50 protein-coding genes (2 of these 50 only partly in view) are annotated in these 57,671 nt (G+C 63.2%); 25 read left to right on the forward strand and 25 right to left on the reverse strand.

Features of this window, described 5'->3' with window-relative positions; genetic code table 11:
• The 9 genes from SADO_RS09040 to dsbG all read right to left on the reverse strand — a co-directional run.
• On the reverse strand, positions 1–1,197 hold the start of the coding sequence (locus tag SADO_RS09040; protein ID WP_353110851.1) for a type I restriction endonuclease subunit R. 1,866 nt of this gene lie to the left of the window's left edge; only the first 1,197 of its 3,063 coding nucleotides appear in the window; the start codon lies at positions 1,195–1,197; the stop codon falls past the left edge of the window.
• Between the two features lie 117 nt (positions 1,198–1,314).
• A complete protein-coding gene (locus SADO_RS09045) occupies positions 1,315–2,028 on the reverse strand; it encodes a DUF3800 domain-containing protein (protein WP_353110852.1) in 714 nt (237 codons plus the stop codon).
• A 16-nt stretch (positions 2,029–2,044) separates the two neighbouring features.
• Positions 2,045–3,376 carry a restriction endonuclease subunit S gene (locus SADO_RS09050; RefSeq protein ID WP_353110853.1) on the reverse strand — a complete coding sequence of 444 codons (1,332 nt, stop codon included), beginning with the start codon at positions 3,374–3,376 and terminating at the stop codon, positions 2,045–2,047.
• Positions 3,373–5,544: a type I restriction-modification system subunit M gene (locus SADO_RS09055; RefSeq protein WP_353110854.1), complete on the reverse strand. Its 2,172-nt coding sequence runs from the start codon at positions 5,542–5,544 to the stop codon at positions 3,373–3,375. Before SADO_RS09055 ends, SADO_RS09050 begins: the two co-directional genes overlap by 4 nt.
• A gap of 137 nt (positions 5,545–5,681) precedes the next feature.
• Complete coding sequence (locus SADO_RS09060; protein WP_353110855.1) at positions 5,682–6,689, reverse strand: restriction endonuclease; 1,008 nt, start codon at positions 6,687–6,689, stop codon at positions 5,682–5,684.
• Between the two features lie 257 nt (positions 6,690–6,946).
• Positions 6,947–7,570: a LutC/YkgG family protein gene (locus SADO_RS09065; protein ID WP_353110856.1), complete on the reverse strand. Its 624-nt coding sequence runs from the start codon at positions 7,568–7,570 to the stop codon at positions 6,947–6,949.
• Positions 7,567–9,069 carry a lactate utilization protein B gene (locus SADO_RS09070; RefSeq protein ID WP_353110857.1) on the reverse strand — a complete coding sequence of 501 codons (1,503 nt, stop codon included), beginning with the start codon at positions 9,067–9,069 and terminating at the stop codon, positions 7,567–7,569. Before SADO_RS09070 ends, SADO_RS09065 begins: the two co-directional genes overlap by 4 nt.
• Complete coding sequence (locus SADO_RS09075; RefSeq protein WP_353110858.1) at positions 9,066–9,809, reverse strand: (Fe-S)-binding protein; 744 nt, start codon at positions 9,807–9,809, stop codon at positions 9,066–9,068. The genes SADO_RS09070 and SADO_RS09075 overlap by 4 nt, the downstream gene beginning before the upstream one ends.
• A gap of 181 nt (positions 9,810–9,990) precedes the next feature.
• Positions 9,991–10,764 carry a thiol:disulfide interchange protein DsbG gene (gene dsbG, locus SADO_RS09080; protein ID WP_353110859.1) on the reverse strand — a complete coding sequence of 258 codons (774 nt, stop codon included), beginning with the start codon at positions 10,762–10,764 and terminating at the stop codon, positions 9,991–9,993.
• 294 nt (positions 10,765–11,058) lie between these two features.
• Here dsbG and SADO_RS09085 point away from each other — a divergent pair, with 294 nt between their 5' ends.
• The gene (locus tag SADO_RS09085; protein ID WP_353110860.1) at positions 11,059–11,454 is read left to right on the forward strand and encodes a DUF4282 domain-containing protein; all 396 of its coding nucleotides are present in this window, start codon (positions 11,059–11,061) and stop codon (positions 11,452–11,454) included.
• A 39-nt stretch (positions 11,455–11,493) separates the two neighbouring features.
• Here SADO_RS09085 and SADO_RS09090 read toward each other — a convergent pair whose 3' ends face one another.
• The 3 genes from SADO_RS09090 to SADO_RS09100 all read right to left on the reverse strand — a co-directional run bounded on the left by SADO_RS09090 (position 11,494) and on the right by SADO_RS09100 (position 13,685).
• Positions 11,494–12,243: an SDR family oxidoreductase gene (locus SADO_RS09090; RefSeq protein ID WP_353110861.1), complete on the reverse strand. Its 750-nt coding sequence runs from the start codon at positions 12,241–12,243 to the stop codon at positions 11,494–11,496.
• A 57-nt stretch (positions 12,244–12,300) separates the two neighbouring features.
• Positions 12,301–13,041, reverse strand: coding sequence for a sulfite exporter TauE/SafE family protein (locus SADO_RS09095; protein ID WP_353110862.1), 741 nt, complete (start codon positions 13,039–13,041; stop codon positions 12,301–12,303).
• Positions 13,042–13,130: 89 nt separating this feature from the next.
• Positions 13,131–13,685, reverse strand: coding sequence for a cytochrome b (locus SADO_RS09100; RefSeq protein ID WP_353110863.1), 555 nt, complete (start codon positions 13,683–13,685; stop codon positions 13,131–13,133).
• A gap of 160 nt (positions 13,686–13,845) precedes the next feature.
• Between SADO_RS09100 and SADO_RS09105 the strand changes: the two genes are divergently transcribed.
• Both SADO_RS09105 and SADO_RS09110 read left to right on the forward strand, forming a co-directional pair.
• On the forward strand, positions 13,846–15,102 hold the full coding sequence (locus SADO_RS09105; protein WP_353110864.1) for a Glu/Leu/Phe/Val family dehydrogenase: 1,257 nt from the start codon (positions 13,846–13,848) through the stop codon (positions 15,100–15,102).
• Between the two features lie 395 nt (positions 15,103–15,497).
• A complete protein-coding gene (locus SADO_RS09110; protein WP_353110865.1) occupies positions 15,498–16,931 on the forward strand; it encodes an alpha/beta hydrolase in 1,434 nt (477 codons plus the stop codon).
• Between the two features lie 62 nt (positions 16,932–16,993).
• Here the strand turns inward: SADO_RS09110 and SADO_RS09115 are convergent, their stop codons facing one another.
• Both SADO_RS09115 and SADO_RS09120 read right to left on the reverse strand, forming a co-directional pair.
• Complete coding sequence (locus tag SADO_RS09115) at positions 16,994–18,097, reverse strand: glutathione S-transferase family protein (RefSeq protein WP_353110866.1); 1,104 nt, start codon at positions 18,095–18,097, stop codon at positions 16,994–16,996.
• A 4-nt stretch (positions 18,098–18,101) separates the two neighbouring features.
• The gene (locus SADO_RS09120) at positions 18,102–19,070 is read right to left on the reverse strand and encodes a TerC family protein (RefSeq protein WP_353110867.1); all 969 of its coding nucleotides are present in this window, start codon (positions 19,068–19,070) and stop codon (positions 18,102–18,104) included.
• Between the two features lie 223 nt (positions 19,071–19,293).
• Between SADO_RS09120 and SADO_RS09125 the strand changes: the two genes are divergently transcribed.
• The 5 genes from SADO_RS09125 (at position 19,294) to SADO_RS09145 (ending at position 24,463) form a co-directional block, all read left to right on the forward strand.
• The gene (locus tag SADO_RS09125; RefSeq protein WP_353110868.1) at positions 19,294–20,670 is read left to right on the forward strand and encodes a hypothetical protein; all 1,377 of its coding nucleotides are present in this window, start codon (positions 19,294–19,296) and stop codon (positions 20,668–20,670) included.
• A gap of 27 nt (positions 20,671–20,697) precedes the next feature.
• Positions 20,698–21,249, forward strand: a complete 552-nt coding sequence (locus SADO_RS09130) for an LOG family protein (protein ID WP_353110869.1) — start codon at positions 20,698–20,700, stop codon at positions 21,247–21,249.
• Positions 21,250–21,319: 70 nt separating this feature from the next.
• Positions 21,320–22,801: an SLC13 family permease gene (locus SADO_RS09135; protein ID WP_353110870.1), complete on the forward strand. Its 1,482-nt coding sequence runs from the start codon at positions 21,320–21,322 to the stop codon at positions 22,799–22,801.
• A gap of 8 nt (positions 22,802–22,809) precedes the next feature.
• Complete coding sequence (locus SADO_RS09140) at positions 22,810–23,403, forward strand: 3'-5' exonuclease (RefSeq protein ID WP_353110871.1); 594 nt, start codon at positions 22,810–22,812, stop codon at positions 23,401–23,403.
• 118 nt (positions 23,404–23,521) lie between these two features.
• Entirely contained in the window at positions 23,522–24,463 is a 942-nt protein-coding gene (locus SADO_RS09145) for an oxygenase MpaB family protein (RefSeq protein ID WP_353110872.1), read from the forward strand.
• 902 nt (positions 24,464–25,365) lie between these two features.
• Here the strand turns inward: SADO_RS09145 and SADO_RS09150 are convergent.
• Complete coding sequence (locus tag SADO_RS09150) at positions 25,366–26,478, reverse strand: M23 family metallopeptidase (protein WP_353110873.1); 1,113 nt, start codon at positions 26,476–26,478, stop codon at positions 25,366–25,368.
• A gap of 164 nt (positions 26,479–26,642) precedes the next feature.
• Here SADO_RS09150 and SADO_RS09155 point away from each other — a divergent pair, with 164 nt between their 5' ends.
• Both SADO_RS09155 and SADO_RS09160 read left to right on the forward strand, forming a co-directional pair.
• Positions 26,643–28,064, forward strand: coding sequence for an amidase (locus SADO_RS09155; protein ID WP_353110874.1), 1,422 nt, complete (start codon positions 26,643–26,645; stop codon positions 28,062–28,064).
• 129 nt (positions 28,065–28,193) lie between these two features.
• Positions 28,194–28,595: a PaaI family thioesterase gene (locus tag SADO_RS09160; RefSeq protein WP_353110875.1), complete on the forward strand. Its 402-nt coding sequence runs from the start codon at positions 28,194–28,196 to the stop codon at positions 28,593–28,595.
• 16 nt (positions 28,596–28,611) lie between these two features.
• Here SADO_RS09160 and SADO_RS09165 read toward each other — a convergent pair whose 3' ends face one another.
• From SADO_RS09165 to SADO_RS09175, 3 genes are all read right to left on the reverse strand, one after another.
• Positions 28,612–29,796 (reverse strand): MFS transporter, encoded by a 1,185-nt coding sequence (locus SADO_RS09165; protein WP_353110876.1) that lies wholly within the window; start codon positions 29,794–29,796, stop codon positions 28,612–28,614.
• A gap of 183 nt (positions 29,797–29,979) precedes the next feature.
• Positions 29,980–31,167 (reverse strand): HD-GYP domain-containing protein, encoded by a 1,188-nt coding sequence (locus SADO_RS09170; RefSeq protein ID WP_353110877.1) that lies wholly within the window; start codon positions 31,165–31,167, stop codon positions 29,980–29,982.
• 222 nt (positions 31,168–31,389) lie between these two features.
• Positions 31,390–32,403 carry an NAD(P)/FAD-dependent oxidoreductase gene (locus SADO_RS09175; RefSeq protein WP_353110878.1) on the reverse strand — a complete coding sequence of 338 codons (1,014 nt, stop codon included), beginning with the start codon at positions 32,401–32,403 and terminating at the stop codon, positions 31,390–31,392.
• A 102-nt stretch (positions 32,404–32,505) separates the two neighbouring features.
• Between SADO_RS09175 and SADO_RS09180 the strand changes: the two genes are divergently transcribed.
• On the forward strand, positions 32,506–33,789 hold the full coding sequence (locus tag SADO_RS09180) for a hypothetical protein (RefSeq protein WP_353110879.1): 1,284 nt from the start codon (positions 32,506–32,508) through the stop codon (positions 33,787–33,789).
• Positions 33,786–34,550: an MlaA family lipoprotein gene (locus SADO_RS09185; RefSeq protein ID WP_353110880.1), complete on the forward strand. Its 765-nt coding sequence runs from the start codon at positions 33,786–33,788 to the stop codon at positions 34,548–34,550. Before SADO_RS09180 ends, SADO_RS09185 begins: the two co-directional genes overlap by 4 nt.
• Before the next feature lie 20 nt (positions 34,551–34,570).
• Here SADO_RS09185 and SADO_RS09190 read toward each other — a convergent pair whose 3' ends face one another.
• Positions 34,571–35,716, reverse strand: coding sequence for a glycerate kinase (locus SADO_RS09190; RefSeq protein WP_353110881.1), 1,146 nt, complete (start codon positions 35,714–35,716; stop codon positions 34,571–34,573).
• 121 nt (positions 35,717–35,837) lie between these two features.
• On the opposite strand from SADO_RS09190, the gene SADO_RS09195 reads away from it, so the two are divergent.
• From SADO_RS09195 to SADO_RS09205, 3 genes are all read left to right on the forward strand, one after another.
• Positions 35,838–37,184, forward strand: coding sequence for a sigma 54-interacting transcriptional regulator (locus SADO_RS09195; RefSeq protein WP_353110882.1), 1,347 nt, complete (start codon positions 35,838–35,840; stop codon positions 37,182–37,184).
• Between the two features lie 326 nt (positions 37,185–37,510).
• On the forward strand, positions 37,511–38,227 hold the full coding sequence (gene fliA / locus SADO_RS09200) for an RNA polymerase sigma factor FliA (RefSeq protein ID WP_353110883.1): 717 nt from the start codon (positions 37,511–37,513) through the stop codon (positions 38,225–38,227).
• 117 nt (positions 38,228–38,344) lie between these two features.
• Positions 38,345–38,869: a gamma-glutamylcyclotransferase family protein gene (locus SADO_RS09205; protein ID WP_353110977.1), complete on the forward strand. Its 525-nt coding sequence runs from the start codon at positions 38,345–38,347 to the stop codon at positions 38,867–38,869.
• Between the two features lie 31 nt (positions 38,870–38,900).
• Here SADO_RS09205 and SADO_RS09210 read toward each other — a convergent pair whose 3' ends face one another.
• From SADO_RS09210 to SADO_RS09230, 5 genes are all read right to left on the reverse strand, one after another.
• A complete protein-coding gene (locus SADO_RS09210) occupies positions 38,901–40,010 on the reverse strand; it encodes a glycosyltransferase family protein (RefSeq protein WP_353110884.1) in 1,110 nt (369 codons plus the stop codon).
• A 65-nt stretch (positions 40,011–40,075) separates the two neighbouring features.
• Positions 40,076–41,065, reverse strand: coding sequence for a chorismate transformation FkbO/Hyg5 family protein (locus tag SADO_RS09215; RefSeq protein WP_353110885.1), 990 nt, complete (start codon positions 41,063–41,065; stop codon positions 40,076–40,078).
• 68 nt (positions 41,066–41,133) lie between these two features.
• The gene (locus tag SADO_RS09220; protein WP_353110886.1) at positions 41,134–42,231 is read right to left on the reverse strand and encodes a glycosyltransferase family 9 protein; all 1,098 of its coding nucleotides are present in this window, start codon (positions 42,229–42,231) and stop codon (positions 41,134–41,136) included.
• 86 nt (positions 42,232–42,317) lie between these two features.
• On the reverse strand, positions 42,318–43,601 hold the full coding sequence (locus tag SADO_RS09225; RefSeq protein ID WP_353110887.1) for a sensor histidine kinase: 1,284 nt from the start codon (positions 43,599–43,601) through the stop codon (positions 42,318–42,320).
• Between the two features lies 1 nt (position 43,602).
• On the reverse strand, positions 43,603–44,283 hold the full coding sequence (locus SADO_RS09230; RefSeq protein ID WP_353110888.1) for a response regulator transcription factor: 681 nt from the start codon (positions 44,281–44,283) through the stop codon (positions 43,603–43,605).
• Positions 44,284–44,453: 170 nt separating this feature from the next.
• Between SADO_RS09230 and SADO_RS09235 the strand changes: the two genes are divergently transcribed.
• The 3 genes from SADO_RS09235 to SADO_RS09245 all read left to right on the forward strand — a co-directional run bounded on the left by SADO_RS09235 (position 44,454) and on the right by SADO_RS09245 (position 47,923).
• On the forward strand, positions 44,454–45,278 hold the full coding sequence (locus SADO_RS09235) for an HAD-IIB family hydrolase (RefSeq protein WP_353110889.1): 825 nt from the start codon (positions 44,454–44,456) through the stop codon (positions 45,276–45,278).
• Between the two features lie 12 nt (positions 45,279–45,290).
• Positions 45,291–46,523, forward strand: a complete 1,233-nt coding sequence (locus tag SADO_RS09240; protein ID WP_353110890.1) for a glycosyltransferase family protein — start codon at positions 45,291–45,293, stop codon at positions 46,521–46,523.
• Between the two features lie 137 nt (positions 46,524–46,660).
• Positions 46,661–47,923, forward strand: a complete 1,263-nt coding sequence (locus tag SADO_RS09245) for a GGDEF domain-containing protein (RefSeq protein WP_353110891.1) — start codon at positions 46,661–46,663, stop codon at positions 47,921–47,923.
• A gap of 97 nt (positions 47,924–48,020) precedes the next feature.
• Here the strand turns inward: SADO_RS09245 and SADO_RS09250 are convergent, their stop codons facing one another.
• Positions 48,021–49,736 carry a sugar phosphorylase gene (locus SADO_RS09250; protein ID WP_353110892.1) on the reverse strand — a complete coding sequence of 572 codons (1,716 nt, stop codon included), beginning with the start codon at positions 49,734–49,736 and terminating at the stop codon, positions 48,021–48,023.
• Positions 49,737–49,833: 97 nt separating this feature from the next.
• On the opposite strand from SADO_RS09250, the gene SADO_RS09255 reads away from it, so the two are divergent.
• From SADO_RS09255 to SADO_RS09285, 7 genes are all read left to right on the forward strand, one after another.
• Positions 49,834–50,235 carry a GFA family protein gene (locus SADO_RS09255; RefSeq protein ID WP_353110893.1) on the forward strand — a complete coding sequence of 134 codons (402 nt, stop codon included), beginning with the start codon at positions 49,834–49,836 and terminating at the stop codon, positions 50,233–50,235.
• Between the two features lie 36 nt (positions 50,236–50,271).
• Positions 50,272–51,684, forward strand: coding sequence for a DUF945 family protein (locus SADO_RS09260; protein ID WP_353110894.1), 1,413 nt, complete (start codon positions 50,272–50,274; stop codon positions 51,682–51,684).
• A 92-nt stretch (positions 51,685–51,776) separates the two neighbouring features.
• Positions 51,777–53,690, forward strand: coding sequence for a tRNA uridine-5-carboxymethylaminomethyl(34) synthesis enzyme MnmG (gene mnmG, locus SADO_RS09265; RefSeq protein ID WP_353110895.1), 1,914 nt, complete (start codon positions 51,777–51,779; stop codon positions 53,688–53,690).
• Positions 53,691–53,791: 101 nt separating this feature from the next.
• Positions 53,792–55,426: a peptide ABC transporter substrate-binding protein gene (locus tag SADO_RS09270; RefSeq protein ID WP_353110896.1), complete on the forward strand. Its 1,635-nt coding sequence runs from the start codon at positions 53,792–53,794 to the stop codon at positions 55,424–55,426.
• A 40-nt stretch (positions 55,427–55,466) separates the two neighbouring features.
• Positions 55,467–56,384: an oligopeptide ABC transporter permease OppB gene (gene oppB, locus SADO_RS09275; RefSeq protein WP_353110897.1), complete on the forward strand. Its 918-nt coding sequence runs from the start codon at positions 55,467–55,469 to the stop codon at positions 56,382–56,384.
• Complete coding sequence (locus SADO_RS09280) at positions 56,381–57,274, forward strand: ABC transporter permease subunit (RefSeq protein ID WP_353110898.1); 894 nt, start codon at positions 56,381–56,383, stop codon at positions 57,272–57,274. Before oppB ends, SADO_RS09280 begins: the two co-directional genes overlap by 4 nt.
• Positions 57,275–57,292: 18 nt before the next feature.
• Positions 57,293–57,671 carry the start of an ABC transporter ATP-binding protein gene (locus tag SADO_RS09285; protein ID WP_353110899.1) on the forward strand. Its footprint extends 458 nt past the window's final position, so 379 of the gene's 837 nt are visible here — the first part of the coding sequence; the start codon lies at positions 57,293–57,295; the stop codon falls past the right edge of the window.

Below are 57,671 nucleotides of genomic sequence, written 5' to 3' on the forward strand. Positions count from 1 at the left end.
AATGGTCGTAATGACGATCGGCGTGCCCTGCGACAAAGCGCGCGCAAGTTGCTGGGTGTCTTCATCGATCTTTTCGACCACGCCCGTCTTATGCTCGAACTGATAGATCGTGTCCTGCAGTTGTGCATCGAGCACGCGGCGATCTGTCACCACGATCACCGAATGAAACACCTTGGCGTCGGTCGCGTCGTGCAGGCTGGCTAGTCGATGGGCGAGCCAGGCGATGGAATTGGATTTACCCGAGCCGGCTGAATGCTGCACCAGATAGTTATGGCCGGAACCGTGGGCCTGCGCATGGCGGACGAGTTGACGCACCGCATCGAGCTGGTGATAGCGCGGGAAGATCATCGTTTCTTTACGTACCGTGCGTATGCCCCGGCCCGCCGGCGTCTTGTGCTCGGCCACTTCCAGATGGATAAATCGCTGGAGAATATCCATAAGGCTCTCGGCGCGTAGCACTTCGTCCCACAGATAATGGGTTTTCCAGTTATTGGCGACCGGCGGATTGCCCGCACCGTGGTTCACCCCGCGGTTGAAGGGCAAGAAGAACGTGTCATCGCCTTTGAGCCGCGTCGTCATCCAGACTTCGTCCGGGTCCACGGCGAAATGCACGAGCGCGCGCTGTTTGAAACTAAACAACAGATCGCGCGGGTCACGATCCCGTTCGTACTGCCGGATGGCATCGGCTGCACGTTGCCCGGTCTGTGGGTTCTTCAGCTCGGCGGTCACAACCGGCAGGCCGTTCACGGCCAGCGTGACGTCGATGATGCAGCGCCGATGCTTACCATCTGGCCGTTTCAGGGCCGATGTAAACGCGACCTGGCGCGTGATCGTCAAACGGTTCTGCCGATAGCGCGCCGCCGACTCCGGGTTCATGCCCGAGTTCGGCTTGAAATATGCCAGCCGCAGCAGCTTGCCGTAACACTTGAACCCATGGCGTAGCACATGCAAAGAGCCCTTGAGCGCGAGCTCTTTGGTCAAGCTGTCCAGCACCGTCGCCGCGGTCTTGTCCGCGAGCAGGGTTTCGAGTTGTTCCCAGCGCTTGGGTTGGGATGCCTGAATAAAGGCGATGGCATCATCGGGAAACAGCGCCATCGCTTCGTCGTAGGCGCTTGGATCGCGTTTTTCGTAGCCGCCGCGGTCGATCAGCCCGGCCTCAATCGCCGTTTCGAAGTCGTGTTCGGTATGTGCCGGCATCGCTGTCCCCTGTCGATCGGCTTGATTCTGACGCGCCTGCGCCTTATATTTTTAATCAGCGACTAGAGGGCCGTTCCCAAAAGCGGCCTAACCCACGCGGTCTAGTCGTTCCGAACATTAAGGCCAGTGCTGGATATGCATATCCGCACTGGCCTTTATCTTTTCCCATATCTCCCAGACCTTGGCATCGTGCCATTTTTCCGGCGCCTCGGCCTGGTGGAGATAACGCCCCGCCATATACACCACCACATCGGCCAGCTGCAGAAACCGGCTGTGGTGGGATTGTGTGAAGTACACCGTATCCACGAGTCGCCCCAGCGGGCGGCCGTAGTGCATCGGCGTCTTGCCCGAGGTTTTGTACTCGGAGAAGTCGACCACTGAGCGAGCGACTTCGTCCTGCTCGTAATCGCCGAATGCGATACCGAGATCGTCGACCGAATCCAGATAGTCGCAGGCGCGCTCCAGAAAAAGCATCAGCCCCAACCGATATTCCGGCTCGGGATGCGTATATTTCCCACGATGACGATTCACGTCGATATGGATCAACCGGATCGGGATCGCGTTATCCACGAGAAACGTGGCCAGATAATCGAATAGCTGAACGCGTTCCGCCAGCTTGCGGCCCTTGAACGGGCCTTTGCCGTGGAACATCTCCTTGCCATGGAACTCGTTCGCCGTAGTGAGCTGGCTGCCGCCAAAGAAATTCGACTGAATCTTGGTCAGCGTTTCGTCCAGCTCCAGCACCTTTGCCTCGGGCACGAGCACGCCGCCAATCGTGAAGAACGGATTGGCTTCGCTGTACTTGTTTTCGTCAAAGTAAATTAAGTGCACGCGAGACTCTTGATCACTAATTAGGCAACGATTCACCGTTTACAACAGTCGTAATCAGCGCACTCCGATATTCTTTAAGACGAACTACCGATGTTTCGATTCGTTGCACTATCTCTCCGAAGCGGCGCTCTGCGTCCATTAGAAAATTGCTGATATCGTGGGCTTCTTTTGCCGGCGGCAACAGAGTCGGAATATTCTTAAGCTGTTGGCTATCTATTCCGCTGATCGTTACTTGCTTCGTAATAGCCAAGAAAAAAGCTCTGCCCACTTGAGACTGAAAGTAGTAAGAAAGGAATCTAGAATATTTTTCGGGATTTTTGATTCTTAAACGGATCATAGAGCTTTCGAAAAGATGTGGCTCGGATATGCTCTCGATTCTTACAGATTTTCCCGAGCCGTCGAAAACTAGTGATCGGCGAGCTATCAGGAAATCGCCTTCATGCAGTCCCCACTGCTTCACCTCGTCTTCGGTAGCTAGAACTCTATCTTCGGTGCCACCTTGAAAGCTCTCACTTCGGAATGCTTCGCCCATCTGTATGAATGGGACGCCGGAATTGTCGAACTGCTCCTTTGGCTTGTACAGACCGTTGATAGTTCTACATGCCATGAAGAAACGGAGTCGCCGCACGTTCCAATGTTCCGGGATTTCGCCAAGCCAATTTAGTCCGGAAGGTTTCATTTGTACGCCGGCGTCGAGGCCTTTAGTAACTGTTTGTGTAATAAGCGCTTGGCGTTTTTCGGCCAGCCGATCCAGAAGCGCGCGCTTCTTTTCGATTAGCGCGTCGATTCGTGCAGTCTTTTCGTCGAGAAAAGCAGCGATCCTTCGCTGGGTTTTTATAGGAGGTAGCGCAATGTAAGCGTTCTTCATTGCATGCTGTCCGAGCCCGAAGCGGGTGACTCCGTTCGCCGCGGTTTTAAACTGATTATTCAGTGGCGCTGAGCGGCATAGCCACGAAAGGTAATTACCGTCTAGCTTGTTGGTCGGATCAAAGATCGCTAAATGATAGCCACACAAGACGCCTGGCATGTCTTCGGTAACGAGTGCAGGGATGCCGATGTCGTCCCAACCTTCGCTATCTTTAGTGATGATAACTTGGCCGAATTGGAGTCGAAATTTTCGAATCTCCGCGGCAGTAGCGGAGCCTCGCATGAACTCCATGCTAGGAACGATTCGGTCGTTGTAATAAACGTCGGTGTAGTTGCAGAGCTCTACCGGGATTTCGTCGTCGGAAACCGTTTTATCGACATTGCTTGTTCGGATAGTGGCGAAAAACTTTAGCTTTTGTATATCCCAACCTTCGGGTAGGTCGCCATATGCGAGCTGGACAACGGACGGTATCGCTGTCATGTCGCCAGCTCTTTTAGTAAGTCTGCAATCTCACCTTCCAGCGCTGTTATATCGGCCTCTATGGCCTTTACCTCGCGCGGCGGTTTGTAGACGTAGAAATGCCGGTTGATCGGAATCTCGTAACCGACCTTCGTTTTCCCGTAGTCCACCCAGGCGTCCGGTACGTGCGGCAAGACTTCGCGCGCCATGTAGGCGTCGATATCGTCCCTAAAGGCCGCGACCAGCTCATCATTCGGCTTGTCCGGGCCGAAGCCCATCGGCAACGGTAGCGTCGTGTTATCTGGCAGCGGAATGTTTTCGGTATCCCGGAGTTCGCTATCCGGCTCCGGACGTCCCTTGCCGTCGTAGCAGATTTCGGCGTCCGGATCGCGTTCGCCGAGCGCGTTGAAGATCGCTTTCTTGAGCGGGGCGGCTAGTTTCACGTCGGGTTGTTGCGCTGCCTGTTTCAGGTCGTGCTCGAATGCCGCGCGATCCATATATCGCCCCTTCGCCTCTAGGCCGGCAAGGAGGGCACGGATATCGGCCTGCAATGCTTCACCGGCGGCGATCTCCTTGGCCGCGGCGTCTTTATCCTTGCGTTTCTTGGATTGCGCCAGGTTGGCGAAGGCGGTCTGGTCGTCGAGTCGGGCGATGCGTTCGGGCGTGGCTTCGAAGTTCATTCGCAAGGGCCGTTCGACGGTGACCTTTAGAAAGCCGAACTCGTGGTTCTTGAATATCCGCGAGACGACGCGGTTTTCGGTTTCGCCGCCGATGACGACGTCGGCCGTTTCGCCGTCCTGATAGCGGCCGTAGATCCGCGTGAGGTCGTTGATCTGGCCGTCGCCGATTTCGTGGCGCTTGTTGTTCAGGCTTTTCTTCATGCGCTGGGAAAAGCGTGTGCCGTCGATGAGCTGTACCTGGCCACGGCGTTCTTCCGGCTTGCGATTGGAGACGAGCCAGATATAGGTATAGATACCGGTGTTGTAGAACAGCTGATCGGGCAGGGCGACGATGGCATCCAGCCAGTCGTTTTCGATGATCCATCGGCGAATGTTCGACGGCCCAGAACCGGCATCGCCGGAAAATAACGGCGAGCCGTTGAATACGACCGCGATGCGCGAGCCTTCGCCGCCGTCATTCGGCGCGGCGTGCATCTTCGAGATCATGTGCTGTAAGAACAACAGCGAACCATCGTTGATCGGGGGCAGGCCGGCGCCAAAGCGACCGTTGAACCCATTTGTCTTGTGCTCGCGCTCCACGCCGCTCTTTTGGTCTTTCCACTCCACGCCGAACGGCGGATTGGCGAGCATGTAGTGGAACTGTTCGCCTTCGAAGCCGTCCTTCGTTTTACCGTCGCCGAGCGTATCGCCCAGGACGATATTGCTCGTTTCCTCGTCCTTGATGAGCATATCGGCACAGCATATCGCCCACGATTCAGGGTTGTACTCCTGGCCGAAGAGGGCGAGGTTGGCGTCTTCGTTCTGGGCGTAGATGAACTTCTCGGATTCCGACAGCATGCCGCCGGTACCGCAGGCCGGGTCGTAAATGGTGCGATAGATACCGGGCGTATAGACGTCCTGTTCGCCGGTGTAGACGAGATTGGCCATGAGGCGAATCACTTCGCGCGGGGTGAAGTGGTCGCCGGCCTCTTCGTTGGCCTGCTCGTTGAACCGCATCACCAGATGCTCGAACAGATAGCCCATCTGGAGGCTGTCGATCCGGTCCGGGTGCAGATCGAGTGTCGCCATTTCCTTCACGATCGTGAACAGGCGATTGCTGGAGTCCAGCTTCTCGATCTGCTCGGTAAAGCCGAACTGCTCGAAGATACTGCGTGCGATCGGCGAAAAGCCGTTGATATAGGCGACGAGGTTCGGCGCGATGTTGTCCGGGTCGCCTAGGAGCTTGTCAAAGGTAAACGGACTGATGTTGTAGAGCGCTTGCTTACGTTCTGGATCGGCCGCGCGTCCGAGCAGTTTGACCAGCGTGTCGCTATCGTAATTCTGAGCTTTTAGTTTTTCGTATTCGTCGAGGACGTAGTCTTTGCGTTCTTCGACAACGCAGTCGAGCCGACGCAACACCACCATCGGGAGCATGACTAGCCGATACTGCGGCGGCCGGTACGGGCCACGTAGCCGATTGGCGATTTCCCAAATTGCGCTTTTGAGTTGTTCGTGCGCTTGAACGTTCAATCGCGTTCCCCTTCGTCTAAGGCGCAAATAGCCGGCCGCATGAATGAATGCGGTGCCGGCATGAGTTAGCTAAATTCGCCAAGCAGTTTAGTAACTTGGCGCTTGCAGTGCGATGGGCCAAAAGGCTGAGACCAAAGCTAATCAGCCCAGGCTGGCCAGTACGTCTTCTCGAGCGGCAGCAGCGTCCGGGTCTTGGCATCGGCGTTTTCGTAATACTCAAGCAAGGCGCTGACGAGTTCGTCGAGATCCATGAGCATGAGCGGGATCTTGGCTCTGTCCGCTTCGTAGCGGGCGTCTTTGGTGAAGCCGCCGGTGCTGACGTACAAGCCCTTGTCGTTGTCGTGTCGGCCGCCGAGGAATGTCCGTAGTTCCTGTGCACCCATGGCGGTGCTGGAGCGATGTTTCACCTCAACAACGATGCGAGGCGATTCGAAGCCAAAGCCATCGGGTGAGGCCATGACGTCAATGCCGCGGTCCGCCCCAGTGGGCGATACTCGCGTTTTATAGCCCATCGCGCGGAGCAGGCCGGCGACGAGCTGTTCCATCTCGTTGGCATCCAGGCGATTCACGCGGTCCTTGATGAATTCGATAGCGCGTGATTTGGAGTCGGCGAGAATCGTATTCTCGTCTTTGTCCGCATCCTCTTCGTCGTTTTCAGGTGTCGCCGCTTGGCCGGCGAGCGCACGTTCGATTTCATCGGCTGCGGACTCAGACAAGCGGAAAAGCGTGAGCGTCGAGCCGAGGGTGTTTCGCGTTGCAACGGAGAGTTTGTCCCGTTCGACCACGCCGACCCAGGCAACCTTTCGGACGTTTGGATATTCGGGCAATAAGTCAGGTCTATGGAGATAGTCGCTTTCGACCGTACCTACGTGATAGATACGGCGGCTGGAGTCGTAAGTCACGACTCGGTCGCCCACGCTTAGACCGAGGCGGAATCTCTGGAGCTGACTGGACGAAGATCTATGGCGCCCGGTTGGCCAGTCTGGATACTCTTCGCGAATGGCTGATTCGATCGCCGATTTTTTGTCGTATTCGTCTAAGGTGCCTATGTCGCCCCACCCGATGCCGACTAGGCCCTTTTCTACGAAATCATCGGCCACGAGCCCGCCGCTGCCGGCGCGTACCATCCAAGAATTCGGGGGCATATAACTTTATCCTCTTAGGTGCGCGATACGGCGCGATTGGGGATATGTATAGTTTTCGGCGATTTCTATGCACGTTACGCGCGATGTGTTCCAACTCAGGCTGAAACTATGCATGTCGCCTCAGATTCGGGGCATATTTCGTCAGTTCGGCAAGGGAGCTGCTGAAGATTCTTCGGTAATTGCGGTTGCGACGAGCCGGCGAACACCTAAGTAATAGCTAGCTATTCAAGATCATGGCGGCCATCGAGCGGTTCGATCTATGAGCCCCCGGTCGGGATTATGGTCAAAGACCGCACCCCTTGCGCCCCGCGTACAAGCACGCCTTCAATATCCGCCGTGGCCGAGGGGCCGGTGTGAAAGACGGTATAGCGGGCGTTCACGAAATCGTCGCGTTGGTAGGCACGGTGCAGGTTGGTGACGATCTCGGCCGGGTCGAGCAGAACGACGAGGTGTTGGGCCAGGTAGGCGACGGCGTTGACGGTGAGTTCTTTCTCGGTAAAGCAGACGCTGCCGGTCTCGGCGACGCCGAAGGTCGCGCGCAGCACGGCAATATCGACGTCGTGCACGGTCGTTGGGTCGTCGTTTTCGCTGATGGTGCGATTGCCGGCCACTTCGGGCACGTTCGAGGCGATGACGGCGTCTTCGAACGGTTTGCCGAGTTTGTCGGCGAGCGCTTCCTGCAGGGCATCGTCCAGGTTCTGGCCCTCGGTGGGCGCATGCCAAGTGCCGCCCATGGTGGTCAGGCGTTCGGCGAATAGAGCGGCGAGGCCGTCGCGCTCCTGCGGGTAGCTTTCGTCGTAGCTCGGTACGGCCGGTGCGGGGGCGTTCATCGCCGGCTTGCCGGCACGGATGGCGCCGAGGATGTCGTCGCGTGCGCTCATTTGCCGTCACCCGCGGTTGTCGTCTTTGCCTGGCCGTTCAGGCGGTTGCGCTTGTACCAGTCGTGGAAGGTGCCGTTGTCCGGCGGGCTGGGCATCTCGCGGCCCTCGCCCCACGCGTTCATACGGTTGTAGAGCGCCCAGCGCGGCAAATGCTTGAGTGCGGAGTTCGTGGTCTTGATCGCGGCGCGATAGCCCTTGGGGCTGGCCAGCACCTTGCCGGCGGCAGTGAGCGCGGTCTTCTTGGTCCAGGGCAGATGTCCTTCCTCGGCGAGCACCTGGCGCCAGCCGAAGATCTGTTCATGGATATTGATCTTGACCGGGCAGACGTTGGTGCAGCTGCCGTTCAACGTGCTTGCGAACGGCAGGTTGGAGTAGCGGTGCGCGTCGAAGCTCGGGTTCAGGATCAAGCCGAGCGGGCCGGCATAGGTCGCGCCGTAGGACAGGCCGCCCGAACGGCGATAAACCGGGCAGGTGTTCATGCAGGCGCCGCAGCGAATGCATTTGAGCGACGACCAGAACTGCTTCATGCCCAGGCGCTTGGAGCGGCCGTTGTCGACCAGCACGATATGCATCTCGCCGCCTTGCTTGGGCGCTCGGAAGTGCGAGGTGTACTGGGTAATCGGCGAGCCGAGCGCGGAGCGCGACAGCAGGCGGATGAACACACCCAGATCCTCGGCCTTGGGGACGAGTTTCTCGATGCCGATGCTGGCGACGTGCAGGTTGGGCACGTTGGCCGACAGGTCGGCGTTGCCTTCGTTGGTGCAGACGACGAAGCCGCCGGTTTCGGCGACCGCGAAGTTGGCGCCGGTCATGCCGGCATCGGCTTCGAGTATCAGCGGGCGGGTGGCGTCGCGCTGGGCGCCGGCCAGATAGTGGGCGTCGTCGTTATCGGGATCGCTGCCGAGTTTCTCTGCAAACAGACTGGCCACGTCCGAGCGCATCTTGTGTACCGGCGGCACCACGATATGGCTGGGGTCTTCGCCGTCGAGCTGCTGGATGCGCTCGCCGAGATCGGTCTCGACGATCTCGATGCCCACGCTGTCCATGTAATGCCGGAAGCCGCATTCCTCCATGAGCATGGACTTGGACTTGATCACGCTTTTCACGTCGTGATCGTCGAAGATGTCGTGGACGATGCGGTTGTGCTCGGCGCCGTCGCGCGCCCAGTGCACGTGTATGCCGTTGGCCTTGGCGTTGGCCTCGAACTCTTCGAGATAGCTGTCGAGGTTGGTGAGCGTATGCGTCTTGATCTGGCTGGCCAGCTCGCGCAGCTCTTCCCATTCCTCGATGGTGTGGGCTTGCTTGTCGCGCTTGGTGCGCATGGCCCAGACCCGCGTGTCGTGGGACTTGGCGTGTTCCGGCGCGTTGAGGAACTGTTTGGCGGACCGCGCATGGTCCACGCGTTTGCCGTCGGCTGCCTTGGCCGGGCGTGGCTGGGGCTCGCGGGTGGCGGTCTTGCTCTGGATGGTCTCGGCAGGATCGGGCTGGTTCGTGCTCATTGGCTCGCCCCGTTGAGGATCTCGGCGATGTGCTTGAACTGGATCGGCGCGCCGATGCGTGCGCCGCAACCGGCCTGGTGCATCAGACAGGACGAGTCTGCGGAGACAATGTATTCGGCGCCGTTGCGGCCGTGATCGGCGATCTTGTCGCGGCCCATCTGGGCCGAGACTTCCGGCTCGGTTACGGAGAAGGTGCCGCCGAAGCCGCAGCATTCGTCCGGCCGGTCGATATCGACCAGTTCGATACCGGCGACTTTCTGGAGCAGCGCGCGCGGTTTGGAGAAGTATTCGCCGTGCAATTCGCTCGGCTTGCCGTGGCCGAGGTTGCGCAGCGTGTTGCAGGAGTCGTGGTAGCCCACGCGATGTTCGAAGCGCGCCCAGGGAAATGCATCGACCTTGAGCACATCGTGCAGGAACTCGACGAGTTCGAGCGTGTTCTCGCGAACGTGCTTCACTTCCGGCGTTTGCTCGACGGCGGTGAGGTTGTCGCGTACCTGATGCACGCAACTGCCGGATGGCGCCACGATCACGTCATATTTGGCGAAGTTCTTTACGAATAGCGCTTCGGTCGCCTTGGCTTCGTCGTGACAGCCCGAGTTGACCATGGGCTGGCCACAGCAGGTCTGGTCGAAAGGGTAGTCGACATCGCAGTCGAAGCGTTCCAGCAGTTCCAGGGTCGCGATACCCACGCCGGGATAGAAGGCGTCGATGAAACAGGGGACGAACAGTCCGATTCGCATGGGGTCTCCGGTAGTCGGCAGCGAGGCGCTAGCGACAACGTTGGCCTATCGCCACGCCAATCGAGCCGGCCGTGACGGCAGGAATCATTGCAATACGCACATGATAGCGAATCAGGCGTACCGCATGGCCATAGGCATAGACCATAGGCTGGAGCGTTGAAAAGCGCCGGGAAACTGGGGGCTATTTCGGCCCTAGAATCTCGTCGCGCTGGGCGCCTTGCGGCATGCCCTGCTTGATCGCGATCTTGCCGGCGTCGTTGCGATAGACCAGCCCCGGCGTGCCCTGAATACCCAGCGATGACATCAGGATATTGTTGTTGGCGACCTTCTGGCGCAGCTCTGAGGGGATGTCCTCCAGCGGCTCGATACCGCCGCGGCGGTAGTTGGCCTCGTGCTTCGCGAGCGCCTTGCTCGGATCATCCGCGCCGAGAATGGCCGCCGACTTGGCCGTGCTGGTCGGCTTGAGGATGCCGACCGGGATATGGCGCAGCTGGACCTTGCCGGCGTCCACCCACGGCCGCGCCGCCTGGTGGAACTTGTGGCAGTAGGGGCAGTTGGGGTCGGTGAAGACATAGATCTTGCGCGGCGCGTCGTCGTCGCCGTCGGCGACCCAGTTCGAGTCTTCCAGCGTCGGCCAGGCGCTTTGCAGGTCCGGCTTCTGGATTGCTTCGTCGAGTACCGGCTTGGTGACGTTGTTGCCTTCGGCGTCGAGCATGGTGCCGACGATCACGTGCTTGCCGTCCGGGGTGAGATAGAGCGCCAGCGGCCGGTTGCCGGCGCGGGCAGCAAAGCCCGTGAGCCCGCCCGGGCCCTTGAACTGCTTGACGATGGTGACGCCTTTTTCCTCGATGCTGCGGATCGGCGCCGGCCACGGCTGGGCCAGTACGGGCAGGGCTGCAAGCAGCAGGGATGACAGCGCGAGGCCGTGAAGAGCAAACCGGGCAAGGCGCGGCATGAAAGGCTCCTGAATCGAAACGGGTGCCCCGAAGGGCAGGCCGGCCAGTCTAGCGGATCGTTCGCGGTGCAGTCCCGGTGCGCGTTCGGTCGTTTGTTATGTTGCGCTGCGGCAAAATTACGCTAAAAATGCTCGAAACGTGCGAAGCCCCATGCTGCGGGGGTCCGCTGGGACTGAGCTCTGCTTCCGGTCGGCTTGCCACGCGGACATTCATGGGTCGTTCACCGCAAGGCACGGCAGGCTTGGGCGTTTTCGCTGTGCGGGCCATGCGCCTTGCAAGAAGGAACTGTAAACATGAAGCGACTACACGAGATGCGACACGACGGCGGCAGCCTGCTCGCCGGCCTGTTCGATCGTCAGTTTACGAGCGTGATCACCACCCAGATGGTGCCCACGATCTATACGCTCGGGCAGCTGCTGTCCGGCCTGGCGACGGTCTATGTAATCTTCTGGGCGTTCCAGCAGTCGTTGACGAGTGGGCTGGTCTGGCTGTGCCTGCTCGGGCCGGCGATGTTTCTGGCCCTGATCGTGACGATCCGGGTTTTGCTGGAGTTCGTGCTCACCGTGTTCCGGATCGCGTTCTTCCTCGAAGCCCTCGGTGGCCAGATCGAAAGCATCGCTGGCCAGACCGAGGAGATACACGAGGATCTGCCGCGGATACGCTTCTGGCGCAAGCCGCGGCCGAAATAACGCCGACACCCGCGGGCGTGCCGGCGCAGGGCAGCGGTTCTAGATGCCGCCGTCCACGTCGAGAAATGCCCCGCTCGTGAACTGGGCTTCGGCCAGATAGAGGATCGCCTCGGCGATGTCTTCGGGCTGGCCGACGCGGCCCAGCGGAATCACCGACTTGGCCTTCTCCGGCTTGTCAGGCAGGCCGCCGCTGGCATGGATTTCGGTATCCACCACGCCGGGGCGTACCGCGCTCACGCGGATCTGCTCGGGCGCGACTTCCTTCGCGAGGCCCTCAGTGAATGTGTCGATCGCGCCCTTGGAGGCGCCGTAGTCGATATACGTGTTCGCGCCGCCGCTGCCAGCAGCATGGCTGGCCGCCGACGACACGTTGACGATCACGCCGCCCGGGCCGCCGTAGGTGGTGCCCATGCGCCGAATCGCTTCGCGCGCGCACAGGAACGGGCCGACCACGTTCACGCTCATCATCCGGGCCACGCGCTCGGCCGACATGTCGGCCACCTTGGACGGCTGGTCGACAATACCGGCGTTGTTCACGAGGGCTGTGATGCGTCCGAGTTCGTCGTCCACGGTAGCGAACAGGCGCACGACGTCCTGTTCGTCGGCCACATCGGCCTGGATGGCGAGCGCCTTGCCGCCGTCTTTCTCGATTGCGTCGACGACGGCGTCGGCCGCCTCGCGGTTGCTGTGATAGTTCACCGCCACGGCATAGCCGTGCTTGGCGGCCATCAGGCAGGTGGCCGCACCGATGCCCCGGCTGCCGCCGGTGACGAGCATGATCTTGTCCATATCGAAAAACAGGTCTGGAGGTTTGCCGCCAGCCTAGACAAAGACGCGCCGTGCGCGCTAGCCGCGGATGAACATCAGTGCTGTCATTGCCAGCCCGATTACCACAATGCCGATGCGATGCCATTTCGGCGCGATGCGATAACCGAAAGACGCGCCGAGCCAGCCGCCGAGCATCGCGCCGCTGGCCATCAGCAGCGCGATCGGCCAGTCGATCAGCCCGAACAGCGCATAGACGGTGACCGATATCGTGGTCAGCGTGGCCGACATCACCGCCTTCATCGCCACCGAGGTCAGCAGCCGGCTCTGGCCGAGCAGTCCGAGCAGCGCGATGACGATGATGCCGACGCCGCCGTTGAAATAACCGCCGTATGTGCAGGCCAGGTAGAGCGCGATGGCTGCGACGGGCGTGGTCGCCTCGCGTGCCGCGAGTGCGCTCTTGATCCACGGCGCGGCGGCAAAAATCGCGGTGGCGGCCAGCATCAGCCACGGTACGATCGCAGAGAAGGCGCGGTCGCCGGTCACCAGTAGCAGTGCGGCGCCACTCACGCCGCCGGCGGCGGCGATGGCGACCATCGCAATCAGCGATAACGAGGCCGGTGGTTCCACGTCCTTGCGAAAACGAAACAGCGTGGTCGCATAGCCCGGCAGCACGGCCATCGCGCTAGTCGCGTTCGCGACCGTCGGTGGCAGGCCATGGAACAGCAGGGCCGGCAGGGTGATGAAGCTGCCGCCACCGGCCAGCGCGTTGATGGCACCAGCCGCGAGCGCGGCGACGAAGAGCAGAGCCAGTTCCAGCAAGATCAGTCCACAGGCGAGAAAGGCGGCACTCTAGCGTGCTCGCACGGTATTTCGCGCCGGCCGCGCGAATCGGGCCGGCGCACGCTTTTTCAGATGCGTTCGTCGCCCTTGGTCATGCGGGCGATCATCGGCTGCTTCCAGGCATAGGTATGCACGAACGCCATCGCGATATGGCCGGCGATGAGCGCAAAAAGTATCCAGCCGAGAAAGCCATGCCACTCGCCGCCCAGGTTCGACATCCATTCGATCTTCTCGGGCTGGCCGGCGAAAATATCGATACCCAGCGCAGAGAAGGGGCGCGTACTGCCATAGGCGCGGATGAGTGCAATGACCGGTACGGCAATCAGCAGGCCGTACATGGCGACATGCCCGAGCGCCGCGAGGCGATCGAGTCCGCCCTTGTGGGACGGGCGCCGCGATATGTTCAGGAATCCCCAGATACCACGCAGAACGGCCAGGCAGAGCAGCAGAACCCCGTTCGAGAAGTGGTAACCGAAGAAGAAATCGGTGATCGGCGTGTCGTCGAGAAAATAGTGCAGTGCCGCCGAGATGATTTGCCACAACAGCAGTAGCACCATCGCCCAATGGAAAAAGCGGCTGACCAGGCCGTAGCCATAGGCGTGATCCATGACCCGCGTATTCATTGTTCGTCTTCCCGATATGAGTGTGCAGCGCAGATATTAGCGCAGGCCATATGACAATGTGCTGATTTCAGTGGGGTTTGTCTGCGGCGCCGAGTCTCTGGTCTTGAATAGTTCGCGTAATACAGGCAGTTACTCGGTATCAGCTAAACAATAGACAGCTATGCCCAGTCTTTTCGACGGCGCGAGTTCGCGTATCGAGGCCGCGCTCGAACACACTACGATTTCCGACGATATCGCCCAGCAGCTGGCCCAGCCGGACACCGCGCTCAAGGTTTCCGTGCCGCTGCGCCACGACGACGGTGCGATGAAGCTCTATCCGGGCTATCGGGTGCGCTACGACAACACCCTCGGCCCGTCCAAGGGCGGTATTCGTTTTCATCCCGACGTGAATGCCGATGAGGTTTCGACACTCGCCTTTTGGATGACGATGAAGTGCGCGGTGCTCAACCTGCCGTTCGGCGGCGGCAAGGGCGGCATCTCCATCGACCCGAAGCAGCTGTCGCCTGCCGAAATGGAGCGTCTTTCGCGCGCTTATATCGACAAGGTCGCCGATTTCATTGGCCCCGACACCGACATCCCCGCGCCGGATGTGAACACCAATCCGCGGGTGATGGGCTGGATGATGGACCAGTACCGCATCATCAACCGCGCCGAAGAACGTGCCGTGATCACGGGCAAACCGGTCGAGATGGGCGGATCGCTCGGGCGGACCACCGCGACCGGTGATGGCGCCTTCCATGCCCTGCAGACGATGATGCAGCGCTGGGGCCGCAAGGCCCAGGGCGCGACCGTTGCCGTTCAAGGCTTCGGCAATGCCGGCCAGCAGTTCGCGCGGCTTTGTGCCGATGCCGGCTATAGCGTGGTCGCGGTCAGCGATTCACGGGGCGGTATCTATGACGCAAACGGGCTTGATCTCGATGCCGTCGCAAAGGCCAAGCAATCCGAGGGTTCGGTTACCGACGCGCAGGGCGAAAAGCTCTCCAATGAAGAAGTGATCGCGCTCGACGTCGATGTGCTGGCGCCCGCTGCGCTCGAAAGCGTGATCACGGCCGAGAATTCCGCGGATGTCAGGGCCCGCGTGATCGTCGAGATCGCCAACGGCCCGGTCGCCAGCGAGGCGGACGCTACATTGGTCAACAACGGTGTGCAGGTGCTGCCCGATATCCTCGCCAATGCCGGCGGCGTGACGGTGAGCTATTTCGAGTGGGTTCAGAACCGACAGGCCTGGTACTGGGACGCCGAGACCGTGGCTGAACGGCTCGAATCACGCATGGTCGATGCGACGCAGCGCGTGGCCGAGCGAGCGAACGCGTTGGATATCGATTACCGCACAGCCGCCTATGTGCTGGCGCTGGAAAAGCTCGAAAGTGCCGCCCGGGCGCGTGGCACCAGCGCGTTCTTTCGCGACGGCGCGTGAGCTGAATAGCGGGTTGGGCCGTCGGGGCGTGTATGCCCCGGCGAGCATTTCCAATGCTGCCCTTGCGCGATCGCAGTGCAGCATTGCGACCATCCGGTGCAGTGCGCCGAGAACGCTGGTAGCGAGAGCGTTCCTTCCCTGAGCGGCTGCAAGCTGCTGAGCGATTAAGTTAAATCCGGTAGTGCGGCGCGTCGCGCGTATCCCCCTTGGCGTGGCTTTCTCGCTTTGATTTATTCCAATGCTTGACTAATTCACGACGCCGGTGGATTACTCGTCGTGTCGGTGAAATCGAGTTTCGTTATTCGATTCGGCGGCATACAACACGACAAACGTAATCAACACGCGCACCTGAATCGTCCACAACAGAGACGGCGGTGACGCAGGAGGGGATATACATGACGGATCTACGCTGGACGAAAGTCCTGGCGCTCGCGATGGCGGGCGCCCTGGTAGTCGGTTGCTCCGATAGTGGGGGCAGCGATGACGTGGATAATGGCGATGATGGCGAACAACAGACGCGAGTACAGGACACGCGTGACTTTGCTGTCAATGAAGACTCGCTAGCCTTCGAGGCGCTCGACGGCGTCGAGACTGATCGCTGGACAGGAATTGCGGACAACGGCGCGGGTTATCGCGTCGAAGTGCCGGCAGAAGGCAACTGGAACGGCATGCTTGTCATGTATGCCCATGGCTACCGGGGCGAAGGCCCCGAGCTGACGGTAAGCAGTCCGTCACTGCGTAGCTATTACATAAGCCAAGGCTACGCCTGGGCCGCGTCGAGCTATAGCACCAACTTCTACGACGTGCGTACCGGCATCGAAGACACCAATGCGCTGGCCAATGCGTTTGTCGATATCGCGGCAGAGAACGGCCGCACGCTCACGGCGCCGTCGAAGATCTATATCACCGGCGATTCCATGGGTGGGCATGTTGCAGCCGCCGCGATCGAGTCAGAGACGCAGGCCACAGCGGCCAACAAGGTGACCTATGCCGGTGCGGTACCGCGCTGTGGCGTGGTCGGCGGCACCTACGAGTTCGACTATCTGTTGAACTTCACTTTCGCAGCCCAGCACGTTGCCGACATGGGCCCGACGAGCTATCCGGCGACCGACTTCGACCAGACCGCCATCGACAACGTCCTCTGGACCACGAATCCCAGCTTTACGGCCCAGGGCGTACCGACGGACGCGGGCCTGCAGCTGGAAAACATCGTGCGCACCCTGAGCGGCGGCGATCGTCCGACATTCGAGCAGGGGTTTCGCGGTGGCTATTACAACGTGGTCATGGGTACGGGCGGACGTGACGGTACGGTCAACGGCATTCTCCTGCGCAATCTCAGTGGAAACGATGGCGTGACCTACAATCTGGATGGTGACCCGGACAGCAGCACGGCTGAAGAAACGGCTTTCAACGAGTCCATGTTCCGCGTTATGGCCGATCCAGCCGCCAATCCGCTCCGCGGCGACGGTGTGCGCTGGATTCCGCAGGTAAACGGCGAGTTCAGTGTGCCGGTGGTGAGCCTGCACAACCTGGGTGATCTGTATGTCCCGTTCGTGCACGAACAGATCTATCGCGAACGTGCCGAAGCCAATGGTAGCGATCAGTGGCTGGTGCAGCGGGCGATTCGCTCCTCGCCGCATTGCAGCTTCGAAGCCGCCGAACTGGTCAGCGCTTTCGACGCCATGATTGCTTGGGAGCAGAATGGCACCAAGCCGGAAGGCGACGATGTGACCACGGCCAGCGTGGTGGCGGACGAGAACTACGGCTGTCAGTTCACGACTGCAACGCGGCCGGGTGTGGCGGCCTGTCCGACTGCCGCTGTCCCATAGGGATCAGCAGAGCGATCAGCGGGCCGGGGCGATGCCTCGGCCCGCTTTTTTATGCCTGCGAATCAGTCCGCGACTGGCCAGAGCCGATTATTGCGCCGCTCGATTCGCTTGGGGATCGTCATCTGCAGCGCCGTGTCGCCGCCGCAACGCGCGAGCAGCTGATCGACCGGTGAACGCTCGGTAGCTGCCAACTGCGCGTAATCGTCGAGTACGCGCTGGAGCATCCATTGCGGATAGGCCATGAGTGCACGTGTGCCCGTGGCCTCGCCGAGGCGGAACGTGTGTTCGCCGAGCCCGCGTGGCAGGCGTTCCTCCGGATGTTTGGTGATCCGCTGTTCGACCGCGGCGACGGTATCGCGCAGCACCGGAAATTGCTCGTCGAACTGGCGCCGGAGGATCGGTAGCAGCGTTTCCGGTACGTGGTCGTCTGCAGGCCAGTCGCCCACTGCCGGCGTATCCACGAACATGCGCTCCACCCAGGCCGCGACGGCGGGTGCGCGTTCGCGCATGAGCGCGCCGGGGGCCGGGTCGCGGTAGAGATGCGCATAAAGCGGGGCGATCAGACCGAAGTCGGCCAGGCTGGGGCGCTCGCCGAGCACGTAGCGATGGGTCGAGAAATGCGCTTGCAGATCATCGAGCGTAGCCTGCCAGGAGGCTTCGATCGCCGGGGCCGTGTGTTCGTCGATGCCCAATGTCGGCAGCATGCCGGCGAACCGGCCGGCATTGCGGCGGGCGACACGGCGGCGAATGAAGGCCGGCGCGTGCGGCAGCACCACACGCCCGAACTCGCCCATGAGAAACGCTTCGTTCTGTTCCGGAAAGTTCCAGCGATAGTGCATCGCCGGGATCAACAGCCATTCGTCGGCATAAAGCTCGAGCAGACGCGCGACGATGCGCTGACAGGGCGTGGCCGGGTAGACGCCGCGGGCGCGAAAACGCGCCTCGCAGAAGTCGATGATGTCGGTCGTATCCTGAACGAACTCGCCGTCGGGCGACTCGAGTACCGGGATGAAATGCACCCCGGTACGCGGCTTGATCACCCGCTTGTAGACACCCAGCGTCGACAGCTTCTCGCGAAAGGGAATGCCCTTGTAGCGCAGATACGCCCGAGCCTTGCCCGTATAGAGCGAGAACTCGGTGCCGTAGAGCGTGTAGGCGCCTGCCACGCGGTCAGCTCCGTTTGCTGCTCATCAGGCTGGCGACCGTGGTGACGATCAGGATGCCGATGATGACCGATAGCGATAGCCAGATCGGGATCTCGGGCACCAGATGCACTTCCTGGCCACCGTTAATGAAGGGCAGTTCGTTGGTATGCAAGGCGTGGATCATCAGCTTGATGCCGATAAAGCCGAGAATGACCGCGAGCCCGAAAGACAGGTAAACCAGCCGGTCGAGCAGCCCGCCCAGCAGGAAGTACAGCTGGATCAGGCCCAGCAGGGCGAAGGCATTCGCCGTGAATACGATATACGGCTCCTTGGTGAGGCCGTAGATCGCCGGGATCGAGTCCAGTGCGAACAGGATATCGGTGGCGCCGATGGCGATCATCACGATCAGCATCGGCGTGATCAGGCGCTTGCCATTCTGAATCGTGGTCAGCCGCGTGCCGTCGTAGTCTTCGGTGGCCGGCAGATATTTCTGGGCCAGGCGCACCATGATGTTGGGTTCGTATTCCTCGTCTTCGTCGTGCTTCGTGCGCGCCAGACTCCAGGCGGTATAGAGCAGAAACAATCCGAAAATGTAGAACACCCAGGAGAAGTTTTCGATCGCGGCCGCACCGAGTGCGATGAATATCGTGCGCAGGATTAGTGCGATCACCACGCCGACGAGCAGCACTTTCTGCTGATATTCGGCCGGCACGTTGAACGAGCCCATGATGATCACGAACACGAACAGGTTATCGACCGACAGGCTCTTTTCGGTGATATAGCCGGCGAAGTATTCGATGCCGTGGTCATGACCCCAGACCATCCACAGGCCGATGCCAAAGATGATCGCGAGCACCACATAGAAAATCGACCAGCCGCCGGCTTCTTTCAGCGACGGTGCGTGCGGTGTGCGCACGTGTGCATAAAAATCGAAGATCAACAGGGCAAGAATGCCTGCAATCGTGCTGCCCCAGATCCAGACCGGTACATCCATCGAATCGTTCTCCTCGTGGCGCGCGAATACGGTGCGCCGTCGTTGCCGCGATGCTACCCGCGCCGGCGTCAACGCATTGTTAACGCGGCGGGCGACGGCCAATGGGCGACGGTGATCGCCCGCGGCATCATCGCACGTTAGCGGCACGCGGTACGGGAATTGCGAGCGTGACGGGGTGGCCCGCGATGCGTATCTTACGCGGCTCGAAATTCAGGGAGAGTTGATGGTGCAGTGGGCAAATCGTACGTCGGGTGAGTCGCCCTACTGGGGCGCGGGGCCGTTCAAGATCCGGTTGCCGTTCCTTCATTACCGCTTTGAATGGCCGGACTACCTGCAGGGCTTGTTGATGTGCGCGGTCGACCTGGCTGCGATCCCGTTGATGACCGACCTGCTGGGCATGCCGTTCGAGGCCGCCCTGGCCGTGGTCATGCTCAACGGCCTGTTCTATCTGACCCATCACTTGCTCGGCGACCCCGTCGTGCCGGGCTGGATCACGCCGGCGATCCCGCTGTTGATCGCCTATTGCGAAGGCTTCCCGGAGGGCGTGGATCGCGTGCATGCGCTGATTGCCTTCCAGTTCATGCTCGGGGCGTTGTCGATCGGTCTCGGCGTGACCGGACTGGCCAAGCACGTGGTGCACTGGGTGCCGTCGGCCCTCAAGGCCGGCATCATCATGGGTGCAGGTCTGGCCGCGGTGAATGCCGTATTCGCCGACGACGGCCGGTTCTGGACCTTCCCGTTCACCATCTCCATCGCGGTCGGCCTGGCCTTTCTGCTGATCTTTTCGCAGGGCTTCAACGTGCTCAAGCAGCGCAACGCGGTGTTCGGGCTGATCGGCAAGCTGGGTATCTTCCCGATCATTGCGCTGGCGATCGTCGTGGCGCCGCTGTTCGGCGAAGCACCGTGGCCGAACGTGGAGTGGGGCTTCTCCAAGCCGGACTTCGTAACCCTGTGGAGCGACTACACCGTGTTCGGCGTAGGCCTGCCGCCGGTCTGGTACTTCATCCAAGCGCTACCGATGGTGGCGGCGACCTATATCGTGCTGTTCGGCGACGTGCTCCAATCCAAGGCGCTGCTCGACGAGGCCGACGGCGCGCGTCCGGACGAGGACATCGACTACAACCCCGATCGCGCGCACATGATCTTCGGCGCGCGTAACGCGAGCATGAGCGTCCTGGGTCCGGATGTCGCCATGTGTGGCCCGCTCTGGGCGGCCATGCATGTGGTGATCGTCGAGCGCTACAAGGAAGGCCGCAAGGCGATGAATTCGATCTTCGGCGGGGCGGGCTCGTTCCGTTGGGGCACGAACACCGGCCTGCTGCTGTTGCCGATCGTGTCCGTCATCCAGCCGATTCTGGGCGTGGCATTGGCGCTCACCCTGCTCATCCAGGGTTACGTGAGTGTCCGCATCGGGATCATGGAAGCACGCAGCCAGCGCGACCTGGGCATCGCGGGCGTGACCGCCGGCGTGCTCGTCACCCAGGGTGCAGCGTGGGCGTTCGGTATCGGCATAGGTCTGTGCCTGCTCATCTATGGCAAGCAGTTCTTCTCGGGCGAAATCGACGAGACCTTCGTCAAGGACCGGGATGGCGGTCACTAGCGCAGCACAATGCGTCAGGGTTGCGGCATGAGCCGGATCGCGAGCATCTGTGTGTACTGCGGCTCGCGCGACGGCGTGCGCGACGATTATGGGCAGGCGGCCAGCGCGCTCGGCGCGCTGATTGCCCGTCGCGGCGTGCGGCTGGTCTATGGCGGCGCCCAGGTCGGCCTGATGGGCGCAGTGGCCAACGCCGCGCTCGCCGCTGGCGGCGAAGTGCTGGGCGTGATTCCCGAGTCCATGATGGATCGCGAGATCGCGCATGTCGGCCTGAGCGAACTGCAGGTCGTGTCCGGCATGCATGCGCGCAAACTCGCGATGATGGACGCCGCGGATGCCTTTATCGCGCTGCCCGGGGGCTTCGGCACGCTCGAAGAGCTGTTCGAGGTGCTCACCTGGCACCAACTGGGCTGGCACGACAAGCCTTGCGGCCTGCTCGACGTGGCGGGTTTTTATGCCCCACTCGTCAACGCCATGGCCCATATGCGTGACGAAGGGTTCGTCTCCTCGGCCCATGTCGAGCGCATCCGGGTTGCCAATACCCCTGTAGGCCTGCTCGAATCGTTGCATAACGGCGCCTGAGCGCGCCGCGCCCACGCCACTAGTTGCATCATCAGAATGGCGGCCCGGCAGCCGCTTATCGGAGAAACCCATGAGCTCCAGTCAGGATAGTGTTTCCTCCAGTCAGCAGAAGGCGCATTCGACCAGTCGCGCCGGCCGTATCGGCCTGTTCCTGGGGCCGTTGGTCATGCTGATCACGCTGGTTCTGCCCGCGCCGGCCGGCATGGAGACGGCCGCTTGGCATTGCGCCGGCCTGGCGCTGTTCATGGCGACCTGGTGGGCGACCGAAGCGATTCCGATTCCGGCCACCTCGCTGCTGCCGCTGGCCATCGGCCCGGCGATCGGTGTCGGTGGTATCGAGGATCTCGCGGCTTCGTACGCCGACGACATCATCTTCCTGTTTCTTGGCGGGTTCCTGCTTGGTCTGGCGATGCAGCGCTGGAACCTTCATCGGCGTATCGCGCTGAGCACGCTGCTGGCCGTCGGCTCCAGCCCGGCGCGCCAGATCGCGGGTTTCATGATCGCCACGGGGTTCATCAGCATGTGGGTGTCGAATACCGCCACCTCGATCATGATGCTGCCGATCGGCATGTCCGTGGTTAGTCTGATGGCGGAAGACCCTGGCGAAGAACGATCCCCGGCCGTCGATCGCTATGCCACGCGCCTGTTGCTGGGTATCGCCTATGCCGCCTCCATTGGCGGCGTGGCCACGCTCATCGGCACGCCGCCCAATGCGCTGCTCGCCGGCTACCTGTCGTCCGATCAGGGCATCGAGATCGGCTTCGCGCAGTGGATGGTCGTCGGCATTCCTGTGTCCGTCACGATGATGGCAGTGGCCTGGTTCTGGCTGGTGCGTGGTGGCTTTGAGCTGGATACCAGCGAGGCCGGCCGCGACATGCTCAAGAACGAGATGGAGAAGCTCGGCCCGCTTACCACGGCCGAGAAGCGCGTCGGGATCATGTTCCTGCTCGCCGCCGGCTTGTGGATCTGTCGGCCGCTGCTGGGCAATGCCGGTCTCGACTGGCTGTCCGACGCGATGATCGCGATGGCCATTGGCGTGGCGCTGTTCGTGATCCCGGCCGGCGACAACAGGGGCTCGCGCCTGATGAACTGGGAGAACGAGGCCGGCGTGCCCTGGGGCGTGCTGCTGTTGTTCGGCGGTGGTCTGGCCCTGGCGGGCGCGATCAAGAAGACCGGCCTTGCCGAATGGATCGCCACCCAGATGGAAGTCTTCGGCGTGCTGCCCAGCGTGCTGCTGATCGGCGCCGTGGTGCTGGTGATCATCTCGCTGACGGAGGTCAGCTCGAATACGGCGACCGCGGCCGTGTTCATGCCGCTGCTCGGTGCGTTGGCCGGGTCGGTCGGCGTTGATGTGCTGCTGCTCACCGTGCCTGCCGCAATCGCGGCCAGCTGTGCCTTCATGATGCCGGTGGCCACGCCGCCCAACGCTATCGTGTTCGCTACCGGACGTATGCGGATTCAGTCGATGATGAGGGCCGGTCTGGCGCTCAACGTGGTCTGCGTGGTGCTGGCCACGCTGATTCCGTATCTGATCATCAGCACGTTCTGGTAGCGGCCGGCGTGGCCCAGCCGATCGAGGCGCCGGTGCGCGCGGCACGCGCGCCGGATTTCATCGCGCTCGACGTGGAGACCGCGAACAACGACGCGGGCAGCATCTGCCAGATCGGCTTCGCCACGTTCGCCGACGGCGCGCTGGTGGAGAACTGGTCCTGGCTGATCAATCCGCACACATGGTTTTCCGGCCACAACATCGCCATCCACGGCATCCGCGCCGCGGACGTGGCCGATGCGCCGGGCTGGGATGAGTGCTACGACGAGATTGCCGCGTTACTGGCGGGCCGGATCGTGGTCTCGCACACCGCTTTCGACGTCACGGCTACTGCCCGCGCCTGTGCGCGTTACGACCTGCCGCTCTTGGGTGCCCAATGGCTGGATTCGGCGCGCGTGGCCCGGCGGGCCTTCAGCCAGTTCGCCAAGCGCGGCTGGGGGCTGGCCAGCCTGTCCGAACATCTGAAGATCGACTTCGCCCATCACGATGCAGGAGAAGACGCCCGCGCGGCCGGGTTGGTGGTGTTAGCCGCGGTCGAGGCCAGCGGCCGCTCGGTCGCCGACTGGCTCACCGACGCACATCGACCGTTGCGCGAGTTCGTCTAGCGCCGAGTATGGGCAGACAGAAAAGTGCACGCGTGCACTTTTTGGAAGGCCGGGGCGCATCCGCCAGGCGCCGCACCGCGTTATAGTCGAAAGCTGTTTTCGTCGAGTTCTCACACCGGTGCTCAACCGTTTTACCCAGCGCCTGCCGGCGCCGAATCAACTGCTCACGCCGCTGCATAAACGCCTGCGTGACTGGATCGTGGGCGTTGTCGCGACCACGGAAGATTTCGGCATCGACTACGACGCGCCGGTCGGCGACGCCGGCCTGTTCGGCCCCGACAGCGTGACCTGGAAGATCCATGGCGATTTCCCCGGCATGATGTCCGGCGGCATCGCCGCGCTCATGCTGCAGACGCTGCACCCGCGCGCGCTTGCCGGCGTGTGGGATCACTCGAACTTTCGGGACGATCCGCTCGGCCGCCTGCGGCGCACGACCATGTTCGTCGCCGCCACCACCTACGCGCCGACCGCGGACGCCGAGCGCATCATCGAACTGGTCGACCGTATCCACGACCGCGTGCGCGGCAGCACGCCCGAAGGCGAACGCTATTCCGCGCACGATCCCGACCTGCTGACCTGGGTGCACTGCACTGAGATGGCGAGTTTTCTCGATGGCTACATGCGCTATCGCCGGCCGGGCCTGAGCGTGGCCATTCAGGATCAATACTTCGACGAGACGCGGCGTATCGCCGAAGCGCTTGGCGCCGAGAACGTGCCGGCCTCGCGCGCCCAGATGGACGAGTATTTCGCTGCGATGCAGCCCCGGCTGCGTTTCGACGAGCGCTCGCGAGCCACGCTCGCCGTGCTTGAATCAATGGAGCTGCCGATTCCGATTGCGGGCGTGTCGCGGCGGATGTTCCTCGGGGCGGGCGCGGCAATCCTGCCGCTATGGGCGCGCGAACTGATTCACCGCACCCCGCGCCAGCGCCTGATCGACCGTGGCGCCGCGGAAAGTCTCAACCGTGTTGCGCCGTTGATTCGTGCGGCCATGTCGGAAGGTGTGGCGGTACGCTCGGCACGGCGTGCCGGGGCCGAGCGGGACTGCCTGCAGTTCGATTAGATTCGGCGCTGCGCAAGTCTCGGTGTCTAGTTCGTGAGTTCTGAATCAACTATGTAGGCGAGCGCCGCTTGGGGTTTCGCGCTGCTGCGCGAGTGTCTTTTATTTGCTTGTCCAAATAAAAGTCACCAAAACAAAAGACCCCCCGTCTTGCGCCGATGCTTCGCATCGGTGCCCTGCGCTGCTCGCCCGGCCGGGCGCAGCCGGAACTCGCTAGCGCTCAAACACCCGTCTGCTTAATCCCGGCCGCGCTCCGCTGCTCGGCGCTTCGCCAAAGGGCCCCGAACACAGACAGGCTCGGTTTCGCTCGCTCATGCTCACGACCGTCTTAAGTCGGATTATCCGGAGGCGTGATCCAGCGGGAACGTGAGCAAACGCCCTCGCTTCAGCTCTGTAGGTGAGTCGGCCTCACTTTCCGAACCGCGGTGCCTGTATTCGGGCCCCTTGGCACGGCGACGGAGACGCGCAGTGGCGAAGGGTGTCCGGCGCATTGCGCCGGTGCGGTCAGCCTGTTTGAGCGTCGCCTAAGCGACGCGAGTTCTGGCCGCAAACCCTTCGCCGCGAGCATCGCAGTGCACCGGCGCCTCGCGCCGGCGCCGTGCCGGGTGTCTTTTTCTTTGCTTACTTTCTTTGGGACAAGCAAAAGAAAGGGAGTCGCACAGCAGTGCGAAACAAAAGTGTGGTCGAACTGGTGAGTGCCGCGAGATTCGCGGCATGAGTCTGCGGGATTCGACACAAAGGAGAGCGTTTATTGCGCCTTAGATTTGCCTCGCTGTCGAATTCGTCCCTAACGCCTTAACGAAAATAAAACCAGCCAGAAAAAAGACACTTCCGTTGCGGGCTCGCAATTGGATATTCCTGAGAGCTGGCCTAAGCGAATCGGACATCGTCATCCCGAGTGACGATTAGGTGCCTGGAAGATCGGGCGGCGCCCCCAGAAACGGCGCGGGGTCGACCGGGCCAAAGCCGGTATAGATCCCGAAATGCAGATGCGGCGGTGTGGTGCGCGCGTTGCCGGTATTACCGACATAACCGATCACGTCGCCGGCCTCCACGCTCGTGCTCGCGTCCACCGCGAACTCGTCGAGATGAGCGTAGTAATAGCGGGCGCCGCCGATGCCGAGCATGCCGGACGACAGCCAGACATGCTTGCCGCCGATACCACCGCTGCCGGTGCGTACTCGGCCGGCGGTGACCGCGCGGACCGGCGTGCCGCGTTCGGCGAAGATATCCACACCGTGGTGCTGGCGCGCGCCGCCGTCGCGCGGCGCGCCGAAGCCGCTGCCGATATCGCGCTGGCCGGCGCCTTCGACTGGAAACGGAATCGAGCCGCCGCGTGCCATCGCGATCTCGTAGCTCGCTTCAGCCGCGAGCTCTGGCTGGAGGACAACGCGATAGTCGCCGTCCCGATCGACCACACGGCTTTCGGTATGGCCATCGGCATCCAGCGTGGCCACCGTTGTCCAATCCGTCGCGTCATCGCTGTCGGCCGCGCGGCGTTCTAGGCTCACGTAGAGCGCGCTGCGACAGCTTTCGCACGGCGTGTCGCGCCGCAGCCGAATCTCGAAACGCTCGCCGCGTTTCAGCGAGGTTTCGTAGACATGAGCCTCGATGCGGTCGGCGGCGAATTCGTCTCGGGTGGCATAGCGGGTCGTGAAGCGTCGCGGGTCGGCGCCGGCGCGGTCGACCGCGCTGCGCCAGCGTTGGCCCAGGGCGCTGTCTTCCAGCCCGGCTATGCGCAGGCGTAGCGTGTAGATGGCTCGCGGCGAGATGTTCAAGCCGTCCATCACCGCGGTTCGTGTCGTTTCCAGTGCGTCGCGACGCAGTTCGGGGCGTTGCGATAGCAACCCGATCAGGGCCGCCAGCATCAGCAGCAAAAGCCACGGCCGCCAGCGAGCGCGCTGGCGCTTGGCCGGCGCTTCGGCATCCGGCGTGGGGTTGTGTTCTTCGGTGGTCACCGGCTCGGCGCCGCGGTCGTGGGTCGGCGCTGCCGGATCTCGCTCGGCTTCGTCGTTCATGTAGGGGTCGACATGGGTCGGATGCGCTGGATACGTTACGGGCGGTAGTCCGGATGATGGTGGGTGGCGCACGGCGCGACTTGGGTATTCGTACGCATTGCTGTTACGGCAAGCGATGTATAGGGTCCCCGCCCTGATTTTTGTCGTATGGGCACGAACGCAACATGAGCGCAAACGATACCGACCTGGGCACGATGGATGCCGGCAAGCTTGTCTCGCTGTTCAAGTCTGGCGACGCCTCCCCGCTGGAGGCAACGCGTGCCGCGCTCGATCGTATCGATCGCTTCAACGGCGACGTCAACGCCTATGTCCATATCGACCGTGAAGGCGCAGAAGACGCGGCCCGCGCGTCGGCACGGCGCTGGGGGCAGGGCAAGCCGCTATCGCCTGTCGATGGCGTGCCGACTTCGATGAAGGATCTCACCGAAGTGGCGGGGATGCCCGCCCGTGATGGTTCGTTGACCACCGGCACGGCCAAGTGCACGGCCGACGCCCCGCCGGCCCGTATGTTGCGCGAAGCCGGCGCGGTGTTTCTGGGCAAGACCAATACGCCGGAGTTCGGCTGGAAAGCGGTCACCGACAATCGCGTGTTTGGCGCGACCGCCAATCCTTGGGATACGCGCCTGACGCCCGGCGGTTCGTCCGGCGGAGCTGCGGCAGCGGCCGCGCTCAACATGGGTGTGCTGCATCAGGGCGGCGACTCGGGCGGTTCGATTCGGATTCCGGCCGCATTCACCGGTGTCTTTGGCTTCAAGCCCACCTTCGGCTGGACCCCGCAATGGCCGCCGGCCAAGATGCCGACGTTGTCGCATATCGGCCCGCTGACGCGCCATCCGCGCGATGCCGCTCGCATGCTCAACGTTATCGGCCGCTACGACTACCGCGACCCCTACGCCACACGCGGCCAGCCCGAGGACTGGGGCGTCGATCTGGAATGTGATCTGCGCGGCCTGCGTATCGCCTATTCGCCCGATCTTGGCTATGCGGATGTCGATTCGGAAGTTGCGGCGCGGGTGAAAGAAGCGGCCCAGAAGATGGAGGAGCTCGGCGCAGAAGTGACCGAGATCAATCCCGATTTCCGCTCGCCGATCGATATCTTTCGCAAACTCTGGTTTACGGCTTCGCTCCAGGTACGGAACAGCTGTGACCAGAAAGGTCGGGAGATGTTGGATCCGGGCCTGGTAGCCAACGCCAAGCATGCCGAGAACTGGAGTGCACTAGAGCTTTTCCAGGCATTTTCCGACCGTGCGGACCTCACCCTCGAACTGGAGAAGTTCAACCAGGACTATCACCTGCTGATGACCCCAACGGTTCCGTTGAAGCCGTTCGAGGTGAATCACGAGGTGCCGCCGGGCAGCGGCATGCGGGACTGGGAAGAATGGGCGCCGTTCTCTTATCCGTTCAATCTCAGCCAGCAGCCAGCCGCGTCCGTGCCCTGCGGGTTCACCGATTGCGGTCTGCCGGTCGGCTTTCAACTGGCAGGCGGCAAGTTCGACGATATTCGCGTGTTGCGCGCCTGTAACGCCTATATGGATGCCTATCCGGCACGATTCCCGACCGTGCCGAACCCGGCAGAATACGGCTGAGCCGCCTTAAGCCGCTGGCCGAGGCTCGGCAGATCGAAGCCCGCTCCGGCGGGCTTTTTTGCGTCAGCCGAGCGCGATCGGTGGTCGCTGGTTAGAGTGTGCGGCCAAGCACTGGCCAATGGAGGCTGCATGGACCGGCGAGTGGAGCAGGTCGCGAATCACCCGTTGCATCGTCATCTCGGTATTCAGGACGTCGAGTCGGATGCCGGGGGCGGACGCCTATCGGTCATCGTGGGCGAAAACACGGTCAACCCGGCGGGCGTTTTCCACGGCGGCGTGCTTTATATGCTGTGTGACGTCTGTGCCTATGCCGGCCTGTTGAGTCGACTCGACGATGTAACCGAAGCCGTGACTCACGATATTCATGTCTCGGTGATGCGCGTGGCAAACCCTGGGGACACGGTGGTTTTCGAATCGACGCCGATACGGGTCGGCCGGCGTATCGCCTTCATCGATGTGAGCGCGCGAGTGGCTGACCGCGTGATCGCACAGGCGCGGGTGACCAAGACCTTGATCGAAGCCCGAGCCTGATCCGTCCGGAAGCCGGCTAGGTCGTATGATCGCCGAGCGCCTCGCGTCGTTTCTTGCCTGGGAACAGCAGGATTGTTGCAAGCGAGATCACGGCATTGGCAACGAACGTCCCGGCCAGCCCGAGCGCGCCCGCGGCCAGGCCGCTGATGGCTGGCCCGAGGATGTTGCCGGCCGCGAACATCGCCAGGGTGGCGGTGAAGCCGATCGTGGGCAGCGCTGGATGCAGGTGACTGCTCCAGAACGAAAATATCGCGCTCAGCACCATGATGCAGGCGCCCTGTAGCGCGGCCGAGGCGAGCAGGGCGGCCCAACGGGTGGGCAACAGCCCGAGCAGGACCAGTGAGAGCAACGAACAGACGAAAATACCGCGCACAAGAGCGGTAAGGCCGATCCGCGACTTGATATCTGCGGTAAGAAAACCGATGGCGCCGCCGATGCCCACTGCGATATAGAGCACTGGCCCGGACAGCTCGGCAGCCACGCCGGGCAGGCCGCCAGCCTGGGAGACGTGATCCACGGCAAACGAGAGATAGAAGCCGTTGGTGAAACCGAACGACAGCGCGATCGCAAGCAAGGGCCAGCTAGGCTTTGCAACCATCTGTTTGAGCCAGCCATGCCGCGACTTCTGGGCCGCCGCATGTGGCAACCGCGCCAACGCGTAGAGATTCACCGTGGCGGCCAATAGTGCGGCGAATGAGAAAATCACCCAGACCGTACGCCAGCCCTGGTCGAGCCTGGCGACAGCCAGGGCAAGAATGCCTGCGCCGACAATGCCCGCAGCCGTGCCGGTACTGATCACTGACAGCGCGCGCTCGCGCTGCGTTGACGGCACGCCGCGTTCGGCCGCGTTGTTGAATGGCGACCAGCAAAAGCCTGCGCTTGTGGCAGCGAGGACGGTGCCCACCGCTAGCATCGCCGTATTCTGGCTGATGGCGACAATCACCATTCCGCCGAGCGCGGCGAAGCCGCCGAGAGCAACTGCAAGCCGCGGACCGCGTTGCACGACCAGCCATGCCGTGAGCAACAGTGCGAAGAAGAAGCCGGCAAACGCGCCGCTCGCGATCAGGCCAGCGCCTGATGTGGATAGATCGAACTGCTCACGAAAACGGGGCAGAAACAGCCCGAAACCCACGCGGGCCGGGCCGAAGGCGACAGCGGTCGCGATTGCGCCGCCGGCGGCGAGTGGCCATGTTCTTGCCACGGGATGCTCCCGAAGGGTGATTGGCAATCACATGCTAGGAGCTGTGGCTGTCTGGATCCATCCGTTAGAACACGGGGTCGCCCTATGGGCTGGAGTGACTGATCCCGCTGTTATTTCTTCGCTCGGACCGTGCGGCTCCTGGCAGGGTTCAATGCTCGCATGGGTTCTTGGCGAACGGCGCGACTAGAGCTCCCAGGCTTCCGCGTAATCGTCCACGTCGACGCCGTGGCTGCCGGGCGCGAGCATTCGCGTCACGTGGAATTTCGGGAAACGCATGAGATCGCGCACACGCTGAGGGAAATAGCGGCGCTTCTTGAAATCCAGCACCAGCAGCACTGTGGGCTTTTCCTGGCGTTCGGGACTGGGGATGACAAAGCCCACTTCGCCGGTGTTGAGTTCCACCATGCTGCCGATCGGGTAATCGCCGAGATAGTCGGCAAACTGGCGCAGCAGCTCATCGTTGAAATCGCCCTCGAAGCTCATCATCAGCTTCAGGGCCTGGGCCGGAGCGCGACCCTTCTGGTAGACACGATCGCTCGTCATGGCGTCGTAAACATCCGCGATCGCTGCGATCTGGCTGTAATAGGAGATCTCGGAGCCTTTGCGTCCGGCCGGGTACCCCTTGCCGTTGAGCCGTTCGTGATGATCGCGCACGATCTCGAGGCTGGCGTGCGTCAGGTCCGGTGAGTTCTTGAGAATTTCCACCCCGTACTCGGGGTGTTTTTTCATGATCGCGTATTCCTCGTCGGTGAGCTTGCCGGGCTTGTTGAGCACCTCAAGCGGCACCTTGAGCTTGCCCACGTCGTGCAGCAGCGCGCCGATGCCCATTTCCTTGATCGCGCGGGCGTCGTTGCCGACCCAGGTGGCCAGGGTGACGGCGAGCATGCAGACATTGAGGCTGTGGATGGCGGTGTACTCGTCGCGATCCTTGAGATTGGAGAACCACACCAGCGCATCCGGGTGACGCGAAACGCTGTCCATCATCCGTTCGACAACTTCAGCGACCGCCTCGGTGTCCAGCTTCTCGCCTTCGACCACATCGCCGTGCAGTGCTTTGACGAGCCCCACGGCATTGCTGTGAATCGCACGCGCGGCGGGCAGTTCTTCGCGAAAGCTGCGCGGGGTCTGATCACCCAGGGCCGGGAGCTCGTTTGCCTTGGCTGCGGCCTCCTCCGGCGTGTCGGCCGGCGGCTCTTCGCTGCTGATATAGACGAACGCGCACAGCGACTGCAGCTCGTCGATATCGGCCTGATTTTCGATCGCGATGCCTTCGAGCAGGTACGGGGTCTCGAGCCACGGCCGGTCGAGTGCTTCGACGAACATGCCGGGCCGCAGATCACGGACTTCGATTTTCTTTTTGTATAACGCCATCGGGGTCGTCGGAACCGTTCGGTCCGTGGCTGCGCAAGAACTCTTCTCTATTTATCGCACAGATTCGCCGCAACTTAAGGCTGAGTCGTTATCTGAGCAGGGATCTCACGAAGCGCCAACGGTCGGGATGCGCGCGACCGGTCGGTCACATGGTTGCGGATTTCGGGGTGTGCCCGTTTTGTTTGATAACCGGGGCCGGCTGCGCGCCATTGTGCAACAAGGTCACAGCAGAGAGCGGGCCGCTGCACGACCGGACAACCAGGCGCCTTCCACGCGACCGCCCGCGAGCCAGTCGCCGGCCAGCGCGAGCCGCTGCCCGGGGCGACTGATACATAGCGTGTCGGCCGGGGGCGGATTCGGTCCCGGGCGCGCATAAAGCCAGCGGTGATGTCGAACCGGCTCGATATGCGATGGCTCGATACCGCTCAGTGCGGCGAATTCCTCGGTAAGCGCCGCGGTTATATCTTCGGGGGCGTGCTCCAGATGGTCACTGCTGAATGCCGGGCCGGCATGTAGCGTCCAGAGATCGCGCTGCGTATCTGCCGCGCCTGCCTTGTGGCTGTTGTCGGCGCACCAGGCAAGATGGCCGTCCTTGACGAAAATGCTGTGGCAATCATCCAGCGGCGGTGCTGATACGACCAGTGACTGGCACGGGTCCAAGGCCTGGTCGGCTGACGCGAGCACGGGTATATCCGTTGTCATGTGCCCCAGCAGAGCGGCGGCTTGAACTGCGGGCAGGGTGACAATCAGGGCGTCGGCGATCAGAGGTTCGTGGCCGCCCTCGAATTGCAGCGTCCAGCCATTCTTTTCGTGCGTGACGGCAATCACTTGGCGTCCGCACTGGACATCGACGGTGGCCTTCTCAAGCCGATGACGAACCCAGCCATTGAGCCCGTCTGGGCCCATCAGGCGTTCGCGGTCGTCCGGCGAGGGTGTTCGCTGCCAGCCGTCGGCAAATCGGCGGGCGATGTGAATCGACGGTTGCCAGCGCGTCAATGCGCCGGCCTCCAGGTCGCGCTCGATTTCGGATCGAAAGTCGGGGGCGCGCGCGGTGAAATACTGCGCGCCGTAGTCGAACCAGGCGCTGGCCGGATCAGCAGCCACGCGCCGGGTGGCACAACGCCCGCCGGGGCGCGTGGCCTTGTCGACCACGGTGACGTTCCAGTCTTCGGCCGCGAGCGTTGCGGCAGCGCTGGCGCCGGCCACGCCCGCGCCGATGATCAGGGCATTCGGCATGGGTCGTATTCTCGACGCCCCTGCTGCAGCGCGCAAATAGTGCGGAACGCGGTATGATTGATCCTATTGTGTTCGATACTTCAGATAGCGCGGGTTTGATCCATGCGTAGCTTGTTGCGTGCCTCCTGGGCGCTTGGATTGCTGGCCACGGCGCTGGCTGCATCGGCAGCTCAGCCGTCATCGGGTGCCTACCCGATCGAGGATGGCCTGGCGGCGACCGTGATCGGTACGCCGGCGGAATACAAAGCCGACTTGCCGGAAGGCCTCGACTTCGAGGTCCGCAGCCTTGAACCATTGGTCGAGCGGGATACCCCGGCGACGCTGCGCTACGCGCGGCCGCTGCAGTATCTGCGTGTAACCCAGGACGAGCCGGCACCGTTGGCCTTCATCATTGCCGGCACCGGCGCGAGCGCGCTGTCGAGCAAGTGCGTGATGCTCTCGCGCGCGCTTTACGAAGTAGGCTACAGCGTGGCCTGCCTGCCATCGCCGACCAGCGTCACCTTCATGCTTGGCGCGGCAGAGCATGCCGTGCCCGGGCGCATGCAGACCGACGTGCGTGATCTTTATCGTCTGATGGGCGCAGTCCGCGACGATCTTGACGACGAGACCGAAGTCACCGGCTATGCGCTGACCGGGTGGAGCCTGGGCGCGACCGAGGCTGCCTTCATTGCCAAGCACGATGCCCAGGCCGGCGAGTTTGGTTTTTCACGCGTGTTGCTGCTCAATCCGGCGGTGGACGTCTGGGCGTCGGTACAGCGCATGGACCGGTTGCTTGCCGATAATCTCGACGGCGGCATCAAGGGCATTCCAGCTTTCGTTGCGCGCGGCCTTGGTGGTTTGCGGCAGCTGTACGCCTCCGGTGATCCGTTACGGTTCAACGAGGATTTCCTCTATCGCGCCTATATGTCCCAGTCCCCGGATCGGGCCGATATCGCCGCGATTATCGGGCTCGCGTTCAGGCTGTCGCTGGCGAACATGGCTTTTGGCGCGGACGTGATGACGCGTTCTGACGTGATCGTGCCGCGCGATGTGGAACTCGGGCCGTACGATTCGCTGGACCCCTATATCCAGCGCTCGTTCGAGATGTCGTTTACGGACTATATCGATCGGCTTCTGGTGGCTTACTGGAATAGCGACGGCCGAAACGTGCCACGTGAAACGCTGGTCGCCGAATCGGATCTGCGTGGTATTCGCGGCTTTCTGACGGGCAACGCAGATATCGGCGTCTTCACCAGCGAGGACGATCCGATTCTCAGTGACGACGAGATCGCCTTTCTACGCGACAGCTTCGGCGAGCGTGCCCGTATCCGCCCGCGCGGCGGCCATATGGGCAATCTCTCGTCCCGGAATACCGTGAGCGCCATACAGGACTTCTTCTCGCCATGATCGCCAGCAATCGCTTCGGCCGTCGCCACGGCAACGCGTTCGTCGTAGTCATCAGTCTGCTGCTTGGCGCCTGTGTCAGCACGCCGCCGCCCCAGACCGTGGACGAGCGCACGCCAGACGACGTGCCGGTGACACAGACGACCGCCAATCCATTGGCGATCAACGACCCGTGGGAAGGCTTCAATCGACGCGTCTATCGCTTCAATGCGCTGGCCGATCGCTATGCGCTGATGCCGGTGGTGCAGGTGTATCGCACCGTTACGCCTGGCTTTGCCCGCACCGGCGTACAGAATTTCTTCTCCAACCTGGGCGAGATCAATACGTTTGCGAACAGCGTTTTGCAGATCAAGCCGGCGAGTTCCGCCGTCACGCTGTCACGCTTCGTGGTCAATTCCACGGTCGGGTTGGCGGGGCTGTTCGATCCGGCTACAGCGATGGGTCTGGATCAGCGTAATGAGGATCTGGGCCAGACGCTGGGTCACTATGGTGTCGGCGCGGGGCCGTATCTGGTGTTGCCGTTCTTCGGGCCGTCATCGCTACGAGACAGCGTTGGGCTTGCCGGCGACCAGGCGTTTTTCTTCGTTCTCGATCCGTTGCAGTTCGACGATTACCCCTGGGCGCGCGTGCCGTACTGGCCCCTGTACGTAATCAACAAGCGCGATACGGTGAACTTCCGCTACTACCAGACGGGTTCGCCGTTCGAGTACACACTCGTGCGGCTTGTCTACATGAATTATCGGGCGCTGCAGGTCGAAGAGTAGGCCGCGCGCCGGCCGGGCAGCTAGCGCTGCCCGGCCGCAATCAGTGTGTCGATAGATTCCCCGATGTGAGTCGCGGCCTCTCTCACCCAGTGCAGCGGCTCCGCTAGCGCGGCATCGACCGAGCCGGCGCGTTCCACGAGGGTAAAACAGCCCGCGAAATGGGATTGCAAATCGGCTGCCGCCGTCGGGGCGATATCGCCGGATAGCAGTGCGGTTGGCGTGGGGTGCGCCGCACCGGCAATCGCAAGAGGCAGTTTGCCGGACAGCGTCTGTTCGTCGGAGCGGCCTTCGCCGGTGATGACCAGATCCGCGCTGGACAGAGCGTCCCGCAGGCCGGTCATGTCCATCAGCGTATTCGCGCCCGGCAACAACTGGCCGCCGATCAGCGCGAGGGCGAAGCCGAGGCCGCCCGCTGCACCGCTGCCGTTGGCGCGCGCCGACTCCTGCGCATTGCCCAGTTCAGCCATGCGTTGAAAGGCCGACTCCACGGCATCGATATCTGCATCCGTAAGGCCTTTCTGCGGGCCGTAGACCCGGCTTGCGCCGCGCTCGCCGAGCAGCGGATTGTCCACGTCGCACAGGACTTGAATAGTCGTTTTCGACAGGCGCGGATCGAGCCCGGAAAGATCGAGCGTGTTGAGCGCGAGCAGGCCTTCCATGGTTGGTGCGACCGGCGCGTTGTTGGCATCTTTGCCCACCGCGCCAAGCGCCAGAAGCAACCCCAGGCCGGCATCATTACAGGCGCTGCCGCCGAGGCCGATACAGAGTTGGTGAACACCAGTATCGAGCACTGCAGAAACGAGCGCCCCGAGCGCCGCACTGCCGCGTCCCTGCAATGGCGGGGCGTCGGTGCTGGCTTCGATCAGCGGCAGGCCAAGGACTTCGGCGGACTCGATGATCGCGCGACCGTCTTCGGTCCGGTACCAGCGTGCGTCGATGGGCACGCCATGGATAGCGTCTATCGTGACCTGCTCCCAGCGGCCGGGCGCGGACGCGGCAATGCAGTCCAGTGTGCCCTCGCCGCCGTCAGCCATCGGCGACAGCGTCAGGCGTGCTTCGGGGAGCACGATCTGGAGACCTTCGCCGAGCGCATGGGCGATCTCCAGCGCGCTGGCGCTGCCCTTGTAGCTGTCCGGAGCGAGTACGATGCGAGGCGCGCGCATCATGATGCGCCCGGTCGCCGTGCCGCGCTATGGTTTGAGTATTGGGTATAAGCAGTAGGTGGGCAGGTCATTTTGACGGGCTATTCGAAAATGTTGTCGACAACTTTCAAGCCGGAGTACGCCTGTGGCAGTGGCCTTCGTCGATCATAGCGCATCGGTGCTGGTCGTTGCAGCGAGCCGTGAAGCCGCTGCGCCTGTGCTCGATTACCTGTTTGATCAAGGCATTGCGTTCGGGTTCAGTCGGCCTTCCGAGCTAGCCTACGCAACCGGCCGCCTCGATGCGATCTATCGAATGGCCGTGGTGCTCGATCTCGGTGTGGGTGATCGCGTGCGCGACGCTGCTCAGGCTTTGTCGCGTGAGCTGCCTTGCGTGCTCGTGAGCGATACACCCGTGGCGCGCCGCGAAGAGTTTCGTGCCGTACTACATACGGATACGTCCCCGGCTGAACTGTTCGATAGCGTTCGCGGAGTGCTTGCGGGCAAGGCCACGGGGTCGGGCCTGACGGGCTCGACACCGGCAATGCGCCACGTGCATCGCTTGATCGAGCGGGTCGCAAACAAGGGGACAACAGTCTTGCTGCTTGGTGAAAGCGGCGTAGGCAAGGAAGTGGCGGCCCGCGACATTCACCGGCGCTCGGGCCGCCAGGGCGATTTCGTGGTGGTCGACTGCGGCGCGCTGCGAGACGAGGCTCTGGATGCTGTTCTGTTCGGCGAGCCCGGGCCGCGCTCGACGGGTACGGGAAGTGGCTATTTCCAGATGGCCGAGGGTGGCACCTTGCTGCTCGACGAGGTCGCGGATCTGAGTCTGGCGTGTCAGGCGCGGCTGCTACGGGTGCTCGAGGATGGGCGCTACAAACGCGTGGGTGAGCCGGGAACGCAAGCCAGGGATGTGCGAATCATCGCCGCCAGTCGCCGCAACCTCGTAGACGTGATGGAGACCGGTGCTTTCCGCAACGATCTGTTCTTTCAGCTCGCAGTGTTCCCCATACGCCTTCCGCCTCTTCGGGAGCGCATCGCGGATATGACGGCTCTGATCGAGGCGCTGGGTGCCGGGCTGCCGGGCGGCCGGCCGCGATTCGACGCGATCGCTATGGCGCGGCTCAAATCCTATGGTTGGCCGGGCAACATTCGAGAGCTATCGAATGTGATCGAACGGCTGGCGATTCTCTATCCTCATGAAACGGTGGACCGCGGCACGCTTGACGCACATCTGCACCCGCTCGATGTGGCCCTCATGACGCCCGAGTCTCTACCCGACGGCGGGCAAGCGCCGGCAACGCAAATTTCGGCGATGGCCCTGCCCAGCGATGGCGTCGACCTGCGCGAACTGGTCGAGCATCTGGAAAAACGGCTCATCGAGCAGGCACTCGATCGCAACGATCGGGTGGTGGCGCATGCCGCCCGCGCCTTGGGACTGCGTCGCACGACGCTCACCGAGAAATTGCGCCGCTACGGCATCAGCTCCGACTGACACGCCCGCGCACGCTGTGCTGACCGGCACGGCTCCATGTCACCTATGTATTGTGCTTGCACAAATGCCGCGTTTTGTCTAAAAGTGACGTAACGTGTCATTTTATTGTCGTCCGTGAGCAGGAAAAAAATCCCGAATTTGCCGCGTTTCGTCATAACAAGTTGCAAGTTACTGAAATAAAAAGGCTGGAATAACGGCACGTCCCTTGCTAGACCAGTCCTGTAAGAACGATCAACACGTCACCCGGGTGCCGGCTTTTCGCCGCGCCGGGCGACACAGAACAACCATGCGGGCACAGGACAGCTCGCTCGTTTCGAGGGGACACCATGTACGCGGCACTTCAGAATCGCAGCCCGATGCAGGACATCGGCCTCGTTGTTGACGAGAACCTGGAACTGGTCAAGCGCATCGCCTGGCGTCTGCATCAGCGCCTGCCGGACTGTGTCCAGATCGAGGACCTGATCCAGGCAGGCACCATTGGACTGCTCGAAGCATGGGAGCGTTACCAGCCGGACGAGGAGGCCAGCTTCTCCACGTTTGCCGGCATCCGTATTCGGGGTGCGATGCTTGACGAGATTCGCCGGGGTGACTGGGCGCCGCGTTCGCTCCATCGTGCGGCGCGTGCCGTGAAACAGGCGCGTGCCGATGTCGAGCGTCGCTGCGGTCGCGCCGCCGCGAGCACCGCGGTGGCCGAAGAGATGGGCATGCCGCTCAACGAATACCGTCGCCTGTGTGACGACGTCGCGCTGGCGCACGTCGGTAGTCTCGACTCGGCGCTGTCCGATCAGCCCGCACTCGAAGTCTCGGCCGGCGATAGATTCGCGCCGGAAGCGGCTGTCGAGTATCAGGACATGTGTGAAGCCATCCAGCGTGCCGCCGTCGAGCTTCCCGAGCGCGAGCAGCTGTTGATGCATCTCTACTACGAAAGCGGTCAGAATCTGCGCCAGATTGCCGAGCAATTGGGTGTTTCTGAATCACGCATCTGTCAGCTGCACGGTCGCGCGATCCGTCAGATCCGCGCGCTCGTGGGCGAAGCCGCCTGATTCGAATTCCTACTCCTCCGTCGTGTTCTGACCGCCTTCGGGCGGTCTCTTTTATTCTGTTGTCCACACGCGGCCGCGCGGTAAGCTGACAGGCTGAAATCGACCTGCTTGTTGCTGATGTTCTACTTCGCCTACGGCTCGAATATGTTGACCGCGCGCCTTGCCGAGCGCGTTCCCACGGTCCGTCCCGTCGGGCGGGGCTGGTTGCCGAGCCATCAATTGCATTTCCACCTGAGCGGCAGCGACGAGTCGGGCAAGTGCAATATTCTGCATACCGGCGACCACAGCGATATTGTCCACGGCGCGCTCTACGAGCTTGACGCTGACCGGCTCGATCGCCTGCATGCAGCCGAAGGACCGCCCTATACATTCCTGGAACTCGAAATCGGCACGCCTGATGGGCCGATACGTGCGGCCACCTATCGCGGTCGCTCCGAATACCTAGATGATGAACTCGTGCCTTTCGAGTGGTATCGAGACTTTGTCGTTCATGGCGGTCACGAGCACGGTTTGCCGGCCGATTATCTCGCCGCGCTTGAATCCGTGCCATGCCAGCCTGACCCGAATGCCGAGCGTGCGGAGATGAACCGCCGTATCCTTCGGCACACTGCGACCAACATACGCTTAAGCGCCTTGAGGTGACGCCGGCGTACGCGCGGGAACTACCGCGCGCTCAATAAGCGCCGGTCAGTCGCGCCAGTGCCCCCGGCGCCGGGCGTGGGGTGCGCGACAGCGCATGAATATGGCGGCGTAGTGCGGCTTCGGCCGCCGGAAGACCGTCGCTGCGATGTGCGGCGGTGGCCGCGGCATGGGCATCGCCGTTTTCCAGAAATTCACCGAGGCAGGAGAGCGATAGCTTGTGCAGCGCGGCGCTGGTGCCTACACCCATGGTGCGCACCGCCTGGGCGTTGAGACGTTGTTCGACAGCGTCCTCGGGCAGGGCGAGTACCGGTTTGCCGAGATAAATCGCTTCCGAGAGCAACTGGTTGCCGGCGGTCGAGACGACGGCCTTCGCCGCGGCGAGATCGTCGATGAAGCCCTGCTGCGACGGTGCCTTGAACTCGAGGTTGGCACTCGTGCCGCGATGCGTGGTGCCGTAGATAATCACGTTCTCCCCGCAGGCACGCAGCGCGGTATCGACTGCGGCGGTGTACTGATGCGCGCCCTTGTTGAGATAGACCAGCACCCGGTTGCCGCGGTACGGCGCGGCATTACGCACCGGCTCGCGCAGGATGGGACCGACCAGTTGAACCGTGTCCCGGCGCGGACGCGCCGGGTAGAAGCTGGACACGATCACGCGGTCCGGGTCGCCTATGAAGGCGCGATAGCCGAGGCCGTCGCGGATACCGGCGAGCGCGTCGCCTGGCGCGAAGTCGCAGTGACAATAGGCCATGATGCCGACATGATCGAAGCCGATCCGCGGAATGCCGTGATGGCGGGCGAAGCGATGCCCGTAGGTTTCCGAGTCGGAGATCACGATATCCGGCGCGAAATCCGCCATCTGTTGCCAGACCGCTCGGGTACGCGGGCCGGCTGCCATGAGGTCGGCGACCAGCGGGGCATTGCGCATGAGAGTGCGACGGGAAGATATACGCCCATGGCTGCCGTACTGGTAGCCGATCACGGGGATCTCGACGCTGTCGTGATCGCGGGCGAGCATGTCGTGCGCGTCGCGCCCGGCGAATACGCGGACCTCGTGGTCGCGTTCCAGGCCTGGCAGTACGGCTGCGGTACGCATCGCATGGCCGCGTCCGTAGCCCATCACGGTATAGGCAATTCGCATGGCGTTAGCCGTTTCGTATTTCCGCGCCAGTATCGGCGCGGGCCATGACGAATTTGTGACGGCGTTCAGGCCATGGGCATCTGCGCTTCAAACTCGATGAGCAGTTCCTCGCGACACAGCGGCGCGTGCAAGAGAGCAACTGGCACGCCCGGTGCCCGCGCCCGTGTGATCGCCAGGATAGCCGCTGCATCGTCCGGGTCGCGGACATAGGCCTTGAGGCACTCGAGCGTGGCCAGTCCCTTGTCCTCATCCCAGGCGTTGGCGCTTTTCATTACGGCTACGAGGTTGTCGAGCGCTTCATGCGTCTGGGCGGCGACATCGTCCACGTGCCGACTTTCATGTCCGATGATGCTGGCCGTGCCGGATATAAGGAAATAGGGCGTGCCCGCGAGATCAACGCGTCCGGCTCGGGCGAACGCCGGCGCGCGTGCGCCGTATTGGCGCGGATAGTCATAGGCGCTGATCTGGCGCGGATTCTCGACCGGGGTGAACGGCTGATCGCCAATCAGCACGTGCATTCGTACCCCGCGCTGGTGCCCGGTCACCAGGGTGGCGGGCGGCAGCGTGGTCATTCCGTGATCGGGCATGTCGAGGGCTTCCGCGCGGCCGCGGCAAAAGCGCTTGTAGCGCTGGTCGTCGCCTTTGCCTGCGGTCACGCCCGAAAGCCAATGCCAGACGCGCTGTACATGAGCGAGGCCCAGCGTGCGTTGCAGGGCGAACAGCTGCGTGTAGGCATCGAAGGCCGCCTGTTGGATCGCCTGCGGGTTGTCGAGGCATCCACCGTCGTCGATATGGCGTGTCGCGAAAGCGATGCGGTCGCTGCAGGAATAGGCCCAGCCGTGCGCTTCGCCGTGGGTGACTTCGGTATCGACGGTCCAGAATTCGCTATCGAAGTCGCCGCCGAGGCTGGGCAGCGGGCAGTTGAACCATTGTGTATCCGGCCGGTGATCGACACGCGCCAACACATGCGCCGCGCTCGGCGCGAGAGCGTCGGGCGAGGTGGAGTCGAGCGGGTGCCAACGCACGGCGGCGTCAGTGGTTGGAACGTCGGGCATGCGATAAGCGGTGGCGTGGATCGCGTCAGCGCAGCAGTCTAGCCCGCAGTCGTCGACCGAACCAGCGTTCAGGCAGCGCCGCGGTTGGGTTGTTTCGAAAGCATTCCGCGAACTGCCTCGACGGTATGCTCCGGGGTCAGCGTCTCGCCGGCCAGCGACACGCAGCCCGGGCCGAGCGGGGCATAGGCCGCGGGATTCGTCGCCTTGAACAGGCCGGCCACCGGCACGCCGGCCGCGGCTGCCAGATGCATCGGGCCACTGTCGGCAGCAACGAAGGCGTCGGCCCGGCTGAGCGTGGCGGCAAGCACGTCGAGCTCTGCGATACATACGCTGGCCATGCTGGTCGGCGTGGGTGCGCCGGGCGGGCAGATCTGCAACAAGTGGGCCTCGGGCAGCTTTTCGGCGACCTGCTCGAGAAAATCCGCCCACCAGTCGTCATCGAGCTGCTTGTTGCCGGTCGCCTGCGTGAAAAAGGCCACCACGGGCGATGGGCTCGTCAGCTCCCTGAAAGCGCGATCCCAATGTTGCTGCGCTGACCTCTCGGCCTCCGCGCCCGGGAAGACAGCGAGCGTGTTGAAGCGCTGCCATTCAGTTTCGGTAACGCCAGACTCGAGCAGTTCCACAGCCTGTTTTGCCTGATGGCGGCTACCCGGTCGCGAGGCCGCGTGGCTGAGCGGAACCCATTGGTTCGCGGTGGCAAAACCCATGCGCTGGCGCGCTTTCGACAGTGCAAGGGCCAGACGGTTGCTCGCCGAGTTGCCGCTCGGATCAATAGCAAGATCATAACGGCGTGCGCGCAGTTGGCGCAGCAGTTTCAGCGTAGCGCCAAACGATTTTTCATGGACCCAGACCCGGCCGATGCCGGGCAATGTCTCGAGCAGAGGTTTTTGACGCGCGTCCTGGATCACGACATCGATGGTGGCGGCCGGCAGCGATGCGGCGAGGGTCCGCAGCATCGGTGTCAGGAACAGGATATTGCCCAGGCGCTTGTTCAGCCGTACGACCAGGACCCGGCGGGTATCACCCACGAGCGGACGCCGGCGAGGCTCGGTAGTGCCGAGCAGTCGCGTGAGCAGGCGGTTCAGCCGCCCCCGGTTGTTGCGGCGCTGATGCTTGATCCACCGCTTCAGGCTTTTGGCATTCACGTTCCTAGATTGGCCTGTCATGACCGCGTGTCCCCTGCGAGCCTCGATTGATCGCCATGTTGAATGCGCGGCACTCCCGGAATCGTGAATACGAGATCAAGATTCCATCAAGATTCGCGAAGCCGTACCTCGATGCGTGTGCCTTCGTGGGGCCGACTGGTCAGGCGGAGCGGCCAGTCGTAACGGTCGGCCACGCGCTTGACGAGGTACAGCCCCAGACCGAGCCCCGCGCCTTGGCCATTTCTGTAGCCGCGCTCGAAGGCGTGCTGCAGCTGCTCTCGTCCCATGCCGTCACCGTCGTCGGCGACGCTCAGCACTCCATCGGCCAGCGTCACGCGCACGGTATCGCCGCCGTGGCGCAGTGCGTTGCGCAACAGATTGCCGAATACGATGACCAGGGCGATACGCGGCGCAGCCACGCGACAGGCATCCAGTGCGGGCACTTGCAAGCGCTTGTTGCCAAGCATGGGTCGATAGGCGTCGATCACTTCGCTGACCACGCTCTCCGCACGGCAGTCGGGCTCCACGCCGTCGTGGCTGCGGCCTTCGTCCCGAGCAAGGAACAACAGCGATTCGATCAACTCCGCCATCTGCCGGCTGGCACGCTCGATCCGCGTCAACGGCGCGCTATTGGCCGTACGCGGATCCTGTTGCAGCACTTCGAGGGCGCCCTGGATGACGGCCAGCGGTGTGCGTAGTTCGTGACTGGCATCGGCGGTGAAGCTGCGCTCGCGCTCGACGAAGCCGTCGAGCCGTTGCATGAAGCGATCGAAGGCACGCGCGATCACGCCGACCTCGAACCCGTCGAAATGGGCTGCAAGATCGTGGCTGGCTACCTCCGGTTGCAGGCTGGCGACGTGCTCTGCCAGCCGGTTGATCGGCTTGAGGCTGATGCGGGCGATCCAGGTGCCCAGCGGCAGAGCGAGCGCAACCACGATCATCGCAGCCACGATGAGCACGGTGCGAAAGAGTGACTCGCGCGCCTCGATTGCGGTCACGTCGTAGGCGAGAAAGGCGCGTTTGCCCTCGATCATCGTGGTGGCGACACGATAGCTGCGATCGTTGAAGGTCAGATCCATGCCCGGATGATGGGTCGGCAGGCTGCGCAGTGGCGGCGGCAGCTCGTCGAGTCCGTCGGGCTCGACGACGAAAGCCTTGATAGTGGCCGAATTCGGCAACGCGGCTGCGCCTTCGGCGGCGTACTCGGTTTCCAGTTCGTTGACCTCGTGGGCCACGATGCCGGCGAGCAGGTCGTCTTCGAGCCGTTCGTTGATCGCGAACAGGGCCATCACCATCACTGTCGCCATCATGGCGACGAACAACGCCAGCGCCGCGGTAACGCGGAACTGGAGGCTGTCCAGGCGGCGTTTCAGCACGTCGCTGGGCCCCATTTCATGCCGCGTCCGGCGCGATCAGTCGATAGCCCATGGTCGGCACGGTATGCAGCAACGCGGTATCGAAGGGCTTGTCGATTGCGGCGCGCAGGGCATGGATATGGGTGCGCAGTGCTTCCGAGTCCGGCGGATGGTCGCCCCAGATCGCAGCTTCGAGTTCGGCGCGACGCACCAGCCGCGGTGAGGCCCGCATGAGCACTTCGAGCAGTCGCAGCGCGGTCGGCGTGAGCGCGATACGTGTTTCTTCTCGCTCGGCCTGCCAAGTGTCGAGGTTGAGCACCAGATCGGCGACCCGCAGCACACGCTGGCTGCGCCGCGGTCCGCGGCTGCCGATAGCGGTCAGCCGGGCATCGAGTTCGAGCAGCGAAAACGGTTTGATCAGGTAATCGTCGGCGCCGCAAGCAAAGCCGGCGAGCTTGTCGTCGATGGTGTCGCGCGCGGTGAGCATGAGAATCGGCGTCTGCCGATCGGCTTCGCCTCGCAGGCGGGCGCACAGGTCCAGGCCGTCGATACCGGGCAGCATCAGATCGAGCACGATGGCGTCGTAGTCGTTCACTACGGCCAGATGCAGGCCGGTTACCCCGTCGGTGGCGCTGTCCATGATGTGGTGTCGCGCCGACAGGAACTCGATGATGTTGGCGGCGAGATCCTCGTTGTCCTCGATCACGAGTATGCGCATGCGATCTCCCGGCCGGTGCGAATGCGGACGGTGTGGCCGCATGCAACGGTTTGCCGTGTGGAAACTGGTCTCATTGGATTATTTTATCTTTATTCGTGCGCCGGTCTGCAGGGTGGCGGTGTTCTACACTGCGGCAGAAGCTTTTCCTGTTGGTAGTCGATAGACCCACGATGCCCCATCGCCGTTCCCCTGCCGTCGTGTTCACCGATCTGGATGCGACCCTGCTTGATCATCACGACTACGGCTGGACGGCGGCGCAACCCGCGCTCGACGCGCTGGCCGCACGCGATGTGCCGGTATGCATCGTCACCAGCAAGACCGCCGCGGAGGTGGCGGCGCTGCGTATCGAACTGCGCAACGGGCATCCCTTCGCGGTGGAGAACGGCGGCGCGGTCGCGGTACCGCGAGGCTATTTCGACGGCGTGGCCTGCGGTGCCGATACGCCGGTTGAACTCACCACCCTCGGTGCCCCGCGCGAGGAACTGGTCGAGCTCGCCACGGTTTTGCGCGCGCGCCACGGCTTTCGGTTTCAGGGCTTCGCCGAGATGAGTGCCGATGACGTGATCGCGGCGACCGGCCTGGATCGGCCCGGCGCCGGTCGGGCGCTCGAACGCAACGCCTCCGAGCCGCTGCTTTGGCAGGACAGCGACAGCGCGCGCGAGCGCTTCATGACGGCGGTCGAGGCAGCGGGCTATGTCGCGCGCGAAGGCGGTCGCTTCGTGCATGTGCTCGGCCATGCCCACAAGGGCGATGCGCTCGACTGGCTGTGCAGCCGCTATGCCGCGCGCGACGGCTCGATTCTTGCAATAGCGCTGGGCGACAGCGGCAACGATGCCGACATGCTCGCCGCCGCGGATATCGGTTACTGGATCGCACGCCCCGACGGCAGCCACTACGGTCCGGCCGGTGGCGCGATCCGTCATGCCGCGGGTATCGGTCCCGCCGGCTGGCGCGCGGCGATCGAAGAGCTGATCGCACGACAAGAGATCCAATAACGAGGAGAGGGTATGGCTGATTTCCACCAGAACGGGCTGATCACGACGTTGCATCGCCTGGGCGATCGGCCGATCGAGGCGCTCGAGGCCGAGCTACGCGCGTTCGGGCGTCGCCGGCCCATGTCGCTGATTCTGCCGTGCCTGTATTCGGAGCTCGAGGGGGATGCGCTGCCGAACATCGTCGAACAGATCGCGAAAGTCGATTATCTAGACGAGATCATCATCGGCCTGGACGCGGCGGACGAGCGCCAGTTCGCCCATGCCCACCGGTTCTTCAAGCAGTTGGGTCAGCCGCACCGGCTGCTCTGGAACGATGGCCCGCGGCTGATGCAGCTTTACGACCAGCTCGATGCCGAAGGCCTGGCGCCGGAGCGTCCGGGCAAGGGCGCCAATGTCTGGAACTGCATGGGCTATTTCCTGGCTTCGGGTACGGGCCGCGTGCTTGCCATGCACGACTGCGATATCAAGACCTACGACCGCGACCTGCTCGCGCGCCTGTTCTACCCGATGGTGCATCCGAACTTCACCTACAAGTTCGCCAAGGGTTATTACGCGCGGATCGCCGACGGCAACATCAACGGTCGGGTGGCGCGTCTGTTCGTCACCCCGCTGGTGCGCTCGCTGATGACGGTGGTCGGCGATATGGAATATCTGCGTTATATGGACAGTTTCCGGTATCCGCTGTCCGGCGAATGCGCAATGACGGCTTCAGTCGCTGAATCCATCCGGATTCCCAGTGACTGGGGGCTGGAGATCGGCATCCTCGCGGAAGTGCATCGAAACTACACGCCCAACGCGATATGCCAGGTCGATATCGCCGACGCCTACGACCACAAGCACCAGCCCGTCTCCGACCACGAAGCCGACACCGGTCTGGCCAAGATGAGCGCGGATATCGCCAAGGCGCTCTATCGAAAGCTGGCCACCTACGGCGTGGTGCTCACGCCGGAGACCATCCGTACCATCAAGGCGGTCTATCTGCGCAACGCGCTGGACAGCGTGGAGCGCTTCTATTTCGATGCCCAGATCAACGGCCTCGCCTACGATCGGCACAAGGAAGAAAAGACCGTTGAGGTGTTCGTCGAGGCGATCATCAAGGCTGGCGAGCAGTACATCGCCAATCCGATGGAAGTGCCGTTCATGCCGACGTGGAACCGCGTGCGCGCTGCGTTTCCCGAGTTTCTCGACCGTTTCTACGATGCGGTGGAAGCCGACCACGCGCAGGCGGAGTCCGAGCAAGGCTAGGCGCGCATTTTCTCGCTGTCAGGATGACGCGATCCCGCCCAAACGGCAGCAAAATCAAGCCGGTGCGGTAGCGTTCAGCTTGAGCGCCGGCGCCCATGTTATCTAGACGCCCTTCACCTGTTTGCAGGACGACGAACATGCGCAGTTCGCGCGTCGACGCGCTGGCGGATGCGCGGGAAATCGAGCAGGCGCAATCGGCGCCCGCCTTGATCGGCTTGATCCGGAAACAGCTCATGCGCGGGTTCGTCTGGCTGCGTTTTACCGCCGAACTCGAGCAGGCGTTTCGCTCGGAAAACGACCGGGCCGCGCGCGTCAATCGCATTGCCTTGCTGTCGATTGCCGCACTGGTACTGCTGATCAGCCCATTGTTCGATACGGCCTATTTCGGCGTGCCGGAATCGGCGGCCTTCTGGTCGCGGCTATTGCTGGTCGGCGTGCTCGTGCCGGTGACGCTCGCGGCCGTGGCCTGGTGCCTGCGCCGTGGCGAGTCGCGGGCGACGGAATTCGTGATCACCGGCCAGTTCGCGATCGTGACCGTGGGGCTGCTGGCCAATCACATGATCCTCAACCGCTACAGCGCCGATTTCCCGATCGAATTCGTTGGCGTCGGTTTCGTGGCCGTGGTGGCGCTGGGGCGGGTAAGGTCCTGGGTGATCCTGCCGGTGGGTGCGGCACTATCGGTGCTGACGTGCGTCACCGTGATCGGGCTCGTGAATTCCAGTCCGGCGGATTACTACCACCTGGCTGCGGCCGGCGTGCTCGCGCTGTTCGCGACCTACCTGCAATACGCGAGCGAATACGTGCTGCGGCGCAGCTGGCTCGACCGTCAGCTGTTGCAGCTGGTGGCCCGCCACGACGGCCTGACCGGGCTGCTCAACCGCCATGCCCTGGAAAGCGCGCTGGCCACCGCCCACGCCCATGCGGTGCGGGAGTGCAACGACTACAGCCTGGCGATGATCGATATCGATCAATTCGGCGCCTATAACAACCGCTATGGGCACCCGGCCGGCGACGAGGCGCTGCGCCGGGTCGCCGAGGTGATAGAAGTCTATGCCCGGAGACCGCTCGACGTGTGTGGCCGCTATGGCGGCGAGGAATTCGTCACTTTCTGGATCGAAGGGCGGCCCAACGAGGCCGAAGAGCACGCCGAAGCATTGCGCGCAGCGATCGAAGACGCCGCGCTCGTACACGAGACGTCCGATGTCGCACCGGTCGTGACGGTGAGTATCGGTCTTTGTCACATCGAACAGCCCCAGCAGCACGATTCGTTATCCGCGGTGCTTTCCTGTGCCGATGCTTTGCTCTATGAAGCCAAGGCCGCCGGGCGCAATTGCGTGAAGGTTGGCCTTTTCGATCGCGGTGGGCCCGTCGGGGAGAAGATGGCCGAGGCGGCCGATTGAGTCCACCGCGGTCAGGCCAGCGGCGGCCGCCGCGAGCGTCGTGCAGGACGGGATGGCTTCCAGCCGGCTCTTCGGACCGGTTTTCCAAACCGCGACGTCAATCGCTGATCCAGGCTACCTCGTAGGGCGCGAGCGTGATCGAGCGGGTCGAGCCGCTGATGCCCTGCGCAGCCACCACGTTGCGGCGCACGCGCGCATCCGGCAGCACATGGGTGGCCACCTTGACTGGCTGATCGGTCACGTTGTGCAGCGCCAGCAAGGTCTGGCCGAAGCCGCGGCGTTGCAGCGCGAACAGCTGCGGGCCGAGGTCAACAACCGTCTGCGCGGCTTCCGGGTGCAGCGCAGGCTGGCGGGCGCGCACGGCCAGCAGATGCTTCAGTCGCGAGAACACCCGCGCGTGATGGGTTTCGCCGCGCAGGTGGTATTCCAGTTCGCCCACGTCCCAGCGGCGCCGGTTGATGGTGCGATAACGCCCGCTTTCCTCTACCCGCGACAGATCGTTGTGGGTGGCCGTCAGGCTGTGGAAATACAGCGCCGGGATGCCGGCCAGCGCCATCGCGATCGCCTGGCTGCAGATGAAGCGGTCGATATGCGCTGGACTATTGCGCTCGCTGATATCGGCGAGCAGGTCGTAGTAGGCGATATTGAGTTCGTAGGGCTTGTGCGAACCGTCCGACACCGCGCGGGTGGACACGAAGCCGCCGCGTTCGCGCACGGTTTCGACCAGATGCTCGATCGCGTCGGCTTCCAGGATCGACTCCACCGCGCGCAGGCCGATGCCGTCGTGGCTGGCGGTGAAGTTGAGGAAATGACAACCGGTCGGCAGCGACGGCAGATTGTGCGCCCAGCCGGTCAGCGTCTGTGCGTCGCCGCTCAGCAGCGCATCGGCGACCAGCGGCGGCAGCGCGAACTGATACGCCACATGGGCCTCGTCGCCGTCCACCAGATAGGAGATGTTTTCCACATGCGGGACGTTGGTCTCGGTGATCAGCTGCACGCCGGGCGCGTAGTGGGCGAGCAGGGCGCGCAGGAACTTGATCAGCCGATGGGTCTGCGGCAGATGGATACAGGGCCCGCCGATGTCCTTCCACAGGAACGCCACGGCATCGAGACGCAGCAGGCGTGCGCCGCGGGCGACATATTCGAAGATGATGTCGATGAACTCGGACAGCACATCCGGGTTGGAGAAATCCAGATCGATCTGGTCTTCCGAAAACGTTGCCCACAGATGGCGTGTGCCGCGCGCGGTGGCAACCTCCGCCAGCAGGGGCGTGCTGCGCGGGCGTACCACCGCGCGAAGGTCGGTGTCCGGCTCGACCTCGATGAAATAGTCGCGCCCCGGGTCCACATCGCCGAGGTAGTTGGCGAACCACTGACCCTTGCGCGAGGCGTGGTTGAGCACGAGATCGAACATCAGCGGGTGGTCTTCGCCGAGCGCGGCGACGTCGTCCCAGTTGCCGAGCTTGGTGTCCACCGCGCGGTAGTCCATCACCGAAAAGCCGTCGTCGGAGCTGTGCGGATAGAACGGCAGGATATGGATCGCCGCGATCGAGTCGGCCAGATGCTCGGCCATGAACGACTTGAGCGTGGCCAACGGCGCCTCGCCCGGACGCTGGACGATATCGCCATAGGTGATCATGACGTTGAAGGCGGCATCGATCGCGGTATCCGAGGCCACCGGCAGACCGTGGCGCAGGGCGGCATCGGAGGCCGCGTCCACGCAGGCGGTGGCCGCGTCCTCGCCGTAGAGCGGGTCGAGCCAGTCGATCAGGGCCGCGCGCGGTGCGCGCATATGGGAGCTTGCGTCGGGCATGGGATAACCGGAAACAAGGTTCGTGCCAGCATGCATTATGCCGGCGTCCCCCCTATGATTGGGTTCTGATTTTCCGGATCGGCAGGAAGGCTTGATCATGATCACCGGCGGTTGCCTGTGCGGCGGGGTGCGCTATGCGATTCGCGGCCCGGTCGATGAAATTCAGCTCTGTCATTGCCGCAGCTGCCGCAAGGCCCAGGGCGGGCCCCTGGCGAGCAACCTGCCGGTGGCCACGCGCGACTTCGAGCTGCACGACGAGGCCGGGTTGCTGCGCGATTACGAATCCTCGCCGGGCAAGCATCGCCTGTTCTGCAGCGGGTGTGGCTCGCCGATCATCAGTCGCCACGACGACCGACCTGAGGCCGTGCGCGTGCGTGCCGGTACGCTCGATCAGGATCCCGGCGTACGGCCGGCGCAACAGGCATTTGTTGCCGACGCGGCGCCCTGGTGGCCGGTCGATCCTGAACTGCCTGCTCATGCCGGGCCGCGACCGGAGTGACGCGATGATCCCAAGGTTTTTTCGAGCGGATACAAGATGATCCGCAAGACGCTGTTTCTTGGCTTGTTGGTGCTTGTGGGCATCGCAGCCGCTGCGCCGGCACTGGTCGGTTTCTATCTCGAGCGCGAATTCGACGACGTGATCGCGCGCTTCGAGCGGCCCGGCCTGACCCGGGTGGTGAGCAGCGATTTCGAACGTGGCTGGTTCTCGTCCGAGGCGCAGCTGCGAATCGAGCTCGACGACGCGCTCTGCGAAGATCAGCCCTGTGCCGGCGTGATGCTGGACACCACCATCCACCACGGGCCGGTGCCGTTCGGCGCGCCGGTCGATACCGAGACGGGGTTTCGGCCCAGCCTGGGCGTGGCGGTCACGCAGCTCGACCCGGCGTCGTTGTGGCCGCGGCTGGTGTTCGACCCAGCGCTGGCGCCCTTGGAAATCGTCACCCGCGTCGGTTTTCAGGCCCATGCGCATTCCCGACTGAGAATCAAAGGCAACAGCGTGGATATCTCGCGAGAGCGCCGGCTTGCGCATATCGATGCCGCGCCGGTCACCGCCCAGGCCAACGTGCCGCTCGGTGACGGTGCAATCGAAGCCGGCGTGGATGCGCCCCAGTTCCGGATCGTCGGCGAAAACGGCGGTCAACTGGCCTGGCGAGCGCTTGAGGCGCGGCTCGGTCAGCCGGATCAGGCCGGCAACGCGACGCGCGAGGGCGGCGTGCTGCGCGCCGAGTCCCTGCGGGTGGCCGATGGGCTCGGACTCTCGGCACTGCTGCAATCGCTGGCCTGGCAATGGCAGCCGCTGCCGGCCGCCGAGGACCGCTTGAGCGGCCGCCTCGACGGGCGTATCTCGCGGGCAGTCATCAACAACAGCGAATACGGCCCGTTGATGCTGGTGGCCGAAGTCACCGATATCGATATCGATGCCTGGCGCGGGCTGGTCGATCAGTTGGGCCAGTTGCGCGATGTGGAAACCGGCGAATTGGATCCCGAAGCCCGGGCGGTGCTCTATGGCGAGACGTTGCCGACGCTACTTTCCGGCGCGCCGCGTATCGATATCGAGCGCCTGCGGTTGACCACACCGCAAGGCGACGTGCGCGCGAAGCTGCGTATCAATGCGCCGGAGCAGATGCGCGAGGCGCGCCTGCTTGCCGATGTGGTTTCGCAGCTGGACATGAATTTCGACGCGCGCCTGCCGGCCGGGCTGGCACGCGACATTACGGTGCAGGTGATGCTTGCCAGCGGACGTTCGCCCTATGCGATCGAAGAAAGCGATATCGACGAGGCGCTGGCCGAACTGGTGGGGCAGAACCTGATCGAATCGGTCGACGACGGCGCTGTCTATCGCCTGCATCTGACGATCGATGCCGGCCGGCTGACGCTCAATGGCCGCAACCAGATCGGCTGGCAGGCGATGGTCGACCAGTTCGAGGCCGCCCGCGAACGGCTGTAGTCGCAGCGCGCAAGGCGTTACACTACGCGGTTCAGCAAGGATTCGAGGTCGCCGCGCTACGGCGCGGCAGGCCGGGCCCGACAGGTGCGCATATGAGCAGTCAGACGCAATTCGACGTCATCGTCGTCGGCGGTGGTCACGCCGGTACCGAGGCCGCAACCGCGGCCGCACGGGCCGGTGCGCGCACGCTGCTGCTTACCGACAATATCGAAACCATCGGCCAGATGTCCTGCAACCCGGCGATCGGCGGGATCGGCAAGGGCCATCTCGTGCGCGAGATCGATGCGCTGGGTGGCGTCATGGGCCGCGCGGCTGATCGTGGCGGCATCCAGTTCCGTACTCTCAACGCCCGCAAGGGCCCGGCCGTGCGTGCCACCCGCGCCCAGGCCGATCGCGCGCTCTACAAGGCCGCGGTGCGTTCGATGGTCGAGAACCAGCCGAACCTGCATTTGTTCCAGCAGTCGGTGGCTGATCTGGTGGTCGAGAATGGCCACGTCGCCGGCGTCGAAACCGCCATGGGACTGACGTTTCATGCGCCCACGGTCGTACTCACGGTGGGCACGTTCCTCGGCGGCACGATCCATGTTGGCCACGAGCGCTTCGGTGGCGGCCGCGCGGGTGATGCGCCTTCGAACGCGCTGTCCCAGCGTCTGCGTGCGCTCGACCTGCCGGTCGGCCGGCTCAAGACCGGCACGCCGCCGCGGATCGACGCCAAGACCATCGACTACTCGCAGCTCGCCGAGCAGCCGGGCGATACGCCCGCGCCGGTGTTCTCGTTCATGGGCCGGCGCGCCGAGCATCCGCGCCAGGTGAGCTGTCATATCACCTACACCAACGAGCGCACTCACGAGATCATCCGCGACAACATCGGCGAGTCGGCGATGTATTCCGGCCAGATCGATTCGGTCGGCCCGCGCTATTGCCCGTCGATCGAAGACAAGGTGGTGCGCTTCGCCGACAAGGATTCGCACCAGATATTCATCGAGCCGGAAGGCCTGACCGCGGCCGAGGTCTATCCCAACGGCATCTCCACCAGCCTGTCGTTCGAGACCCAGCTGCAGGTGGTGCGCTCGATTGCCGGTTTCGAGAACGCGCATATCACGCGCCCCGGCTATGCGATCGAATACGACTATTTCGATCCGCGTGCGCTCAACTACACGCTGGAAACCAAAGCCATCGGCGGCCTGTATTTCGCCGGCCAGATCAACGGGACGACCGGTTACGAAGAAGCCGCGGCCCAGGGGCTGCTTGCGGGCATCAACGCGGCCCGCGCGGCGACAGATCGCGCGCCCTGGTGGCCGGGCCGCCATGAGGCCTATCTCGGCGTGCTAGTGGACGACCTGATCACGCGCGGCACGATCGAGCCCTATCGCATGTTCACCTCGCGCGCGGAGCATCGCCTGCTGCTGCGCGAGGACAATGCCGATACCCGGCTGACGCCGATCGGTCGCGAACTCGGACTGGTTGGTGACGACCGCCTGGCCGTGTTCGAAGCACGTCGTGAAGCCGTCGCCGCCGAGCAGGCGCGGCTGGCGAAGATCACGGTCAAGCCGGCCGATCTTGGCGCCGACCACGGCGCGGCCTGGTTGGGCAATGGGCTCAAGCAGGCGCTACCGGCCGCCGAGTTGCTCAAGCGCCCGGGTGTGTCCCATGCCCAGGTGGCGGCGATCGAAACCGTCGGCGCGCCGGCGCTGGCGCATCTCGACGCGGAAGATGCCGAGGCCGTGGGCGAGCAGGTCGAAATCCAGGCCCGCTATGCCGGCTATATCGATCGCCAGCAGGCCGAGATCGAGAAGACCAAGGCCCACGAGGCGACTGCGCTGCCGCGAGAGATGGACTATGCGGCGGTCTCCGGCCTGTCGAACGAACTCCGGGGCAAGCTAGAGGATGTCCGCCCGGCCACCCTCGGTCAGGCGTCGCGGATTCCGGGCATGACCCCGGCCGCGATCTCGTTGCTGCTCGTGCATCTGAAGAAAACCGGAGCGCCGCTACAGAAAAGCGCCTGATCACGGTGTTCCTGCGCGCCCGGCGCGTAGCGCCAGGGCATTCGAACAGCGCGTCTTTCGTGTAGTCTGAGCGCGCATCCCAAGCTGGTTATTGTCTGCGCATGCTGTCTCGTCGAATCCTGCTCTGCCTGCTGTTTCTCTGCGTCGGTCTGACGGCCTGCAGCAGCGACAAATCCGAGCAATTCCCGGTCAAGAACACGCCGGAAATTCACGACGACGGCAGCACCACCCTGCGTCGCGGCAATGGTGCGGAGCCGGAAAGCCTGGACCCGCACCAGGCGCGTAGCGTGCCCGCGGCCAATGTGCTTCGCGATCTCTATGCCGGGCTGGTGCAGATCGCGCCGGACGGCGAGATCGTGCCGGCAGACGCCGAATCCTGGGAAGTCGGCGAGCAGAAGCTGGTCTATACCTTCACGCTGCGCGATAACGCGCGTTGGTCGAACGGCGAGCCGCTCACGGCCCAGGACTATGTCTACAGCCTGCGGCGCAGTGTCGATCCCGTCACCGGTTCGCCGTATGCCCAGCTGCATACGCCGATCGTCAACGCCAACGACATCATCCAGGGCGACAAGCCGACCGAAAGCCTCGGCGTGCGCGCGCTCGATGACAAGACGCTCGAGATCACGCTCAAGGCGCCGACACCGTATTTCCTCGGCACCCTGGCGCACAGCATCAGCTATCCGGTCTACCGTCCAGCGGTCGAAGCCTACGGCGCGGCGTTTACCCAGCCCGGCAACGCGGTCACCAATGGCGCCTACAAGATGGCGAGCTGGCGGGTGAACTCGATGATTGGCCTGGAGCGCAATAGCGAATACTGGGACGACGCCAATACCGCCATCGACCGGGTCGAGTATTACCCGATCACCAACGAAAACTCTGCGCTGTCGCGCTATCAGGCCGGCGAGCTGGACTGGGCGACCAAGGTGCCGATCTCGCAATACGACGCGATCGAAAAGTACATCCCGGCGCAGCTGCACACCCAGCCCACGCTCGGGGTCTACTACTACGGTCTGAATCTGCGCCGCCCGCCGTTCAAGGATTCGCCTGAGCTGCGGCATGCGATGTCGATGGCGATCGACCGCCGCGTGATCGTCGACAAGATCACCCGCGGCGACGAGATTCCGGCCTATGGCTGGATCCCGCCGGTGGTCGAGGGCTATGCCGGCGCCAAGTTCAAGTGGGCCACGCTGTCCGATACCGATCGCCAGGCCAAGGCGCGCGAGCTCTATGAAAAGGCCGGCTATTCCGAGGACAAGCCGCTCAAGGTCGAGATCCGCTACAACAGCGGCGAGGGCAACAAGAAGATTGCATCCGTGATCGCTTCGATGTGGCGCAGCGTGCTCGGCGCCGACGTCACCCTGCGCAACGAGGAATGGAAGGTCTTCCTCGACAGCGTCCGCCAGGGCGCCAGCACCGAGGCCTACCGCTTGGCATGGATCGGCGACTACAACGATCCGAACACTTTCTTCGAGCTGATGAATTCCAAGTTCGGCCTCAATGGCACGGGCTACGCGAGCGCCGAGTACGATCGGCTGCAGGAAAAACAGGCGCATATGCCGGACGGCCCGGAACGCCAGAAGGTGATGAAACAGGCCGAGGCCACGCTGCTGGGCGACAGCCCGGTGATCCCGATCTATTTCTATGTCAGCAAGTATCTGATCAAGGATTACGTGAAGGGCTTCGAGGGCAACCCGCTCGACTCCTACTACAGCAAGGATCTGTCGATCGAGCCGTGAGAGGCTCGACGACCGTCATCGCCATGAACCGCGCCTGATCATGTTGTCGTATGCGCTGCGTCGCCTGCTCGGCGCCATCCCGACGTTGCTGATCCTGCTCACGCTCGCGTTCGTGATGATGCGTGCGGCACCCGGCGGGCCGTTCGACGCCGATCGCGAGCTGCCGCCACAGGTCAAGGCCAATCTCGAGGCCAAATACCATCTCGACGAGCCGCTCTACCAGCAGTACGGCCGCTATCTATGGGACGTGGCTCATTTCGATTTCGGGCCGTCGTTTCAGTATCGCGATATCACCGTCAACGACCTGATTGCCTCCGGCTTTCCGGTCTCGCTCAAGCTCGGGGCGTCTTCGCTGGCCTTTGCGCTGCTGTTCGGCGTGCCGCTGGGCATGGCCGCCGCACTACGCCAGAACCGACCGACGGATTACGCGGCGATGACCACGGCGATGCTCGGCATCTCGATCCCGAACTTCGTGCTCGCGCCGCTGATGATCCTGTTGTTCGCGGTCTATAACGACTGGCTGCCGGCCGGCGGGCTGGGTGGCTGGCAGAACTACGTGATGCCGGTGCTTGCCCTCGGCACCGCGATGATGGCCTATGTCGCGCGCCTGTCGCGGGCTTCCACCATCGAAGTCATGCGCTCCAACTATGTGCGCACCGCGCGGGCCAAGGGCCTGTCGTCGCGGCGCGTGGTCTGGGTGCATGCGCTGCCCGCCGCGCTTACGCCTGTGGTGTCGTTTCTGGGCCCGGCGGCCGCCGGGATCATCACCGGCTCGGTGGTCATCGAGACCATCTTCGGTATTCCGGGGCTGGGCCAGTTCTTCGTGCAGGGCGCGCTCAATCGCGACTACACGCTGGTGATGGGCGTCGTGCTGTTCTACGGCATCCTCATCGTGGCCTTCAATCTGGTCGTGGACCTGCTCTACGGCTGGCTCGACCCGCGGGTGAGTTACTCGTGAGTAGCCGTGCCGACGAAATCGAGCTCTCCGGCGCGCCCGAGCAGGGCCGCAGTCTGTTCTCCGACGCGCTGCTGCGTCTGCGCGCCAATCGCGCGGCGCTGGCGTCGCTGGGGCTGCTCGGTTTCATCGTTGTCGCCGTGGTGGTCGGGCCGTGGCTGTCGCCACACGATTATTTCACCCAGAACTACGGTGCGATCTGGGTGCCGCCGACGACCACGGAAAGCCACTGGTTCGGCACCGACGGACTGGGCCGCGATCTGTTCGTGCGCGCCTTGCAGGGCGGGCGCATCTCGCTGCTGATTGGCCTGGTCGCCACGCTGGTGAGCCTGGTGATCGGCGTGGCCTACGGCGCGACGGCCGGCTATGCCGGCGGGCGTGTGGACGGCGTGATGATGCGCATCGTCGATATCCTCTATGCGATGCCCTTCCTGTTCTTCGTGATCCTGCTGATGGTGTTCTTCGGCCGCAATATCCTGCTGATTTTCGTAGCTATCGGGGCGATCAACTGGCTGGACATGGCGCGTATCGTGCGCGGCCAGGCGCTGGCGCTGAAGCAGCAGCCATTCATCGAGGCCGCGCGCATGTCCGGGGCGTCACCGTTCGCGATCGTGCTGCGCCATATCGTGCCCAACCTGCTTGGCGTGGTCGCGGTCTATATCACCCTCACCATCCCGCAGGTGATTCTGTTCGAGTCCTTCCTGAGTTTTCTCGGGCTCGGGGTGCAGGAACCGGCCACCTCCTGGGGCGCGCTGATCAAGGACGGCGCCGACGAAATGGGGCGTGCGCCGTGGTTGCTGATCGTGCCGGCGGTGTTTCTCGCCGTAACGCTGTTCTGTTTCAACTTCATCGGCGACGGTCTGCGCGACGCGCTCGATCCCAAGGATCGCTAGGCGCCGCGAGCGCTTTGCGTGCCTTACACTGGCGCCATGCTGCTTGATGTCCGTGATCTGAAAGTGAGCTTCGATACGCCCGACGGCGTGGTCGAGGCGGTGCGTGGGCTCGACCTGCAGCTGGCCGCCGGCGAGGCGGTCGGCATCGTTGGCGAATCCGGCTCGGGCAAGAGCCAGAGTGTGCTCGCTCTCATGGGTTTGCTGGCCGACAACGCCCGCGTTACCGGCAGCGCGAAGCTGCAGACGGGCGACGGGGCGGTCGAGCTCATCGGCGCCAGGCGCCGTGTGCTGGAGCGTATCCGCGGCGCGCGGATCGCGATGATCTTCCAAGACCCGATGACCACGCTGAACCCGCATCTGCGGATCGCCACCCAGATGACCGAGGTGCTCAAGCGCC

It is taken from the genome of Salinisphaera dokdonensis CL-ES53 (genome assembly GCF_040361215.1).
GTDB lineage: Bacteria > Pseudomonadota > Gammaproteobacteria > Nevskiales > Salinisphaeraceae > Salinisphaera > Salinisphaera dokdonensis.

Coding starts and splice junctions, on each gene's coding strand:
- SADO_RS09050 (WP_353110853.1), bottom strand. CDS start 3,376: ATGACAGCGATACCGTCCGTTGTCCAGCTCGCATATGGCGACCTACCC.
- SADO_RS09060 (WP_353110855.1), bottom strand. CDS start 6,689: ATGCCCCCGAATTCTTGGATGGTACGCGCCGGCAGCGGCGGGCTCGTG.
- SADO_RS09065 (WP_353110856.1), bottom strand. CDS start 7,570: ATGAGCGCACGCGACGACATCCTCGGCGCCATCCGTGCCGGCAAGCCG.
- SADO_RS09070 (WP_353110857.1), bottom strand. CDS start 9,069: ATGAGCACGAACCAGCCCGATCCTGCCGAGACCATCCAGAGCAAGACC.
- SADO_RS09075 (WP_353110858.1), bottom strand. CDS start 9,809: ATGCGAATCGGACTGTTCGTCCCCTGTTTCATCGACGCCTTCTATCCC.
- dsbG (WP_353110859.1), bottom strand. CDS start 10,764: ATGCCGCGCCTTGCCCGGTTTGCTCTTCACGGCCTCGCGCTGTCATCC.
- SADO_RS09085 (WP_353110860.1), top strand. CDS start 11,059: ATGAAGCGACTACACGAGATGCGACACGACGGCGGCAGCCTGCTCGCC.
- SADO_RS09090 (WP_353110861.1), bottom strand. CDS start 12,243: ATGGACAAGATCATGCTCGTCACCGGCGGCAGCCGGGGCATCGGTGCG.
- SADO_RS09100 (WP_353110863.1), bottom strand. CDS start 13,685: ATGAATACGCGGGTCATGGATCACGCCTATGGCTACGGCCTGGTCAGC.
- SADO_RS09105 (WP_353110864.1), top strand. CDS start 13,846: ATGCCCAGTCTTTTCGACGGCGCGAGTTCGCGTATCGAGGCCGCGCTC.
- SADO_RS09110 (WP_353110865.1), top strand. CDS start 15,498: ATGACGGATCTACGCTGGACGAAAGTCCTGGCGCTCGCGATGGCGGGC.
- SADO_RS09120 (WP_353110867.1), bottom strand. CDS start 19,070: ATGGATGTACCGGTCTGGATCTGGGGCAGCACGATTGCAGGCATTCTT.
- SADO_RS09125 (WP_353110868.1), top strand. CDS start 19,294: ATGGTGCAGTGGGCAAATCGTACGTCGGGTGAGTCGCCCTACTGGGGC.
- SADO_RS09130 (WP_353110869.1), top strand. CDS start 20,698: ATGAGCCGGATCGCGAGCATCTGTGTGTACTGCGGCTCGCGCGACGGC.
- SADO_RS09135 (WP_353110870.1), top strand. CDS start 21,320: ATGAGCTCCAGTCAGGATAGTGTTTCCTCCAGTCAGCAGAAGGCGCAT.
- SADO_RS09150 (WP_353110873.1), bottom strand. CDS start 26,478: ATGAACGACGAAGCCGAGCGAGATCCGGCAGCGCCGACCCACGACCGC.
- SADO_RS09155 (WP_353110874.1), top strand. CDS start 26,643: ATGAGCGCAAACGATACCGACCTGGGCACGATGGATGCCGGCAAGCTT.
- SADO_RS09160 (WP_353110875.1), top strand. CDS start 28,194: ATGGACCGGCGAGTGGAGCAGGTCGCGAATCACCCGTTGCATCGTCAT.
- SADO_RS09170 (WP_353110877.1), bottom strand. CDS start 31,167: ATGGCGTTATACAAAAAGAAAATCGAAGTCCGTGATCTGCGGCCCGGC.
- SADO_RS09175 (WP_353110878.1), bottom strand. CDS start 32,403: ATGCCGAATGCCCTGATCATCGGCGCGGGCGTGGCCGGCGCCAGCGCT.
- SADO_RS09180 (WP_353110879.1), top strand. CDS start 32,506: ATGCGTAGCTTGTTGCGTGCCTCCTGGGCGCTTGGATTGCTGGCCACG.
- SADO_RS09185 (WP_353110880.1), top strand. CDS start 33,786: ATGATCGCCAGCAATCGCTTCGGCCGTCGCCACGGCAACGCGTTCGTC.
- SADO_RS09190 (WP_353110881.1), bottom strand. CDS start 35,716: ATGATGCGCGCGCCTCGCATCGTACTCGCTCCGGACAGCTACAAGGGC.
- fliA (WP_353110883.1), top strand. CDS start 37,511: ATGTACGCGGCACTTCAGAATCGCAGCCCGATGCAGGACATCGGCCTC.
- SADO_RS09205 (WP_353110977.1), top strand. CDS start 38,345: ATGTTCTACTTCGCCTACGGCTCGAATATGTTGACCGCGCGCCTTGCC.
- SADO_RS09210 (WP_353110884.1), bottom strand. CDS start 40,010: ATGCGAATTGCCTATACCGTGATGGGCTACGGACGCGGCCATGCGATG.
- SADO_RS09215 (WP_353110885.1), bottom strand. CDS start 41,065: ATGCCCGACGTTCCAACCACTGACGCCGCCGTGCGTTGGCACCCGCTC.
- SADO_RS09220 (WP_353110886.1), bottom strand. CDS start 42,231: ATGACAGGCCAATCTAGGAACGTGAATGCCAAAAGCCTGAAGCGGTGG.
- SADO_RS09225 (WP_353110887.1), bottom strand. CDS start 43,601: ATGGGGCCCAGCGACGTGCTGAAACGCCGCCTGGACAGCCTCCAGTTC.
- SADO_RS09230 (WP_353110888.1), bottom strand. CDS start 44,283: ATGCGCATACTCGTGATCGAGGACAACGAGGATCTCGCCGCCAACATC.
- SADO_RS09235 (WP_353110889.1), top strand. CDS start 44,454: ATGCCCCATCGCCGTTCCCCTGCCGTCGTGTTCACCGATCTGGATGCG.
- SADO_RS09240 (WP_353110890.1), top strand. CDS start 45,291: ATGGCTGATTTCCACCAGAACGGGCTGATCACGACGTTGCATCGCCTG.
- SADO_RS09245 (WP_353110891.1), top strand. CDS start 46,661: ATGCGCAGTTCGCGCGTCGACGCGCTGGCGGATGCGCGGGAAATCGAG.
- SADO_RS09250 (WP_353110892.1), bottom strand. CDS start 49,736: ATGCCCGACGCAAGCTCCCATATGCGCGCACCGCGCGCGGCCCTGATC.
- SADO_RS09255 (WP_353110893.1), top strand. CDS start 49,834: ATGATCACCGGCGGTTGCCTGTGCGGCGGGGTGCGCTATGCGATTCGC.
- SADO_RS09260 (WP_353110894.1), top strand. CDS start 50,272: ATGATCCGCAAGACGCTGTTTCTTGGCTTGTTGGTGCTTGTGGGCATC.
- mnmG (WP_353110895.1), top strand. CDS start 51,777: ATGAGCAGTCAGACGCAATTCGACGTCATCGTCGTCGGCGGTGGTCAC.
- SADO_RS09270 (WP_353110896.1), top strand. CDS start 53,792: ATGCTGTCTCGTCGAATCCTGCTCTGCCTGCTGTTTCTCTGCGTCGGT.
- oppB (WP_353110897.1), top strand. CDS start 55,467: ATGTTGTCGTATGCGCTGCGTCGCCTGCTCGGCGCCATCCCGACGTTG.